The organism is Aminobacter sp. NyZ550, assembly GCF_025628925.2.
In the GTDB taxonomy this organism is placed as follows: domain Bacteria; phylum Pseudomonadota; class Alphaproteobacteria; order Rhizobiales; family Rhizobiaceae; genus Aminobacter; species Aminobacter ciceronei.
Map to the genome: position 1 here is coordinate 1,515,264 of NZ_CP114190.1, position 55,227 is coordinate 1,570,490.

54 protein-coding genes and 1 riboswitch (2 of these 55 running past the window's edge) are annotated in these 55,227 nt (G+C 64.2%); of the genes, 24 read left to right on the forward strand and 30 right to left on the reverse strand.

The genetic code is table 11. From position 1 onward, the window contains the following. A protein-coding gene (locus N7E70_RS07565; RefSeq protein WP_263005984.1) for a dual specificity protein phosphatase family protein crosses the window boundary here: on the forward strand, positions 1-493 show its 3' portion. 140 nt of this gene lie to the left of the window's left edge; only the last 493 of its 633 coding nucleotides appear in the window; the start codon falls outside the window, past its left edge; its stop codon occupies positions 491-493. Positions 494-522: 29 nt separating this feature from the next. Next, positions 523-2,250, forward strand: coding sequence for a metallophosphoesterase family protein (locus N7E70_RS07570; RefSeq protein ID WP_263005985.1), 1,728 nt, complete (start codon positions 523-525; stop codon positions 2,248-2,250). On the opposite strand, the gene N7E70_RS07575 is transcribed toward N7E70_RS07570, so the two are convergent. Continuing rightward, entirely contained in the window at positions 2,208-3,227 is a 1,020-nt protein-coding gene (locus tag N7E70_RS07575) for a LacI family DNA-binding transcriptional regulator (protein ID WP_182573793.1), read from the reverse strand. The genes N7E70_RS07570 and N7E70_RS07575 overlap by 43 nt on opposite strands. 153 nt (positions 3,228-3,380) lie before the next feature. Further along, the gene (locus tag N7E70_RS07580) at positions 3,381-3,860 is read right to left on the reverse strand and encodes an NUDIX hydrolase (RefSeq protein ID WP_154385658.1); all 480 of its coding nucleotides are present in this window, start codon (positions 3,858-3,860) and stop codon (positions 3,381-3,383) included. 197 nt (positions 3,861-4,057) lie between these two features. Here N7E70_RS07580 and N7E70_RS07585 point away from each other — a divergent pair, with 197 nt between their 5' ends. Genes N7E70_RS07585 through N7E70_RS07595 form a run of 3 tightly spaced genes read left to right on the forward strand, consistent with a single transcriptional unit; the run spans position 4,058 to position 8,412 of the window. After that, a complete protein-coding gene (locus N7E70_RS07585; protein WP_182573794.1) occupies positions 4,058-5,083 on the forward strand; it encodes an ABC transporter substrate-binding protein in 1,026 nt (341 codons plus the stop codon). A 3-nt stretch (positions 5,084-5,086) separates the two neighbouring features. Then, positions 5,087-7,342 carry an ABC transporter permease gene (locus N7E70_RS07590; protein ID WP_154385656.1) on the forward strand — a complete coding sequence of 752 codons (2,256 nt, stop codon included), beginning with the start codon at positions 5,087-5,089 and terminating at the stop codon, positions 7,340-7,342. Next, positions 7,342-8,412, forward strand: a complete 1,071-nt coding sequence (locus tag N7E70_RS07595) for an ABC transporter ATP-binding protein (RefSeq protein ID WP_185910313.1) — start codon at positions 7,342-7,344, stop codon at positions 8,410-8,412. Before N7E70_RS07590 ends, N7E70_RS07595 begins: the two co-directional genes overlap by 1 nt. A 93-nt stretch (positions 8,413-8,505) precedes the next feature. Here N7E70_RS07595 and N7E70_RS07600 read toward each other — a convergent pair whose 3' ends face one another. The 8 genes from N7E70_RS07600 to N7E70_RS07635 form a co-directional block, all read right to left on the reverse strand. Continuing rightward, positions 8,506-8,943, reverse strand: coding sequence for a YqaA family protein (locus tag N7E70_RS07600; RefSeq protein WP_154385654.1), 438 nt, complete (start codon positions 8,941-8,943; stop codon positions 8,506-8,508). 10 nt (positions 8,944-8,953) lie between these two features. Next, a complete protein-coding gene (cueR, locus tag N7E70_RS07605; protein ID WP_154385653.1) occupies positions 8,954-9,349 on the reverse strand; it encodes a Cu(I)-responsive transcriptional regulator in 396 nt (131 codons plus the stop codon). Positions 9,350-9,515: 166 nt separating this feature from the next. Then, complete coding sequence (locus tag N7E70_RS07610; RefSeq protein ID WP_263005986.1) at positions 9,516-11,066, reverse strand: multicopper oxidase family protein; 1,551 nt, start codon at positions 11,064-11,066, stop codon at positions 9,516-9,518. 71 nt (positions 11,067-11,137) lie between these two features. Continuing rightward, positions 11,138-11,572: a hypothetical protein gene (locus N7E70_RS07615; RefSeq protein WP_154385651.1), complete on the reverse strand. Its 435-nt coding sequence runs from the start codon at positions 11,570-11,572 to the stop codon at positions 11,138-11,140. A gap of 41 nt (positions 11,573-11,613) precedes the next feature. After that, the gene (locus tag N7E70_RS07620) at positions 11,614-12,633 is read right to left on the reverse strand and encodes a 2Fe-2S iron-sulfur cluster-binding protein (RefSeq protein WP_371818622.1); all 1,020 of its coding nucleotides are present in this window, start codon (positions 12,631-12,633) and stop codon (positions 11,614-11,616) included. Then, positions 12,630-12,893 carry a glutaredoxin family protein gene (locus tag N7E70_RS07625; protein WP_154385649.1) on the reverse strand — a complete coding sequence of 88 codons (264 nt, stop codon included), beginning with the start codon at positions 12,891-12,893 and terminating at the stop codon, positions 12,630-12,632. The genes N7E70_RS07620 and N7E70_RS07625 overlap by 4 nt, the downstream gene beginning before the upstream one ends. 110 nt (positions 12,894-13,003) lie before the next feature. Continuing rightward, on the reverse strand, positions 13,004-15,526 hold the full coding sequence (locus N7E70_RS07630) for a heavy metal translocating P-type ATPase (protein WP_263005987.1): 2,523 nt from the start codon (positions 15,524-15,526) through the stop codon (positions 13,004-13,006). Positions 15,527-15,589: 63 nt separating this feature from the next. After that, positions 15,590-15,823: a hypothetical protein gene (locus N7E70_RS07635; protein WP_154385647.1), complete on the reverse strand. Its 234-nt coding sequence runs from the start codon at positions 15,821-15,823 to the stop codon at positions 15,590-15,592. Between N7E70_RS07635 and N7E70_RS07640 the strand changes: the two genes are divergently transcribed. From N7E70_RS07640 to N7E70_RS07670, 7 genes are all read left to right on the forward strand, one after another. Then, positions 15,798-15,995, forward strand: a complete 198-nt coding sequence (locus N7E70_RS07640) for a heavy-metal-associated domain-containing protein (protein ID WP_067957421.1) — start codon at positions 15,798-15,800, stop codon at positions 15,993-15,995. The genes N7E70_RS07635 and N7E70_RS07640 overlap by 26 nt on opposite strands. A gap of 238 nt (positions 15,996-16,233) precedes the next feature. Continuing rightward, positions 16,234-17,079, forward strand: a complete 846-nt coding sequence (locus N7E70_RS07645; RefSeq protein ID WP_192314180.1) for a cytochrome c oxidase subunit II — start codon at positions 16,234-16,236, stop codon at positions 17,077-17,079. Positions 17,080-17,149: 70 nt separating this feature from the next. Further along, positions 17,150-18,922, forward strand: coding sequence for a cytochrome c oxidase subunit I (gene ctaD / locus N7E70_RS07650; protein WP_154385645.1), 1,773 nt, complete (start codon positions 17,150-17,152; stop codon positions 18,920-18,922). Next, positions 18,919-19,623 (forward strand): cytochrome c oxidase subunit 3, encoded by a 705-nt coding sequence (locus N7E70_RS07655; RefSeq protein WP_263005988.1) that lies wholly within the window; start codon positions 18,919-18,921, stop codon positions 19,621-19,623. Before ctaD ends, N7E70_RS07655 begins: the two co-directional genes overlap by 4 nt. Before the next feature lie 12 nt (positions 19,624-19,635). Continuing rightward, entirely contained in the window at positions 19,636-20,358 is a 723-nt protein-coding gene (locus N7E70_RS07660; protein WP_154385643.1) for a heme-copper oxidase subunit III family protein, read from the forward strand. 9 nt (positions 20,359-20,367) lie between these two features. Continuing rightward, positions 20,368-20,748: a cytochrome C oxidase subunit IV family protein gene (locus tag N7E70_RS07665; RefSeq protein WP_154385642.1), complete on the forward strand. Its 381-nt coding sequence runs from the start codon at positions 20,368-20,370 to the stop codon at positions 20,746-20,748. A 140-nt stretch (positions 20,749-20,888) separates the two neighbouring features. Then, positions 20,889-21,284 (forward strand): c-type cytochrome, encoded by a 396-nt coding sequence (locus tag N7E70_RS07670; RefSeq protein ID WP_067957437.1) that lies wholly within the window; start codon positions 20,889-20,891, stop codon positions 21,282-21,284. Positions 21,285-21,736: 452 nt separating this feature from the next. Here the strand turns inward: N7E70_RS07670 and N7E70_RS07675 are convergent, their stop codons facing one another. From N7E70_RS07675 to N7E70_RS07715, 9 genes are all read right to left on the reverse strand, one after another. Then, positions 21,737-22,342 carry a histidine phosphatase family protein gene (locus tag N7E70_RS07675; protein ID WP_067957442.1) on the reverse strand — a complete coding sequence of 202 codons (606 nt, stop codon included), beginning with the start codon at positions 22,340-22,342 and terminating at the stop codon, positions 21,737-21,739. Beyond that, positions 22,342-23,436, reverse strand: coding sequence for an ABC transporter ATP-binding protein (locus N7E70_RS07680; protein WP_263005989.1), 1,095 nt, complete (start codon positions 23,434-23,436; stop codon positions 22,342-22,344). Before N7E70_RS07680 ends, N7E70_RS07675 begins: the two co-directional genes overlap by 1 nt. Further along, positions 23,433-25,178 (reverse strand): ABC transporter permease, encoded by a 1,746-nt coding sequence (locus N7E70_RS07685; protein WP_185910314.1) that lies wholly within the window; start codon positions 25,176-25,178, stop codon positions 23,433-23,435. Before N7E70_RS07685 ends, N7E70_RS07680 begins: the two co-directional genes overlap by 4 nt. A gap of 118 nt (positions 25,179-25,296) precedes the next feature. Further along, complete coding sequence (locus N7E70_RS07690) at positions 25,297-26,418, reverse strand: ABC transporter substrate-binding protein (protein ID WP_067957449.1); 1,122 nt, start codon at positions 26,416-26,418, stop codon at positions 25,297-25,299. 19 nt (positions 26,419-26,437) lie between these two features. Continuing rightward, positions 26,438-27,277 (reverse strand): MurR/RpiR family transcriptional regulator, encoded by an 840-nt coding sequence (locus N7E70_RS07695; protein ID WP_154385639.1) that lies wholly within the window; start codon positions 27,275-27,277, stop codon positions 26,438-26,440. Between the two features lie 156 nt (positions 27,278-27,433). Continuing rightward, positions 27,434-27,907, reverse strand: a complete 474-nt coding sequence (locus tag N7E70_RS07700) for a hypothetical protein (protein ID WP_067957455.1) — start codon at positions 27,905-27,907, stop codon at positions 27,434-27,436. Next, complete coding sequence (locus N7E70_RS07705) at positions 27,908-28,789, reverse strand: MurR/RpiR family transcriptional regulator (RefSeq protein ID WP_067957457.1); 882 nt, start codon at positions 28,787-28,789, stop codon at positions 27,908-27,910. Further along, positions 28,786-29,850, reverse strand: coding sequence for an ABC transporter ATP-binding protein (locus N7E70_RS07710; protein ID WP_263005990.1), 1,065 nt, complete (start codon positions 29,848-29,850; stop codon positions 28,786-28,788). Before N7E70_RS07710 ends, N7E70_RS07705 begins: the two co-directional genes overlap by 4 nt. A 5-nt stretch (positions 29,851-29,855) precedes the next feature. After that, on the reverse strand, positions 29,856-30,626 hold the full coding sequence (locus N7E70_RS07715; protein ID WP_263005991.1) for an SDR family oxidoreductase: 771 nt from the start codon (positions 30,624-30,626) through the stop codon (positions 29,856-29,858). A 190-nt stretch (positions 30,627-30,816) separates the two neighbouring features. Here N7E70_RS07715 and N7E70_RS07720 point away from each other — a divergent pair, with 190 nt between their 5' ends. The 4 genes from N7E70_RS07720 to N7E70_RS07735 all read left to right on the forward strand — a co-directional run bounded on the left by N7E70_RS07720 (position 30,817) and on the right by N7E70_RS07735 (position 35,331). Continuing rightward, positions 30,817-32,052, forward strand: coding sequence for an ABC transporter substrate-binding protein (locus N7E70_RS07720; RefSeq protein WP_263005992.1), 1,236 nt, complete (start codon positions 30,817-30,819; stop codon positions 32,050-32,052). Positions 32,053-32,126: 74 nt separating this feature from the next. After that, on the forward strand, positions 32,127-32,996 hold the full coding sequence (locus N7E70_RS07725; RefSeq protein ID WP_263005993.1) for a carbohydrate ABC transporter permease: 870 nt from the start codon (positions 32,127-32,129) through the stop codon (positions 32,994-32,996). Continuing rightward, positions 32,993-33,820 carry a carbohydrate ABC transporter permease gene (locus tag N7E70_RS07730; protein ID WP_067957467.1) on the forward strand — a complete coding sequence of 276 codons (828 nt, stop codon included), beginning with the start codon at positions 32,993-32,995 and terminating at the stop codon, positions 33,818-33,820. The genes N7E70_RS07725 and N7E70_RS07730 overlap by 4 nt, the downstream gene beginning before the upstream one ends. Positions 33,821-33,855: 35 nt before the next feature. After that, positions 33,856-35,331 carry a M81 family metallopeptidase gene (locus N7E70_RS07735; protein ID WP_263005994.1) on the forward strand — a complete coding sequence of 492 codons (1,476 nt, stop codon included), beginning with the start codon at positions 33,856-33,858 and terminating at the stop codon, positions 35,329-35,331. 34 nt (positions 35,332-35,365) lie between these two features. On the opposite strand, the gene N7E70_RS07740 is transcribed toward N7E70_RS07735, so the two are convergent. The 5 genes from N7E70_RS07740 to N7E70_RS07760 form a co-directional block, all read right to left on the reverse strand. Beyond that, positions 35,366-36,286 carry an ABC transporter permease gene (locus N7E70_RS07740; protein WP_263005995.1) on the reverse strand — a complete coding sequence of 307 codons (921 nt, stop codon included), beginning with the start codon at positions 36,284-36,286 and terminating at the stop codon, positions 35,366-35,368. Beyond that, positions 36,286-37,353 (reverse strand): ABC transporter permease, encoded by a 1,068-nt coding sequence (locus N7E70_RS07745; RefSeq protein ID WP_154385634.1) that lies wholly within the window; start codon positions 37,351-37,353, stop codon positions 36,286-36,288. Before N7E70_RS07745 ends, N7E70_RS07740 begins: the two co-directional genes overlap by 1 nt. Further along, positions 37,337-38,878 (reverse strand): ABC transporter ATP-binding protein, encoded by a 1,542-nt coding sequence (locus N7E70_RS07750; protein WP_154385633.1) that lies wholly within the window; start codon positions 38,876-38,878, stop codon positions 37,337-37,339. The genes N7E70_RS07745 and N7E70_RS07750 overlap by 17 nt, the downstream gene beginning before the upstream one ends. Before the next feature lie 195 nt (positions 38,879-39,073). After that, positions 39,074-40,168, reverse strand: a complete 1,095-nt coding sequence (locus N7E70_RS07755; protein WP_067957480.1) for a BMP family ABC transporter substrate-binding protein — start codon at positions 40,166-40,168, stop codon at positions 39,074-39,076. Between the two features lie 46 nt (positions 40,169-40,214). After that, complete coding sequence (locus tag N7E70_RS07760) at positions 40,215-40,985, reverse strand: GntR family transcriptional regulator (protein ID WP_067957483.1); 771 nt, start codon at positions 40,983-40,985, stop codon at positions 40,215-40,217. A 244-nt stretch (positions 40,986-41,229) separates the two neighbouring features. Here N7E70_RS07760 and N7E70_RS07765 point away from each other — a divergent pair, with 244 nt between their 5' ends. The 6 genes from N7E70_RS07765 (at position 41,230) to fghA (ending at position 47,757) form a co-directional block, all read left to right on the forward strand. Beyond that, a complete protein-coding gene (locus tag N7E70_RS07765) occupies positions 41,230-42,096 on the forward strand; it encodes an aromatic ring-hydroxylating oxygenase subunit alpha (RefSeq protein ID WP_192314222.1) in 867 nt (288 codons plus the stop codon). A 27-nt stretch (positions 42,097-42,123) separates the two neighbouring features. Continuing rightward, the gene (locus tag N7E70_RS07770; RefSeq protein ID WP_067957489.1) at positions 42,124-43,029 is read left to right on the forward strand and encodes an aromatic ring-hydroxylating oxygenase subunit alpha; all 906 of its coding nucleotides are present in this window, start codon (positions 42,124-42,126) and stop codon (positions 43,027-43,029) included. A 41-nt stretch (positions 43,030-43,070) separates the two neighbouring features. Then, a complete protein-coding gene (locus tag N7E70_RS07775) occupies positions 43,071-44,837 on the forward strand; it encodes a Rieske 2Fe-2S domain-containing protein (protein ID WP_263005996.1) in 1,767 nt (588 codons plus the stop codon). Between the two features lie 9 nt (positions 44,838-44,846). Then, the gene (locus N7E70_RS07780; RefSeq protein ID WP_067957496.1) at positions 44,847-45,494 is read left to right on the forward strand and encodes a glutathione S-transferase family protein; all 648 of its coding nucleotides are present in this window, start codon (positions 44,847-44,849) and stop codon (positions 45,492-45,494) included. A gap of 68 nt (positions 45,495-45,562) precedes the next feature. Continuing rightward, on the forward strand, positions 45,563-46,690 hold the full coding sequence (locus tag N7E70_RS07785; protein WP_067957500.1) for an S-(hydroxymethyl)glutathione dehydrogenase/class III alcohol dehydrogenase: 1,128 nt from the start codon (positions 45,563-45,565) through the stop codon (positions 46,688-46,690). 233 nt (positions 46,691-46,923) lie between these two features. Next, positions 46,924-47,757: an S-formylglutathione hydrolase gene (gene fghA, locus N7E70_RS07790; RefSeq protein ID WP_263005997.1), complete on the forward strand. Its 834-nt coding sequence runs from the start codon at positions 46,924-46,926 to the stop codon at positions 47,755-47,757. Between the two features lie 16 nt (positions 47,758-47,773). Here fghA and N7E70_RS07795 read toward each other — a convergent pair whose 3' ends face one another. Genes N7E70_RS07795 through thiC form a run of 6 tightly spaced genes read right to left on the reverse strand, consistent with a single transcriptional unit; the run spans position 47,774 to position 52,889 of the window. Next, entirely contained in the window at positions 47,774-48,547 is a 774-nt protein-coding gene (locus tag N7E70_RS07795; protein ID WP_263005998.1) for a hydroxymethylpyrimidine/phosphomethylpyrimidine kinase, read from the reverse strand. Then, positions 48,517-49,122, reverse strand: coding sequence for a thiamine phosphate synthase (locus N7E70_RS07800; protein WP_067957510.1), 606 nt, complete (start codon positions 49,120-49,122; stop codon positions 48,517-48,519). The genes N7E70_RS07795 and N7E70_RS07800 overlap by 31 nt, the downstream gene beginning before the upstream one ends. Further along, positions 49,119-49,892 carry a thiazole synthase gene (locus N7E70_RS07805; protein WP_263005999.1) on the reverse strand — a complete coding sequence of 258 codons (774 nt, stop codon included), beginning with the start codon at positions 49,890-49,892 and terminating at the stop codon, positions 49,119-49,121. Before N7E70_RS07805 ends, N7E70_RS07800 begins: the two co-directional genes overlap by 4 nt. Positions 49,893-49,895: 3 nt before the next feature. Further along, positions 49,896-50,093, reverse strand: coding sequence for a sulfur carrier protein ThiS (gene thiS / locus N7E70_RS07810; protein WP_192314237.1), 198 nt, complete (start codon positions 50,091-50,093; stop codon positions 49,896-49,898). After that, positions 50,077-51,066 carry a glycine oxidase ThiO gene (gene thiO / locus N7E70_RS07815; RefSeq protein WP_263006000.1) on the reverse strand — a complete coding sequence of 330 codons (990 nt, stop codon included), beginning with the start codon at positions 51,064-51,066 and terminating at the stop codon, positions 50,077-50,079. Before thiO ends, thiS begins: the two co-directional genes overlap by 17 nt. Next, positions 51,063-52,889 carry a phosphomethylpyrimidine synthase ThiC gene (gene thiC, locus N7E70_RS07820; protein ID WP_067957520.1) on the reverse strand — a complete coding sequence of 609 codons (1,827 nt, stop codon included), beginning with the start codon at positions 52,887-52,889 and terminating at the stop codon, positions 51,063-51,065. The genes thiO and thiC overlap by 4 nt, the downstream gene beginning before the upstream one ends. A 109-nt stretch (positions 52,890-52,998) precedes the next feature. Further along, positions 52,999-53,115: riboswitch (TPP riboswitch) on the reverse strand. A 188-nt stretch (positions 53,116-53,303) separates the two neighbouring features. Between thiC and N7E70_RS07825 the strand changes: the two genes are divergently transcribed. After that, complete coding sequence (locus tag N7E70_RS07825) at positions 53,304-54,539, forward strand: 3-methyl-2-oxobutanoate dehydrogenase (2-methylpropanoyl-transferring) subunit alpha (RefSeq protein ID WP_067957523.1); 1,236 nt, start codon at positions 53,304-53,306, stop codon at positions 54,537-54,539. A gap of 3 nt (positions 54,540-54,542) precedes the next feature. After that, positions 54,543-55,227: the 5' portion of an alpha-ketoacid dehydrogenase subunit beta gene (locus N7E70_RS07830; protein WP_263006001.1), read on the forward strand. Its footprint extends 329 nt past the window's final position; 685 of the gene's 1,014 nt are visible here — the first part of the coding sequence; its start codon is at positions 54,543-54,545; its stop codon lies beyond the right edge, outside the window.

Consider the following 55,227-nt stretch of genomic DNA (forward strand, 5'->3'; position numbering starts at 1 on the left):
CACGGTGGTGAACTGCGCCGTCAATCTCGACTTCAACTACGCCACCGAGCCGTTCGGCGAAGGGGAGGCGGCTGACGCGATCTACGGCATCGGCGCCGTGCGCTACTACAAGCTCGGCCTTATCGATGGCCACGGCAATCCCGAGACCATGATGCTGTCCGGCTTCTACCTGCTGCGCGGAGCGCTGAGCCAGGTGCTGCCTGACAAGGTCACCTACAAGCGTCGCGAAAAGGGCAATGTGCTGGTCAACTGCCGTGGCGGCCGCAGCCGCTCGGTGTCGCTGGTGGCGCTGTTCCTGCATGTCGAGATGCCGGCCAAGTTCCCGACGCTGGATGCAGCGCTCGACCATGTGCGCACCCGGCGTGATTTGCGCCGCGACGAATGGCATGAAGCGCCCAAGCCGATGCTGGTCGAGGCCGCACGCAAGGCAGCGCAATGGATCGCCATGATTGACAAGGGCTTGCCTGCGCCGGCCCTGGCCTCCAAGGACTGACGGCGCGCTCGTTTTGCTGTGAGACTGACATGAAGATTGCCGTCATCGCCGACCCGCATTTCCACGACATCGACAATCGCCAGAGCGTGGGGCGTGGGGACAGGGTGGCGTTGCGGACGCTGGCCGACACCAATGCGTCGACGCGGGTGTTCAACGAAAGCTTCCATGCCACACACGCACTGCTCGACGACATCGTCAGGCGCGGCATCTCGCTTGTCATCATCGCCGGCGACCTGACCGATGACGGCCAGCAGTCGACGATGGCCGCGGCGACGGCGCTGCTTGCCGAGTATTCCAGGCGCTTCGGCCTGCGCTTCGTGGCGACGCCCGGCAATCACGATCTCTATGCGATCCACGGCCGCCACCAGAGCAAGCGCTTCCTCAACCCGGACGGATCGCACATGCTGGTGACGAGCGATCCCTTGGCGGAGCAGGGCGGCTCGGTCGAGCGCATCGTCTCGGACGACATGTATTGCGGCGGGTATGGCGCAGCTATCCCGGCACTGGGTGATCTCGGCTTCTTCAGGCGCGACGGCGACCTTCATTGGGAATGCCCGTTCGGCACCGACGACAGGCTGGAGGCGCGGACCTTCGAGATCGTGTCCGGGGATGGGCAGACGATGCGGCGGATGATTGACGCCTCGTTCCTCGTCGAACCGGTCGAGGGGCTGTGGCTCTTGTCGATTGACGCCAATGTCTTCGAGCCGAAGAACGGCGACCTCGATCCGACGCTGGAGAAGAGTTACCACGACAGCACGGACGCCGGCTGGAACGCGATGCCGCGCAACAAAGGTTTTGTCCTCGACTGGATGAAGGACGTTGCTGCGCGCGCCGAAGCGTTGGGCAAACGGCTGGTCGCCTTCTCGCACTACCCTGTTATCGACCCGCTCAACGGTACCTGGGCGGACGAGGCGAGGCTGCTCAACGACACCAGTTTCCTGCGCCGCACGCCGCGGGCGGAGGTGTCGAAGGCGGCAGCTGCCACAGGCATCAACGTGCATTTCAGCGGCCACCTGCATATCAACGACACCGCCGTCTTCCGCGACGGCGACGACTGGCTGGTCAACATCGCCGTGCCGTCGATGGTCGGCTTTCCACCGGCCTACAAGGTCGTAGAGATGTCCGGCGAAAGACTTGAGGTCGAGACGGTGGTCGTCAGCGACGTGCCGTCATATGACATTGCCTTTGCCCTCTATCGTGTCGAAGCGGAGCAGGAGGGAACGTCGGCTGCTGTGACCGAAGCGACCGGCCATGCCGATTTCCTCAGCCGGCATCTCGCCGAGATGGTCAGGCACCGTTACCTGCCCAAGGAGTGGCCGCAGGACCTGGCTGCGCTCGTGCCGCAGCTTTGCCTCGGCGACCTGGAGATGCTGGCGAGGACCGTGGCGCCGCTGACTCCGAAAGATCTACCCTCGGTCGTTGCTTCGGTGTCCAGAACCGGACCGACGAAGCTGCAGGACTTGCCGTTCTTTGAGATGATCGTCGACTGGTACAGGCTGCGCAAGGGCCGCGAGCTGGCGCTCGACTTCATCGAGCCCGCGCGCATCGCGATCTATCGTCATCTCGCCGCGCGTTTCGCCGCCGGCGCCTGGCCGGCGGGAAGCCTTCAGGACAGGCTGGCATCGTTCATGCGGATGCTGAGCGACTGGCTGGCCAGTGCCCCGTCACGCGACTTTTCCGTCGACCTCGCCACTGGCGAGGTGATGCCAAGGGATCATTTGGGCCGTACGGTCCGGCGCCAGACCGGGTCGGCGTGAAAGCTGACGCTGCCGCCACGCTGGCGCAGCGGATCCTCGCCGTCGAGCAGCATAGTGATGTGATCGGCCACCTGCACGATCGGTTGGCGGAAGGTGGTCAGCTGGTATGACGCCCAGCCTGCCTGCTCGATGTCGTCGAAACCGACGACGCAGAGTTCCTCCGGCACATTCATGCCGAACTCGACGCGTGCCGCATCCATGAAACCGCAGGCCAAAAGGTCGGTGACGCAGAAGGCGGCGTCCGGCCGGTGCGAGCCGCTGAGCAGAAGTCGTCCGGCCTCGAAACCTGCGCCGTAGCCGGTGGGGCCGGCGCGCGTGATGGTAACATCCAGCCCCGCTTCACCAGCGGCCGTCTCGAAGGCGCGCTCGCGCGCCACCAGGCTCGGCGTTCCGGCCTGCGACGACACCACGGCAATGCGCCGGCTGCCGGCACGGTGCAGCATGTGGAAGGCCTCGCGGGCGGCCGCCGCATTGTCGACGCTGATGTTTTCCGGCCCGTCGAGATGATCGTCGCGGTTGATCAGGATGACATGTTGGCCGCTGTTGAGGCAGGTGTTGATCAACGATGTCGGGGGCGTGCCCGACAGGACGACCGTCGCGTTGGCGCGGTAGTTCAGCGTCTGGCGCAGCGCTGCTTCGACACTGTCTGTGTCGCCAGAGGTGTTGATGACCATGGCGACGCGGTTGATCGCCTGCAGGCGCCGGGTGATCGCGTCGATCAGGCGCGAATGGTAGGGCGTGTTGATGTCGGCGCCGATGAGGCAGACGATGCCGCTGTCCTCATGGATCAGGCTGCGGGCGAGGTGATTGACGTGGTAGCCGAGCGTTTCGGCGGCCTCGAGCACCTTCTTGCGCGTGGTTTCGGAGACGCTGGCGCCGTCGGTGAAGGTCCGGGACACGGCCGAGCGTGAAACGCCGGCCAATTCGGCGACCTGCTGTGCGCTTACGAATGACCTGCCCGGCTTGAGTTCGGACATCGGCGGCTCCAGTTTGGGTCGGTCGTCGACCGCATTTGGCTGCTTGCACAAATGTGCAAGGACTGTTCCCCTGATACAATCGGATCGGGCAGTCTGCAATCCTGGAACCGGAATCTTGCAATGTCGGCGAGCCGAATTCCCCGCCGCCCGCTGTCAGGCGGCGACGGGTTCGGGCTGGAGGAGATCGGCGAGCGTGAGATTGCGGATCAGGGTCGACAGCTCGGGCTCGTCGATGAGCACGGCCGCGTCGGTTGGCGTCAGCCAGGCGCGTTGGCGGGCACCCGCTTCCTGCCAGGCTTCAAGCTCCTCGGTCACCTCGATAAGATAGGCCGTGACCACGACGTGGACGAAGCTGGTCGACAGCCGCTTCCAGTAGCAATAGCTGCCTGCGGGCTTTTTCAGGGCTTTGCCGCGCACGCCGGCCTCTTCGCGCGCCTCGATCAGCGCGGCCTGGCGCCCGCTCTTGCCCTTCATCGGCCAGCCTTTGGGGACGATGAAACGGCGCGTGCCGCGCGACGTCACAAGCATGACCTGAAGCTCGCCGCCCTCGTTCACGCGGAACGGGATAGCAGCGACCTGGGCAATGCGCTCGCCCTTGCTCGCCTTGCGGATGGTCTTCTTGTCCTTCGGCATTTTCGCCCGTTCATTTCCTTTGTCGGTATGAAGCACTGTCGGCTTCGATTGTATCGCCTCGGCCCGTTAGGGTTCATGACGCTCAAGATAGTGCAATGAACACGATTGCAAAATGCGCAAAAAGCACTCACTCTGCAAGTGACCAAAGCGACAACAGATCGTTAGACGGCGAATAATTGTGTGGAGGGAATCGAGATATGAAAACTGCCCTTTTGCGTTCGGCCGCGCTGGCCGGGTTGATGATGGCCGGCGGCGCGTCGGCGCATGCTGAAAGCCTGACGCTCTATTGCAGCGCCGACGAGGCCTGGTGCCAGCAGATCAAGACCGGCTTCGAGGAAAAGACCGGCATCACCGTCGATATGACCCGCAAGAGCTCGGGCGAGACCTATGCCCAGGTGCGCGCCGAAGCGAGCAACCCCAAGGGCGACGTGTGGTGGGGCGGCACCGGCGACCCGCATCTGCAGGCAGCCGAGGAAAACCTGACCGAGGAATATGTCTCGCCGATGCGCGGCGAGTTGCACGACTGGGCGATCAAGCAGGCCGAGGCGGCCGGCAACAAGACGATCGGCGTCTACTCTGGCGCGCTTGGCTTCGGTTACAACAAGGACTTGCTCGCCAAGAACGGCTTGCCTGAGCCGAAGTGCTGGGCCGATCTGACCAAGCCCGAATTCAAGGGCCAGATCCAGATCGCCAACCCGAATTCGTCGGGCACCGCCTACACGACGCTGGCGACGATGGTGCAGCTGATGGGCGAGGATAAGGGCTTCGAGTTTATGAAAGCCCTGCACAAGAACGTCAACCAGTACACCAAGTCGGGCTCGGCGCCGATCAAGGCCGCCGGCCTCGGCGAGACCACCGTCGGCATCGTGTTCATGCATGATGCGGTGGCGCAGACGGCCGCTGGCTTCCCGATCGTGACGGTCGCCCCCTGCGAGGGCACCGGCTACGAGATCGGCTCGATGTCGATCATCAAGGGCGCGCGCAATGCTGAGGCGGCCAAGAAGTTCTACGACTGGGCGCTGTCCGCCGACATGCAGGGCAAGGCCAAGGACGTGAAGTCGTTCCAGCTGCCGTCGAACAAGGCGGCGACCGTCTCCGAGCTGACGCCTGATCTCTCGACGATCAAGCTGATCGACTACGACTTCAAGAAGTACGGCTCCAGCGAGGAGCGCAAGCGGCTGCTTGGCAAATGGGACATGGAGGTCTCCTCGCTGCCGCAATAATCCATGCGCTCCCGCGACGTAAGCGGCCGCCTGCATCCGACCGTCGTCCTCTGGACGGTGGTCGGATTGCTCGGCTTTGCCGTGCTGCCCTGGTATGGCGTCGAAGACGGGTTCTTCGGCTTTTCCTGGCTGTTCGAGGGTTATCCGCTCGACAGCGAGTTCGCACCGGTGCTGATCCTCAACCTCAAGGGTGAGAAGCTGTGGCTGGCCCCGCTCGGTCTGCTCCTGGCCGCGCCGCTGTTCTTGTGGGGGCGGACGAAATCCGATCCGATCTTCGGCAAGCTGCTGGTTGCGGTCGGTGCCGCGGGTTTTGCCTGGCTGCTGTTCCAGGGTTTCGCCATCGGCTTGCGGGGCTGGCAGTTCGGCTGGCTCGAAGGACTGTTCGGCGAGCTTGGCGATCGCCAGTTCGGCATGGGTTATGGCGCGCTGCTGGTCGGCCTCGCCTTCCTGTTCCTGTTTTCCGTCGGTCTTGCCGCGCGCGGCGCCGTCGGCGGCGACGTCTTCGTCGTCTCGACAATCGCTTTCGTGGTGGCGGCGGTCGGCCTTTTCATCTTCATGCCGATTCTGCAGATGCTGGCCAATGCGCTGGTCACCGAGGACGGCGGCTATTCGGTCACCACCTTCCTCGGAAAGCTGTTCAGTCCGCGGCTTTGGAGCCTCGACTGCCTGGCCGGCGGCAGCCGCTGCGGCGTCGCCTGGAACTCGCTGTTCCTCGCGGTGCTCGTCGGGGTGCTGACGACGGTGCTCGGCCTCGTCTTTGCGCTGATGGTGACCCGCACCGGCTTCCGCCATGGCAAGCTGCTGCGCGCACTGACGGTGCTGCCGATCATCACGCCGCCCTTCGTCATCGGCCTCGCCATCATCCTGCTCTTCGGCCTATCCGGTGCTGTCACGCAGACCTTTTCGGAGCTGTTTGGCATCCAGCCGACGCGCTGGATCTATGGCCTGCCGGGCCTGTTGATCGCGCAGCTGCTCGCCTTCACACCGATCGCCTTCCTGGTGCTTATCGGCGTCGTCGAAGGCGTCAGCCCGTCAATGGAGGAGGCGGCACAGACGCTGCGCGCCAATCGCTGGCAGACCTTCTGGACGGTGTCGCTGCCGCTGATGCGACCGGGCCTCGCCAATGCCTTCCTGCTCGGCTTCATCGAGAGCATGGCCGACTTCGGCAACCCGCTTGTGCTGGGCGGCAATTTCGACGTGCTGTCGACGGAAATCTTCTTCGCCATCGTCGGCGCACAGAATGACGAGGCGCAGGCAGCGGTGCTCGCCATCGTGCTGCTCGTCTTCACGCTGCTTGCCTTTTACGCCCAGCGTTTCTGGCTCGGCAAGAAGTCGTATACGACGATGTCCGGAAAGGGCGATGCTGGCGTTCATCCGCAGCTGCCCGCGGGCCTCAAGCGCGCCGTCTACGCCACGGCTGGCTTCTGGGTCGCCTTCACCATCTTCGTCTACGCCACCATCTTCTACGGCAGCTTCGTCAAGCTGTGGGGCGTCGATCACAGCCTGACCTTCGCCCATTATGTGAAGGCATTCGCGGTGGGCTGGAACGAGTTCGGCATCCACTGGAAGGGCTCGGCCTGGAGCTCGTTCTGGACGACTTTGCAGATCGCCTTGATCTCGTCGCCGCTGACGGCGGCCGTCGGCCTGCTCACCGCCTATCTTCTGGTGCGGCAGAATTTTGCCGGCAAGAACGCTTTCGAGTTCGGCACCATGCTGTCCTTTGCCATTCCGGGCACCGTCATCGGTGTGAGCTATGTCATCGCCTTCAACGTGCCGCCGATCGAGCTGACCGGCACCGGCATCATCCTCGTTCTGTCCTTCATCTTCCGCAACATGCCGGTCGGCGTGCGGGCAGGGGTGGCGTCGATGTCGCAGATCGACAAGAGCCTGGACGAGTCATCGCTGACGCTGGGCGCCAATTCGTGGCAGACCTTCCGCAAGGTGGTGCTGCCGCTGCTCCGGCCGGCGATCGTCGCAGCACTCGTCTATTCCTTCGTGCGCGCCATGACGGCGATCAGCGCCATCATCTTCCTGGTCAGCGCCCGCTACGACATGTCGACGAGCTACATCGTCGGCCGTGTCGAAAACAACGAGTACGGTATCGCGATCGCCTATTCGGCGGTGCTGATCGGCGTCATGCTGGCGGTGGTCGGGCTGATGCAGCTGCTTGTCGGTCGCCGCAACATCGGTCGCCGTGGCCATGAACTCTCGCAGTCGCGCACCAATGTGAGCCAACCGGCATTTTCGGGAGGGAGCTGATGATCAAGAGCAACGCCGCTTCGGTGGAGTTTCGCGCGGTCACCAAGGTCTACGGCAAGAGCCCGGCGCCGGCGGTCAACGACGTGTCTTTGTTTGTCGAGGCAGGCAAACTGGTGACGCTGCTCGGCCCGTCCGGCTGCGGCAAGACGACGACTTTGCGCATGATCGCGGGGCTGGAAATGGCGACGCGCGGACAAATCCTTATCGGCGGGACCGACGTTACGCATCTGCCGGCGACCGACCGCGACGTGTCGATGGTGTTCCAGTCCTATGCACTGTTTCCGCATATGACGGTCAATGAGAACGTCGAATACGGGCTGAAATTCTCCGGCTTCGCCAAGCGGGAAATCGGCGATCGTGCCCGCGCCGGGCTCGAACTCGTCGGCCTCGGGGGGTATGGCAACCGTCTGCCGAGCGAGCTGTCCGGCGGCCAGCAGCAGCGCGTCGCCGTGGCGCGGGCGCTTGTGCTGGAGCCGCAGGTGCTGCTGTTCGACGAGCCACTGTCCAATCTTGATGCCAAGCTCAGGCGCCGGGTACGCGAGGAAATCCGCGACATCCAGACCAAGCTCGGCCTGACGGTAGTCTACGTCACCCATGACCAGGAGGAGGCCTTGGCCGTCTCCGACCGCATCATCGTCATGAACAATGCCGTCATCGCCCAGGACGGCACGCCGCGCGAACTCTACGACGCGCCGGCGGATGCCTTCGTCGCCGACTTCATCGGCGAGGCCAACATCTTCGATTGCGATATCGCCTCGGTAGAAGGTGAGCTTGCCACTGTGCGGCTAGGCGGTTTCGAAACGCAGCTCGACGCGCGCGGCATGCGGCCGGGGCCGGCGAAGCTGGCGGTGCGGCCAAGCCGGATCCAGATCCGGGCGGTGGGCGCGCCGAGCACCATTCCCGGGAGGCTCGATAAGGTCACCTATGTCGGCTCCGACCTCGAGTTCATGATCGGCACCGAGTTCGGCGAGGTCTTTGCCGTGTCGCCCGACGTCGATGCGCCGTTCGTGCCGGGGCAGGACGTTGGCGTGGGGTTCGCCGCACGGGGACCGGTGTTGATCAGGGCCTGAGGTTGCCTGTTGCACCGAAGCGCTTCGCTTGAACACAGTTGCCATGCCGTGACCAAGACCTTGCCTCAGGAGACCAGTCTAGACGGGTTGGTCTCAGATGAAACTCTGCGCTGCCGCCGCCACTGCGAGGTAGCGCAGCAGCTTGGCGGCCCCGACCAACCCCAGAAAACTCCACAACGGCTCTTTCAGCATGCCGGCGATCAAGGTCAGCGGGTCGCCGATAACAGGCACCCAGGAGAGCAGCAGCGACCAGCGGCCGTAGCGGTGGTACCAGGCCTCGGCGCGGGCGAGAGCGCCCGGACTGGCGGGAAACCAGCGGCGGTCCTTGAAGCGCTCGACCTGGCGGCCGAGCAACCAGTTGACGAGCGAACCGAGCGCGTTGCCGAGGGTGGCGACGGCGATCAGCAGGGCGAGCGAGTAGCCGCCATTGACGACCAGCCCGGCGAGCAGGGCTTCGGACTGGGCGGGCAAAAGCGTCGCGGCGGCGAAGGCCGCGACGAAGAGGCCGCCATAGGCGGCGAGGCTGGTCATCGAAAGCCGGCTACTGGGTGACGCGGCCGGACAGGCCGTCGATGATCGGGCAGTCCGGGCGGCTGTCGCCATGGCAGTTATGCACGAGGTGGCGCAGCGTGTTGCGCAGCTCGGTCAGCTCGGCGAGCTTGCGGTCGATCTCGGTAAGCTTGGTCTCGGCAAGGGCCTTGACGTCAGCACTTTCGCGCTCCTTGTCGCCATAAAGCGACAACAGCTGGCGGCATTCCTCGACCGAAAAGCCGAGGCTGCGCGAGCGCTGCAGGAAACGCAGGCGGTGCACGTCCGACATCGAATAATCGCGATAGCCGTTGTCGGCGCGGTCGGGGCGCAACAGGCCGATGTCCTCGTAATAGCGGATGGTCTTGGCCGGCAGGCCCGACTTTTCCGAAGCGGTACCAATGTTCATCTGTCACTCCTTGCGCATCCTGGAGCGGCCTTGTGCGTCCATCCGGATGCACCGCGCTCGAGAGCGAGTTGTTGTCATATAAAGCTTCCAGTAACTGGAAGTTCAAGGGGCTGGCGAAATCGTGATGGGCCGGGGCAGCTGATGCCGCCCCGACCCACTTTCAGGCTCAGTCGGCGTAGGCCATCGACGTCATCATGCCGCCAACCATGTGGTAGAGATGGTGGCAATGCAGCGCCCATTTGCCGGCATTGTCGGCGTCGAAGGCGATGGTCACCATACCCATGTTGGCCGGCACCAGCACCGTGTCACGCACCGCGCCGGCAAAACGCTTGCCGTTGACGGCGACCACCTGGAAATGGTGGCCGTGCAGATGCATCGGGTGCGACATCGTGGTGTGGTTCATGAAGGTCAGCTCGAAACGGTCGCCGCTCGCCACCGCCAGCGGCTTGTCCTGGCCGTGCATGGCGCCATCGAGCGTCCAGACATAGTTGGGGCCTTCGCCGAGCATCATCGTGTGCTTGCGAGTTGCTGCCTTCTCGGACAGCGGCTTGGTGGCACGCAGCCTTTGCTCAAGGTTGACGCCCACGGCGGGGAAATCCTCGTCGGCCATGTCGGCAAGCTTGCCGACCGACGCGCCCTTGGCGGCGAGCACGACACCGGTGCGCATGCGGCCACCTTCCTGCACGGCGAAGACCGGCCAGGCAGAGGCTTCCTTCGGCAGTTCGAGCAGGATGTCGAGTCGCTGGGCGACGGCGAACTCGAAGCGCGTGCCTTCAACCGGTTCGACCGGCATGCCGTCGACCGCAAAGAGTTTGCCCTGGAGCTTGCCGAGGTCGAGCCACATGTTGGTCGAGGCGGCGCCGTTGATGAGGCGCAGCCTGACACGTCCGCCTGGCTCGACGGAGAATATTTCTGGGTTGTCGAGGGTGCGATCGTTGGCCAGAAGCGCGTCGTACTGCACGTCCTGCAGGTGGGACATGCCGCCCATCTGGCCGGCCGCCTGGCCACTCATCTGCATGGCGCCCATCGCGCCATGGTCCATCGTGTCGTGGCTTGTCTGGCCGCTGGGCATCGCCGTGCCGGACATGTTGTGGCCCTCGTGGCTGCCGCCGGCTGCTGGCTCGGGTGCGGGAGCGGGCGCCATGGCGCTCATGTCGTGGCCGCCCGCCTTGAGTTCGGCGAGGATCTCCTGCGGGTCGCGGAAGGTGAAGTCGTGGAACAGAACCACCACCTCCTGCACGTCCTGGCCTGCTTCGTCAGGGTCGCGAACGATCAGCGGAGCTGCGAGCATCAACTGCTCCTGAAGGCCGAAATGTGAATGCATCCAGAAGGTGCCAGGGCGGGCGAGGGGGAAGTCGTAGTCGTGGCTGCCGCCGTCGGGGATCGGCTCCTGCGAGATGTCGGCGACACCGTCCTGCTGCCATGGCGGGGTGAGGCCGTGCCAATGGATGACGGTCGGCTCGCCGATGAGGTTCTTCAACCGGACGCGGAAGTTTTCGCCGGCATTCATGACGATGCCGGAAGAGCCGTCGGCTTGATGAAGGCCGAAGACATTGGCGGCCTTGCCCTTGACCTCGATGACGCGCTTGCCGGCGGTGATGACCTTGTGGCCGTCGGCACGGGCCGGGCGGACCGGCATGAGCAGGGACGGGACTGCGGCAGCACAAAGCGTTGCCGCTGATGCCGCGAGGAAGCCGCGGCGCGAAAGGGTGTTCATTTCATTGTCTCCAAAACTGATGTCTCCCGGCACGGGAATGTGCCGGGGCGTGCGCGTCCAAACGCGTCAGTTCAGGAGAGGGACGGTGGCCGGAGATGCGGCGAGGCGATCGATCCGTGGAGCGGTTCGGTTCTGGCCGGAGCCGGCGAAATGCCTGTCAGGTCGGGGAAGGCCGTCGCCATAGGCAACGGCGCGCAATAGCTGCACGAGACGAGGCACTGCGCCAGGCATGCCTTCTCGTCCTGCGTGAGGTCGCCACAGCAGGCAATGTCAGCCTTGGCATGATGCGATACGCTCTGGGCAGCATGTGGCTGATGCTGGCTGCCGCCCTGATGCGCGGAAGCTGCCTGGCCTAGCGCGAGGACAAACAGCAGCGCCAGCGGCAACATCAGCCGCAGGATCTTGAACGCCTTGGCCCTGCCGTCGTCCATGACGGCAATGCGCGCGCCAATCTGCCCGCGCCGGTTGGCGAGGAAAGGGCGGGTTGTGTCTGCGATGTGCCGCATGGATTGCATATCCTATCAATGGGGATTGCACCCCTGCAAGGTCAAGCGCCGTTGTTGTCGCTGCCCTCGGGGGTGAAGAAGACGTCGGCGTGAATGTCGAAGGCATGCACCCCAAGCGCTCCAAGTGCCGCCAAACAGGAATCGACCATCGCAGGCGGTCCGGCGACATAGGCCTTGGCGCCGTTGAGGTCGCTGTGGTCCTGTGCCAGCGCATCGGCGACGAAGCCGTTACGCCAGCCATCGGATGCGGTCTGGGACAGCACCGGCATGAAGCTCAGGTTGCGAAACTGTCTTTCCAGCGCACGGAAATGCTCGACCAGATAGAGGTCACGCTCGGCGCGGACGCCGAAATAGACATGGATCGGCTGGGCCATGCCCTGATGCAGTGCCGTCTCGACGATCGACTTGATCGGCGCAAGGCCGCTGCCGCCGGCAAGGGCGACGATCGGGCCTGAATGCACCTCGCGGAGATAGGCGGAACCGGCCGGGCCATCTATCTGGACGGTGTCGCCCGCAGCAAGCGAAGCGTGGATCCGGCCGCTGGTCAGGCCGCCCGGCACGGCCCTGACATGCAGCTCGACAAGCTCCTCGTTCGGCCGGCTGGCCATCGAATAGTTGCGCGCCGGTGCACCCGGCACCGCCAGCGACAGATATTGGCCGGCGGCGAAGCGGAAGCTTGTACGATCGGCGAGCGCGAGGCGGATCGAAAGGATGTCGTGCGTCATGCGCTCGATGGCGACCACCTCGGCCTTCTGTGCCTCTGCCGGCTGAGCAGCGAAGGCTTCGGCCAGCCATTCGACGACGACGTCGTCGCTCGGCACTGCACGGCAGGCAAGGATGAAGCCGTCGGCGCGGTCCTGTTCGGAGAGCGCGAAGGGCGAGTGTTTGCCGAGCTCGACATGGCCTGAGACCAGGCGCGACTTGCAGGCGCCACAGCGGCCGGAACGGCAGCTGTGGGGGTAGGCGATGCCGGCATCGAGCGCTGCCTGCAGGATCGTCTTGCTATCGCCGACCGCGATGCGGCGGCCCGGTTGGGGCAGGGTCAGGTAGGTCATGGTCATGCAGCCCGTGTCAGGTCGAGCAGCGCCGCTATCTCGGCGCGCTGGGTCGGGAAGGTGCCGAAGAAGACGTGCTTGCCGTCGATAATGGTGATCGGTGCGACCCGCACGCCGGTGCGGCGCTTGGCTTCGTCGGCGATTTCAGGGTTGCGCAGATCGCGCTCGACGAAAGGCAGGTTCTCAGCGTTGAGCCAGCGCTTCAGCGCCAGGCAGTCGGGGCAGGTGGGCGTGGTGTAGATCTCGATCCAGGGAGCGTTCGGCATGGTGGCCTCGCGTGATTGAGGGGTTGGGAAGAAGCGGCCTGCTTCATTGCGCGAGCGTGCCGCCGGAAGGTTCCGGTCGCACGCGCCCCCAAGCAGGCCGCTGGACTGACTTATTCGGCCGGGACCAACGACGGTGCGCCGGATACGGTGGTAGCACGGGCCGGAGCCTTGAAGCGCTTCAGCCGCATCGCGTTGCCCAGCACGAAGACGCTCGACATTGCCATCGCGCCCGCCGCCAGCATCGGCGACAGCAGCGTGCCGCTGACCGGGTAGAGCACGCCCGCCGCGACCGGGATGAGAGCGGCGTTGTAGGCGAACGCCCAGAACAGGTTCTGCCTGATGTTGGCAATCGTCGCCTTCGACAGGGCGATGGCGTTGGTCACGCCGAGCAAGTCGCCCGACATCAGCACCACGTCGGCGCTTTCGATCGCAACGTCAGTGCCGGTGCCGATGGCGATGCCGACATCGGCCTCGGCGAGCGCCGGCGCATCGTTGATGCCGTCGCCGACAAAGGTCACTGCCCGGCCACCGGCACGCAGGCGCTTGACGGCGTCGACCTTGCCGTCGGGCAGAACCTCGGCGACGACCTCGTCGATGCCGAGCTGGGCGGCGATGGCTTCGGCCGTGCGACGGTTGTCGCCGGTGATCATCGCCACCTTCAAGCCCAAGTCGTGCAGGGCGCGGATCGCCTGCGGCGTCGTCGGTTTGATCGGGTCGGAGACCGCAATCACCGCAGCCAGCTTGCCGTCGACCGCCGCATAGAGCGGGGTCTTGGCCTTGAGCCCCATGCGGATCGCCGTCTCGGCGAAGCCCTTCACCGAGATGCCGAGCTTGGCCATGTAGCGGTCGGCGCCGACGGCGACGTGGTGGGTGCCGACGCTGGCACTGACGCCGAAGCCGGGCACCGCCTCGAAGGAACCGACCTCGGCCAGAACAAGGCCTTCATCCTTGGCCGCTGCGACGATGGCTGCCGCAACCGGATGCTCCGACTGGGACTCGACGGCTGCCACCAGCGCCAGCACCTTGGTGCGGTTGAAACCTTGGGCGACGTCCAGATCGGTCATGACAGGCTTGCCGGCGGTCAGTGTACCGGTCTTGTCGAGCGCTACGACCTCGGTCGATTTCAGCGACTGCAGCGCCTCGCCGTTGCGGAACAGGACGCCGAGTTCGGCGGCGCGGCCGGTGCCGACCATGATCGAGGTCGGCGTGGCGAGACCCATGGCACAGGGGCAGGCGATGATCAGGACGGCAACGGCGTTGACCAGCGCGAAGGTGGCGGCCGGCTGGGGGCCGAAGACCAGCCAGACGAGGAAGGTCGCAGCCGCTGCCACCATCACGGCAGGCACGAACCAGGCGGTGACCTTGTCGACCATTGCCTGGATCGGCAGCTTCGAGCCCTGGGCCGTTTCGACCATGCGGATGATCTGGGCCAGCAGCGTGTCGGCACCGACCTTGGTGGCGCGGTAGGTGAAGCTGCCGGTCTTGTTGATCGTGCCGCCGACGACCTCCGCACCCTCGCCCTTGCTGACGGGAATGGGTTCGCCCGAAATCATCGATTCGTCGACGAAGGACGAGCCTGAAAGCACGATGCCGTCGACCGGAACCTTGTCGCCGGGACGCACCTGGACGACGTCGCCGAAGACAACCTCATCGAGCGGGACGTCGACGAAGCTGCCGTTGCGCTCGATACGCGCCGACTTCGCCTGGAGGCCCACAAGCCGCTTGATCGCCTCGGAGGTGCGGCCCTTGGCCTTGGCCTCGAGCACGCGACCGAGCAGGATCAGCGTGACGATGACGGCCGACGCTTCGTAATAGACGTTGGCGGTGCCGGCCGGCAGCAGGCCCGACGCAAAGGTGGCGACGACCGAATAGGCCCATGCGGCGGTGGAGCCGAGCACGACCAGCGAATTCATGTCTGGTGCCAAGCGCAGCAGTGCCGGCACACCCTTCCTGTAGAAGCGCAGGCCGGGACCGAACTGGACGATGGTCGCCAGCACGAAGAAGGCGATGTAGAGCTGCTGCTGGGGGACGTTCATCATCAACCAGTGGTGCAGCGCCGGGATGGCATGCCGGCCCATCTCCAGCACGAAGATCGGCAGGGTGAGGGTGGCGGCGACGGCGAAGTCGCGCTTGAGGTGGGAGAACTCGCGATTGCGCGCCTCTTCGCGGCTGTCGCTGCTGGCGGCCGCGACCGACGGGTCGGTCCGGCGCGGCTCGTAGCCGGCCTTGCGGATGGCGGCGTCGATGGCCGAGCGGGCGGTGCCGCCCAGCGTCTCGATAGTGGCGCGTTCGGTGGCAAGATTGACTGAAGCCGTCGTCACGCCGGGCACTGCGGCGATGGCCTTTTCGACCCGACGCACGCAGGAGGCACAGGTCATGCCCTCGATCTCGACTGCGATCGTCTCGGCCGGCACGTCGTAGCCGGCATTGCGGATCGCGGCGATGACGCCGTCGGAATTGACGTCGGCGTCGAAGCTCACATCGGCGCTTTCGGTGGCGAGGTTGACCGATGCCGTGACGACGCCGGGGACAGCCGCAATCGCCTTCTCGACGCGGCGCACGCAGGACGCGCAGGTCATGCCCTCGATCGGGAAGCTTTGTCTTGTCGTTGCCAGGTTCAAGGGAGCGTTCATCGGTGCGGACCTCTAGTTAATCACTTTCGGCCCAGAGGTCTAAGGGTTCCAGCGTTGGGAAGGTCAATAGAACTTTTTGCGATTATCGTCGATTTGGTCAACATGCTGAAAATACTGAACTTTCCTGATGGAGAGTGCCGGATCTTCCGGGTTTTCGCGCAATCCCAAGCTGGTAACATATCCGTGATCGACAAATCGATTGACCTTCCTGTAGCTGGAAACACCAGATTGCAGGAACGGCGCGATGCCGGCCCAACCAAGGATTTCTTGAATGCTGAAGATGAATGTTCCCGACATGACCTGCGGTCATTGCGCCGGCATGGTGACCAAGGCCGTGCAGAGCGTGGACGCTGCCGCCCGCATCGACATCGACCTGAAGGCGCAAACCGTCTCGATCGAAACCGCGGCGGATGCCGCCAAGGTGGCCCAGGCGCTCGACGCCGCCGGCTATCCGGCCCAGGCTGTCTGAAGCCTGCCTTCCGGAAGGGCGGCGCGACCGGGGGCGGTGCGCCGCCCGCTTGGTTTGACTTCGCCTTCGACAGCATAAACCTTGCCGCGCAAGAGTTTCCGCAGCCACAAGTGGCCGCGCGAACATGACGCAACCTGCAACCGCCCTCATCCCCTAGTATTTCCGCGCCAAATCAAGCTATGATGCGGCTGGCCTTCCTCAAGGGACAGCGTCCCCTGGAATGCCGGGAGGACAGAGGATGGCCATAGCGCTCGTACTCGTTCTTGTTGTCATTGGCTCGGTGCTGTTCCACGTGCTGAGCCCTTGGTGGTGGACGCCGATAGCCTCCAACTGGGGCTACATCGACAGCACTCTCGTTGCGACCTTCTGGATCACCGGCGCCGTCTTCTCGGCGGTCGTTCTGTTCATGGCCTATTGCGTCTATCGCTTCCGCCACAAGGAAGGGCAGAAGGCCGCCTACGAGCCTGAAAGCAAGAAGCTCGAATCCTGGCTGACAGCGATCACTGCCATTGGCGTGGCGGCGATGTTGGCGCCTGGTCTCTATGTCTGGAAGCAATTCGTCACCGTGCCCAAGGATGCGACCGAGGTCGAGGTCGTTGCCCAGCAATGGCAGTGGAGCTTCCGGCTGCCCGGCGCCGACGGCAAGCTCGGCACCTCCAATGCCCGCCTTGTCAGCTCCGACAATCCGCTCGGCATCAATCCCGACGACCCGAACGGCCAGGACGACGTCGTGGTCGAGGCCGCCGACCTGCATCTGCCGATCGACAAGCCAGTCAAGATGCTGTTGCGCTCTATCGACGTGCTGCATGATTTCTACGTGCCCGAGTTCCGCGCCAAGATGGATATGGTGCCGGGCATGGTCACCTATTTCTGGTTTACCCCGACACGGACGGGAACCTTCGAGGTGCTGTGCGCGGAACTCTGCGGCACCGGGCACGGCTTCATGCGCGGCATAGTCATGGTCGACACCGCGCAGGACTACACGACATGGCTGCAGCAGCAGTCGACCTTTGCCCAGTTGAGCGGTCCCGCCAAGGTTGGCGTGCTGGTCGACCGGGGCAAAGTCACGGCCAGCATGGAATAGGAGACACGGCGCGACCGCTCGAAGGCGGCCTCACCGCGAAAGCAGAGGCATAGAGCAACAGGGTGCACGCATGGTCGATGTCACGCCGCATGGAGCAGACCTCATCCCGCCGGCCGAAGTGGGCGAGATGGAGCTTTACCATCCGCACAGCTGGTGGACGAAGTACGTCTTCTCGCAGGACGCCAAGGTCATTGCGATCCAGTATTCGGGTACGGCACTGGCCATCGGGCTCGTCGCGCTGGTGCTGTCCTGGCTGATGCGGCTGCAGCTCGGTTTTCCCGGCACCTTCGATTTCATCACGCCCGAGGCCTATTATCAGTTCATGACCATGCACGGCATGATCATGGTCATCTACCTGCTAACCGCGCTGTTCCTCGGCGGCTTCGGCAATTACCTGATCCCACTGATGGTCGGCGCCAGGGACATGGTATTTCCCTACGTCAACATGCTGAGTTACTGGATCTACCTCCTCGCCGTGCTGGTGCTGGTGGCAAGCTTCTTTGCGCCCGGCGGGCCGACCGGCGCCGGCTGGACGCTCTACCCGCCGCAGGCGATCTTGTCTGGCACGCCGGGGGGCACGGGGCCGGGCATCATCCTGATGCTGGTGTCTTTGATCCTGTTCATCATCGGCTTCACCATGGGTGGCCTCAACTATGTCGTGACCGTGCTGCAGGCGCGGACGCGCGGCATGACACTGATGCGGCTGCCGTTGACGGTGTGGGGCATCTTCACGGCGACCGTCATGGCGCTGCTGGCTTTTCCTGCGCTGTTCGTCGCCTGCGTGATGATGTTGTTCGACCGCGCCATCGGCTCGAGCTTCTTCATGCCGGCGATCGTCGAGATGGGCGAGCAGTCGCCGCACAATGGCGGCAGCCCGATCATGTTCCAGCACCTGTTCTGGTTCTTCGGCCACCCCGAGGTCTACATCGTGGCGCTGCCGGCCTTCGGCATCGTTTCCGACCTGATCAGCACGCACGCCCGCAAGAACATCTTCGGCTACCGCATGATGGTGTGGGCCATCGTCGGTATCGGCGCACTCAGCTTCGTGGTCTGGGCGCACCATATGTATGTCTCGGGCATGCACCCCTATTTCGGCTTCTTCTTCGCCACCACGACGCTGATCATCGCGGTGCCGACGGCGATCAAGGTCTACAACTGGGTGCTGACATTGTGGCGCGGCGACATCCACCTGACCATTCCGATGCTGTTTGCGCTCGCCTTCATCGTCACCTTCGTCAATGGCGGGCTGACCGGCCTGTTCCTCGGCAACGTCGTCGTTGACGTGCCGTTGTCGGACACCATGTTCGTGGTTGCCCACTTCCATATGGTGATGGGCGTGGCGCCGATCCTCGTGGTCTTCGGCGCGATCTATCACTGGTATCCCAAGATATCAGGCCGGATGCTCAACGAGTTCATGGGCCGGTTCCATTTCTGGGTCACTTTCATCGGCGCCTATCTGATCTTCTTTCCGATGCATTATGTCGGGCTGGTCGGCGTTCCCCGGCGTTATCCCGAGCTCGGCGACACCGCCTTCATCCCGCCGTCGGTTCACACGCTGAACGAGTTCATCACGGTTGCGGCACTCACCGTCGGCTTCGCCCAGCTGGTGTTCCTGTTCAACCTGTTCTGGAGCATCCGCCACGGCAAGGAGGCGGGTGACAATCCATGGCGGGCGACGACGCTGGAATGGCAGACCGCCGGCACGCCGCCGCCGCATGGCAATTTCGGCAAGGAGCTGCCGGTCGTCTATCGCTGGGCATATGACTACAGCGTGCCCGGCGCGCCCGAGGACTTCATCGCGCAGAACGACCCGCGCCCGGTAACGCAAGGCGGGCATGCATGAGCGCCATCCTGATCTTCTTGGGCCTGGTCACCGCGATTGCCGGCTGGTGGCTGGCGCGGCAGCGGCTGATGTCGAAGCCTTGGCTCGAGGTCGGTCCGATCGACGCCTTTCCCGAGACGGAAGCGCCGGTCATGCATCCGGCGAAGATCGGGCTCGGGGTCTTCCTCGCTGTCGTCGGCGCGATTTTCGCGCTTTTGATCAGCGCCTATTTCATGCGCATGGCCTATGCCGACTGGCAGGCGACGCCGATGCCGTGGCTTTTGTGGCTCAACACCGGCATGCTGGTGCTGGCGAGCGTGGCGTTGCAATGCGCGGTGGTAGCCGCGCACAAGGGCCAGCTCGACAATCTCAAGCTCGCGCTGCTGACCGGAGCGCTGGCGTCGGTGGCATTTCTGGGTGGCCAGCTGCTGGCATGGCGCGATCTTGCCGCTGGCGGCTACTACGCCGCCGACAACCCGGCGGTCAGTTTCTTCTACCTGATCACCGCGATGCATGGCCTGCACATCATCGGCGGGCTCTTCGTACTTGGCCGGGCGAATGTCAGGGCATGGCGCGGCGACAAGCTTGCGCGGCTCGTGCTGACGACAGAGCTGTGCGCCATGTACTGGCACGCGCTGCTCGTCGTCTGGCTGGTGCTGTTTGCCGTACTGATGGGCTGGGCGGCCGACTTCATCGACATCTGCCGCAGATTGCTGAGCTAGGAGGACACGCCGATGGCCGAGACCTCGCTGGGACATGTCGACCACACTGCGCCGCGGCCGCCGGGCCTGCGCGGCTTCATCGCCGACTGGTCGTCGGACCAGCGCGCCTTCAAGGGCGTGTCCTGGGGGAAGGCGATGATGTGGATCTTCCTGCTCAGCGACACCTTCATCTTCGGCTGCTTCCTGCTGTCCTACATGACCGCGCGCATGTCGACGGTCGTGCCGTGGCCGAACCCGAGCGAGGTCTTCGCCCTGCATCTGTTCGGCCAGAACATCCCGCTGATCCTGATCGCGATCATGACCTTCGTGCTGATCTCGTCGTCCGGCACGATGGCGATGGCGGTCAATTTCGGCTACCGCCGCGACCGCAGGAAGACGGCGGTCCTGATGCTGTTGACCGCGCTACTTGGCGCCACCTTCGTCGGCATGCAGGCCTTCGAGTGGACCAAGCTGATCAGCGAGGGCGTGCGGCCATGGGAGAACCCGTGGGGTGCGGCACAGTTCGGCTCGACCTTCTTCATGATCACCGGCTTCCACGGCACCCACGTGACGATCGGCGTGATCTTCCTGCTGATCGTCGCGCGCAAGGTCTGGCGCGGCGATTACGAGACCGGCGAGCGGGGGTTCTTCACCAGCCGGCGCGGCCAGTATGAGAGCGTCGAGATCATGGGGCTCTACTGGCACTTCGTCGATCTGGTGTGGGTGTTCATTTTCGCGTTCTTCTATCTTTGGTGAGGTGAAGCGATGGCACAGGCAGAGGCGCAGGATCACGGGCTGCACGGACATGCGGCTCCCGCTCCGGCAATGGCGCATGCCGAAGGGCAACAGCACCCGATCAAGCTCTATCTGGTGGTCTGGGGCTGGCTGTTCATCCTCAGCGCCTGCTCTTACGCGGTCGATTATTTCGCCCTTCAGGGTATGCTGAGATGGAGCCTGATCCTGATCTTCATGATGCTGAAGGCGGGACTGATCGTTGCCGTGTTCATGCACATGGCCTGGGAGCGGCTTGCGCTGAGCTACGCCATCATCGTGCCGCCGCTGGTGATCCTGGTGTTCGTCGCAATCATGGTGATCGAATCCCGCTACACCGAAATCACCCGCGTGCTGTCCTTCGGCGCGGGATAAGCCACGTCCACCAGCCGCCCTTCCTTGCCGCGGCAGTTGCAACGGCAAGCTGCAACGGAATGGCGCATGGCGCGTTGCCTTGCGCCGGATTAGTATCGCGCCCGTTGGCGCAATGCGCCGGCCACAGTGAGGAGATAGCCATGAAACTGACGGCATGGGGCGCTCAAGCCCTTCTTGCAGCTTCGGTTCTAGCCACCAATCCGGTTCATGCGGCGGGCGATGCGGCCGCCGGCAAAAAGGTCTTCACCAAATGCATGGCCTGCCACGACATGGCGGTCGACAAGAACAAGATCGGCCCATCGCTGCATGGTGTCATCGGCCGCACGGCCGGCACGCTGCCGAGTTTTGAAGCCAAATATTCCGATGCGATGAAGCAGGCGGGCGCCGGCGGCCTAGTCTGGGACGAGGCCAATATCGCCGCCTACATGAAGATGCCGAAAGAAAAGGTCCCGGGCAACAAGATGGCTTTTGCCGGTCTCAAGGACGATACCGACATCGCCAATGTGATTGCATATATCGAAGAGATGTCGAAGTAGCCGCAAGATGGCAGCCGGATGCTCGCAGGCAACTCGTGCCTCGCGAGCAGTTTCTGCAACATATGCACATTTATTGTGCGGCATCCTCCAAACGGGGGATGCCGCCGCTGCCCAAATGGTGTTCATGACTGGGCGGGCGCCCTAGCGCCCGGCGGATGCAAATGCATTTTCCGGGCGGCATTGCGGATGGCGGCGCTGCGATTGTAGACCCGGTCTGTATTGCAGGTTTGCGTTTTAAATATCTAGCTATTGCTGCCTCTTTGCGGGGGGAAATTGCGGCATTCCTTGGGAGACCACGGAAGCCGCACCATTTCCTTAGGCACGGGCCTGTTCAGACCAGTTGCGAGCGTCGAGAGCGTTTCCTCTTTCTTGTCTTCGCGGAAACTCTCTATCTTCTTGTTTTTGCGCAATTCCGGACGGAAAACCGCCGCACACTTTTTGCTGGAATTGCGCTAGTCCGGTGCGTCGAAATCGGGCGCCACAGCCGCGATGTTGTAGGCTTCGAGCCGTGCCGTCGGGGCGTAGGCCGTATCGAAGCTCAGTATCGTTGCAGTACCAGGTGTCACCGGCACGACACGTGAGGGCGGCAGCCCCAGGAAGGCGTGGCAGGCAGCGCGGATGACACCGCCATGGACGATGGCGAGCGTGTCGCCGTTGCACTTCTTCAGGCAGTCCCGCAACCCTTCGACGATGCGGGCGCAGAAATCCGCCCATGCCTCGCCGCTGTCGGGGGTGAAGGTGCCGGCGCGCCAGGCGAGATATTCGTGCGGACGCTCGGCCTCGAGCTCGTGCTTGATACGGCCGGTCCAGTTGCCCATATCGATCTCGCGCAGGCGCGGGTCGAGCGGCGCGTCGCCATAGCCGAGCAGGCTTGCTGTCTGGCGCGTACGGCCGAGGTCGGAGACCACGACGCGGTCGGGCGCCATCGCCCTGGCGAAGGACGCAAAACTCTCGACCTGCCTGATGCCCCGCGGCGATAGCGGCGCGTTGTCGTGGCCCTGGAGCCTGTGCTCGGCATTCCAGGTGGTCTCGCCATGGCGCACCATTACCAATCTCATCAGTCGATCCTTTCACCAGTCATTGCAAAAACCGCGCTCGGCTCGCCCAGGAAACTGAGGCGGATCTGGTCGCCGATCGCCGCGCTGAAATAGCCGTCGGCCATGGCGGTCAGCCGTTGGCCGTTGGAAAATGCCGTCACCATGGTGCGCCCGGCGATAGGGGCGGCTTCCTCGAAGCGCGCGGTGATCGCAGGTTGCCCCTCGATGTCGCCGACCTTGATGTCATGGGCGCGGTAGAGAAGCTGGACGCCGTCATGCGCCTTGGCGCGCTGCGCATCGGCCAGCCGTAGGCCATCATAGACGAGGCCACCGTCCTGTTTCGTCACCGAGATGAGATTGGCCGGCGGCGTGCCGAGGAAGGTGGCGACGAAGGTCGTGCGCGGGTTTTCCAAAAGCTCGAGCGGCGCGCCGAACTGGTCGACCTTGCCGTTATTGAGCACAGCGACATGGCTCGCCATTGTCATCGCCTCGACCTGGTCGTGGGTGACGTAGACAGAGGTGGCACCTGTGGCGCGGTGGATGCGCATCAGTTCGCTGCGCATCTCGATGCGCAGCTTGGCGTCGAGGTTGGACAAAGGCTCGTCGAACAACAGGATGCTCGGCTTGGGGCCGATGGTGCGGGCAATCGCCACGCGCTGCTGCTGGCCGCCGGAGATCTCGGCCGGGTAGCGTTCCTTCAGCGCCGAGATGCCAAGCAGACCGAGCACTTCGTCGACGCGCGCGGCACGATCCGCCTTGCTCCACTTGGCCACCCTGAGCGGCCACTCGATGTTGCCGGCGACCGTCATATGCGGCCACAATGCATAACTCTGGAAGACGAGGCCGGCGTCGCGGCCGCCGGCGTCGGCGACAAGGCCGCGCGTGCCGTCGGAGACGGTGCGGCCCATGAAGGCCATCTCGCCTTCGCTCGGTATTTCCAGTCCGGCGAGCATCCTGAGCAGCGTGGACTTGCCGCAGCCGGACGGGCCGACAAGCACCAGGAACGCGCCCTGCGGCACCGAGATGTCGACATTGTCGACGGCGGTGAAGCTGCCGAAACGCTTGCTGACGTTGCGGATCGCGATCGCAGCCGGATTGCCGTTGGCGGGGTTCATGCGGATTTCCACTTCTGGACACGGTTCTGCAGGCGGTGCGCCAGGAGCGTGGCGATGACGCAGAGGACGAGGATCACCATGGTGATGGCGTTGGCGAACTGCATGAAGCCTTCGGCGGCATAGCGGTAGGCAAGCATGCTGAGCACCGGCGAGGTCGAGGTGAACAAAAGCACCACCAGCGACAGGTCGCGGACGATCTTGACGAAGACCAGCAGGGCGCCGGCGAGCAGGCCGCGGATGGCGAGCGGCATGATGATCGCGCCCATGCGGCGGAAGAAGCCGGCGCCGGTCAGTCGCGCGCTTTCCTCGATGTCGGCCGAGATCTGGCCGAGCACCGAGCGGCCCGACTGCACGGCATAAGGCAAGAGATGCGCCGAGGCTGCAAGCACCAGGAGGAGGAAGGTGCCGTAGAGCGACGGCAACGGTCCGATCGGCGCCCCGAACAGCGCGATATAGGCGGCGGCGAAGGCGATCGAGGGAATCAGGATCGGGGTGAACGAGACCTGGCCGAGGACGGTTGCGAGCACGCTGCCCTTGTTGCGGGCGATGGTGTGGGCCAGCGCCAGGCCGAGCGCCATGGTGGTGATCGCCACCGTGACAGCCAGCTTCAGCGTCATCCACAGCGCCTCGATCAGCACCGGATTGCGGAAGATGCCGGCCTGGCCCTGGGCCATGTCGGTGCCGCCTTCGCCGATCCAGAAATGCGTCGTCCAGTTGGAGAACAGCGAACCGTTCTGCAAGGCGAAGCTGGAGGCGGTGAGGATCAGCGCCGGCAGGAAGGTGGTGAGCAGGCAGAGCAGGACAGCGACTGCAAACAGCGGCCAGCGCCATCTGCCAAGCGGAAAGCGTTTGGTGCGGCCGCCCTTGCCGGTGACGGTGACGAAGTTCTTGCGGCCGGCGACAAGGCGCTCGCCGAGCCAGAGGAAGGAGGCGGAGACGACGATCAAAAGCAGTGCGATGACGAAGCCGCGTTCGGTTTGGCCGGTCTCGATCATCCCGAACAGGCGCGTCGACAGCGTCTGCATCCTGACCGGCAGGCCGAGCAGGGCAGGGGCGGCGAAGTTGGAGACGGCACCGGCAAATGTCAGCGATGCGGCGGCGATCAGCGCCGGTGTGACCACCGGCAGGATGATGCCGAAGAAGATGCGCGAGCGCTTGGCACCCGCGACCTGCGCTGCCTCGACGAGATCGGCGCCGATGGAGCTCAAGGCCGCCGAGATGACGGTGAAAGCAAGCGAATAATAGTGGGCGATGAGCACGATCAATGTCGGCAACAGGCCCCAGGCGAGCCAATCGGGCACGATGTAGCCGTTCGCCTCGAAGAAGCCGACCGAGCCGCCGAGCCGGCTGTTGCGGAATAAAGCACCCCAGGCAAGGGCCGCGGCAAAGCTCGGGATCATGAAGGGCAGAGTGGCGAGCAGGCCGAGCGTCCTTGGCGCCGGCACGTCGGTGAGCACGACGAGCCAGGCAAGGAAGCCGCCCATCAAAAGGCAGCCTGTGGCAACGCCGATGCCGAGCAGCACCGTGTTCAAGAGCGGGCGCCACCACAGGTTTTCGGACATTTTCGAGGCCAGCACCGCCTGCCAGGCGTCACGACCTTCGATGGTCAGCGTCGACAGGACAATCTTGACCAGCGGCGCGATGACCAGGATGCCGACGACAAGGATCAGGATGATGGGAACGAGTGTTTCGGAGCGCAAAAAGCCTCTCCGGGACAACACGGATGTTGTTACGGCGGACATGACATTCTTTCCGGGAATTGCAGTGCGCGGGCAACGGTGCCGCGGCAACACGAGGCGGCGGACAACTGGGCACGGAGAACAGACCGGCGCCTCCCCCAAGGCGCCGGTCCGGCCGCGGTCATTGCAGCGTCAGCACCAGGTCTGCAATACGCTTGCGGGCAGCGGCTGTCTTCACCGGATCGATGCGCCAGGCCTTGAGCTCCTTGAGCGGCACGGAGTCGGCGTTGTCCTTGATCGACGGCCGCACGGCATAGTCGCCCGCGACGTTGAAGGGCTCGAAGGCCGGTCCGCCGGTGGCAGAATCGTCGCCCATCATGAAGTCGATCAAAAGCCGCGCTGCCGCCGGGCTCGGCGCCTTGTCGACCAGTGCGAGAACCGCCGGGAACAGGATGCCGTTGGACGGCTCGACGTCGTTGGCGACCTGCAGTGCCCAGCCTTCCTTCTCGTTGTCGCGGCGGTCGGAATAGGTGGCGAAGCCGACTGGCGGGTTCTTGGCGGTCTTGTCGCCGATCGCCTTGTTGATGACATCGGAGTTGGGCACTAGGACGAGGTCGTTGGCAAAGAGGTCGCGGACGAATTGCTCGCCGGCGCCCTGCAGGTCGCTGTCGACTGATATCGGCTTGCCGAACTGCGCCTCATAGGCCTTGGCCATTTCGTCGGGGCGGAGCGAGAACTCGACCAAGAGGTCGAGCAGCTCGCCGCGCTGCAGAGGATCGACCATCAGCACGCGGCCCTTCCATTCCGGCGTCGTCAGTGCCCACAGGTTCTTGACCGGCGCGCCATTGGGATTGGCAACTTCGTTGTACATCAAAACCTTGGTCGACAGGCGCTGGGTCAGAAGCGGCGTCTTGTGCTCGTCGGCGAGTTCGCCCGCCACGCGTGGCGGAATGTAGGGCACGACACGGTTGGTCTTGACCAGGTCCTCATAGACCACCGGCGTGTCGGCGATGTAGAGTACGTCGACGGCGTTGACGCCGGCGGTCTGCTCGGCGACGACGCGGGCGATCTGCTTGACCGAGCTCATGTCGATGCCGACCAGGTCAATGCCGGGATAGGCCTCCTCGAATGCTTTCTCCACCTTGGCGATACGGCTCGACAGCGAGAAGACGGTGACCTTGCCTTCCTTCTGTGCCAGCGGCAGCAGTTCCTTGACGCTCATCGCGTCGAGTTCGGCGGCGCTTGCCGTCAGGGGCAGTATGGCGACCGCTGCAAACAGCGCCCATTTCATCGACTTGAGCATCTTTCCCTCCCAGGTTTTCTCAATCGAATTCGTCGAACAGGCCGGACAGGCGCTCCAGCGCGCCCATGACGCGGGTCTGGTGCCGGCCGGCGATGGTCAGAAGAATGGCGTTGACGATGGCGAACGGCACCGTCGGCGTCTGGAATTCGCTGCCCGAGCGGCCGCGCGGTGCCGCCAGCACGAGGTCGACAGCCGGCTGCATCATCGTGCCGGCGAGGTCGGTCACGAGCACCGCCTTGGCGCCCTGCGCGTGGCAATGCTCGACCAGTGGTGCATAGCTCGCTGGTTGCTTGCGGAAGGCGAGCGCCAGCACGAGGTCGCCCTGCTGCATGCCGACGACACGCTCGGCGATGTCGCGGCCACGGCCTTCGAGCACGATGGTGGTCATGCCGAAGCGGTCGAGCCGGCGGCGCAGGAACTGGGTGATCGACTGGGCATGGCCCTGGCCGAACAGGAAGATGCGTTTGGCATCGACGATCATGTCGGCGGCGCGGTTGATGCTGTCTTGCGAAACGGCAAGGCGGAGGTGCTCGAGCGCTGCGATCTCGCTGTCGATCAGGTCGAGCAGAAAGTCACCATGCTCGACCTTGGCGACGGAGCGGCGCATTCGCTCGGCGGCGTCCTGGCTCTCGACAAGCTCGCGCTGCAGCTGTGAGCGCAGTTCTGGATAGCCCTTGAAGCCGAGCTTCTGGGCGAGGCGGGTCGTTGCCGCCTCATGCACGCTGGCGCGTTCGGCAAGCCGGGCGCTCGAGAGGAAGGCTGCCTCGGCGGCGTTTTCGAGCAAGGCCGAGACGAGCCGCTGGTCGGCCCCGGTGAGGCGGGTCGAATGGCTTTTGATGCGATCCAGCAGCGTCATCATCTTGCATCCATATTGCGCTCGACTCTTAAGATGCAAGATATCTTGCAGTCAAGCGCAAAGGTTGCAAGATCAGACTTTCTGCCTTGCAGGGACCAGATGGCGGAAAACGAAAAAGGCGCCCTCGGGGCGCCTGGAGAGTTCGGACAGGCCGCAAGCCTATTTGTATTTCATGTAGCCGACGAAGCCGGTGATCCTCCAGCGGTCGTTCTGCTTGCGGCAGAAGTAGAGCGTCTGCCAGTTCAGCACGTCGTCGCTGCCGTCAGCGCGGCGGATGGTGCCGTCGAACTTCTTGCGCGCCAGGGCAACATCGCCTGATATGTCGATCTCGGTCAGGTTCGTGGCGCGGAAGATGCCGTCGGCAAGCGGCTCGGCATAGGCGGTTGCAGCCGTCTCGGCCGCCTGGCGCAGCCACTCGTCGCGATAGGTCCCGAGCGACGGAAAGGCGGCATTCCAGTCGTCAGGATTGGCAGCGTTGTGGGCATGGATGCCGAGGAAGCGCTGTTCGTCGAAGTCGTCCGCAACCATCGACCAGTCCTGATCGACAAAGGCTGCGATATCGCGCTCGACCAGCATCTCCCAGATCCGGGCGCGGTCGATGTCGTCGGGGAAGGGGTTCTGCCTGGAGTTCATTCAGTCACCTAGGGGAAGTCTTGGGTCGTCGACCTTCAGCATGCTGAGGCTTTGCTTGATGCGGCGCAGGCCTTCGAGCACGTTCGTGCCGCGGGATTCGGCGGTGGCTGTCGCGATCATGTCGAGGATGGCGAGCAGGGCGAAACGCGATGAGGTTGGCTTGTAGATGTTGCCGTCCTCGATCGGCTGGAACGGGATGACGATGTCGGCGACTTTGGCCAGTGCCGATCCGGGCGCGGTTATGGCGACGGTCTGCGCGCCATATTGGCGGGCGACCTGCACGGCATCGATCACCGACTTGGCATGGCCGGAAACGGAGAAGGCAACGACGGTCGACTCGGGCCTGGCGACCGCCGCGTACATGCGCTGCAGCTGGCCGTCGACCTGGGCCACGGCAGACAGGCCGAGGCGAAACAGGCGGTTCTGCAACTCCGTCGCCATCATCGATGAGATGCCGCCGGAGCCGAAGCACAAGATGTGCGGCGAGGCCGAAAGCCGCTCGGCCACCGAGATCAGCGTGCCCATGTCGAGACTGTCCGAAGCGCGCTGGATCGCCACGACAGCGGCTTCGGTGACGGCGGAGGCGATGCGCTGCTCGCGTGCGTCGCGGCTCAGCGGCTCGGGCTTGAGATACTGGCCGCCGATGGCGATGGCCTGTGCCAGGAAGAACTTGAAATCGCGCACGCCGTCGCAGCCGAGGTTGCGACAGAAGCGGGTAACTGTCGGTTCGCTGACGCCGACACGCGCGGCGATCTCCGAAATGGCGGCCTTGGAAGCGAAGTCGAGATCCGACAGCACAAGGCTGGCCAGGCGCTTGTCGGACTTGGAGCCGTCCTGCGCCATGACCTGAAGCCGGGTGATGATGTCGGCGATGTTGCTCATACGGGCAGGCCGGTTGCCTTGTCGAAAAGATGGATGTTCCTGGGATCGGCGGTCACCGGCAGCGTCTCGCCCGGCTTGACCGACACGCGGTCGCGGAACACGGCGCGCACCTGCTCGCCGCCGACCGCGCCATAGATGTGCGTCTCGGAACCGGTCGGCTCGACGACGTCGATCCTGAGCTTCATCGCCGCATCGGTGCCGCTGATGACGAAGTGCTCCGGCCGGATGCCTGCCTCGACCGCGCCTGCGAAGGCCGACGCGCGGCTGCCGTTCAGCGCCAGTCTTTCGCCGTCGGCCGTCTCGAAATAGGCGCCCGCCGCACCGAGCCTGCCCGAGACGAAGCTCATCGACGGCGAGCCGATGAAGCTCGCGACGAACTTGTTGGCCGGTCTGTCGTAGAGTTCGAGCGGTGCACCCACCTGCTGGATCTTTCCCTGGTTCATGACGACGATGCGGTCGGCCATGGTCATGGCCTCGATCTGATCGTGTGTCACGTAAACCACCGTCGATTTCAAGCGCTGATGCAGCGCCTTGATCTCGGTGCGCATCTGGACGCGCAACTGGGCGTCGAGATTGGAAAGCGGTTCGTCGAACAGGAACACCGAGGGTTCGCGCACGATGGCGCGGCCCATGGCGACGCGCTGGCGCTGGCCACCGGAGAGCTGGCGCGGATAGCGGTCGAGATAGGAATGCAAGTTGAGGATGGCAGCGGCGTTCTTCACCTTGGCATCGATCGCCGCCGCTGCCTCACCTCTGATCTTCGGGCCGAAGCCGATGTTTTCGGCCGCGGTGAGATGGGGAAACAGCGCATAGGACTGGAAAACCATGGCGATGTTGCGCTTCTGCGGCGGCAGGTCGTTGGCGCGCACGCCGCCGATCAGAAGATCGCCATGGCTGATCGGTTCGAGCCCAGCCAGCATACGCAGCAAGGTCGACTTGCCGCAGCCGGAGGGGCCGACGAGCACGACGAACTCGCCGCTCGGAATGTCGAGATTGATGTTGTCGAGCACGCTGTGCTGGCCGAACGACTTGGACAGGTTGCGGAAGGTCACGCCGGTCATGGTCTTCACGCTCCCAATATGTCGTCGATGAAAGGCAGGCAGCCGGCGGTCAGCCCGGCGTCGACAGGCAGCACCGTGCCGGTAATGCCTGAGGCGCGCGGCGAGGCGAGGAAAGCGACCGCTTCGGCCACCTCCTGCGCATTGACGATGCGGCCAAGCGGATAGAGCCGCTGCAGCTTGCCCAGGATCGCGGGGTCCTTGGCAAGGCGATGATCCCAGGCGGGCGTATGGATAGAGCCCGGGCAGACGACGTTGGCGCGGATGCCCTGGCGACCGTGCTCGACAGCAATGGCGCGCGACAGGGCATTGATGCCGGCCTTGGCAGCCGCATAGGCCGGATTGCCGAAGTGCGACAGCGCGTTGACCGAGGAGATGAAGACGAAGGTACCCGAGGCGCGCTTGACCATCGGCTTGAGCAATGCGTTGGTGAGGCTGGCGACGCCGGTCAGGTTGAGGTCGATCTCGGTTTCGATCCGCTCCTGGGTCAGCGCCGGCATGGTTTCGGCGCGCGTCCAGCCGGCATTGTTGATGACGATGTCGGGCACGCCGTCAGCTTCGACCAGCTTGCGCGAGGCGGCTTCCAGTCTGGCGCGATCGGTCAGGTCGAAGCTGTGGCGGCCGGCGAGATCGAGCCCGTCCATCGCTTCGATCGACTGGTCGCAGCCGATGACGCGGGCGCCACGCGCGGCAAAAATAGTTACCAGCACCCGGCCGAGGCCGCCGCCGGCTCCGGTGATCAGGACGGACTTTTGCCGAAACTCGTCGTCTAGGTTCAATTCTGTGCTCCCACAGCGATCTTGGCCGCTTTCTGCCTTCAGGACTATGGCTGAAAATGTAATTAAGCAACAAAGAAAATCGCTTGATATGCCGAAAATCGCCGATAATGTAAGAAAGTCACTTAATCAAACAGGCGCGTGAAGCGCTGGAGGAGCGGGCCTGCGCCCGCGGGAGCAAGGGAACACCGACATGGCGATTTCAAAGTGGAAGAGCGGCCTGCTGGCCGGGTTGAGCGTGCTGGCCTTGGCAGCCCAGGCGAATGCCGGCGAGGTCCGGGTGACGGTCGCCGAATACAGCTCGAAGACCGGCCCCTATTTCCAGGAAGTGGAAAAGGCGTTCGAGGCGGCCAATCCCGGCATCGACGTCAAGTTCGAGGTCGTGCCGTGGGATGTGCTGCTGCAGAAGCTGACCACCGACATCACCGCCGGCACCAATGCGGACCTGTCGATCATCGGTACGCGCTGGCTGATCGACTTCGTCCAGCAGGACGTCGCTGAGCCGCTCGACAGCTACATCACGCCCGACTTCAAGGGCCGTTTCATCGATACCTTCCTGTCGCCCTCGATCATGGACGGCAAGACCTACGGCCTGCCGATCGCCGCTTCGGCGCGCGCCATGTATTACAACAAGGAACTGCTCGAAAAGGCCGGTGTCGCCAACCCGCCGGCGACCTGGGCCGAGCTCAAGGACGCTGCCGCCAAGATCAAGGCGCTGGGCGGCGAGAACTATGGCTACGGCTTGCAGGGCAAGGAAATCGAGACCGACGTCTATTACTATTACGCGATGTGGTCGCAAGGCTCGGAGATCCTCGACAAGGATGGCAGCTCGGGCCTCGACAGCGCCGGCGCCATCGAGGCGGCCAGGCTCTACAAGTCGCTTATCGACGAGGGGCTGACCCAACCCGGCGTCACCTCCTATGCGCGCGAGGACGTGCAGAACCTATTCAAGCAGGGCAAGGTCGGCATGATGATCACAGCCCCCTTCCTGTCCAACCAGATCAAGGAAGAAGCACCGAACCTGAAATATGGCGTCGCTGCCATCCCGGCTGGTCCCAGCGGTGCACGCGGCACCTATGGGGTCACCGATTCCATCGTCATGTTCAAGAACTCGAAGAACAAGGACGAGGCCTGGAAGCTGCTCGACTTCCTGTTCCAGACCGACTGGCGCGCCAAGTTCACCCAGGGCGAGGGCTTCCTGCCGGTGAACAAGGAAGAGGCCAAGATGGACTACTACGTCAACAACGCCGACCTCGCCGCCTTCACGGCACTCCTGCCCGACGCCCGCTTCGCGCCGGTCATTCCGGGCTGGGAAGAAATCGCCCAGATCACCTCTGATGCGATGCAGAAGGTCTATCTTGGCGAGGGCGATCCGGAAGCCCTTCTCAAGGAAGCAGCTGTTAAGGCCGACGGCATCCTGAAGAAGTAGTCTCTTCGCCCTTCCGCCGGTGGCGCACTGGGTGCGCCGCCGGTTCCCTTTCCCGTGCTCCGGCCAAGGCTCTCATGCACAATCGCGCCCTGCCATATCTGCTGACGCTGCCGAGCCTGATCCTGGCCGCGGTGGTGATCTTCTGGCCCGTCGTCGACCTGATCCAGATCGCCACCCATGAGGTCAGCCGCTTCGGCCAGCTGCGCGACTTCAACGGCGTGGCCAATTTCTCGGCGCTGGTCGCCGATCCCGATTTCATCAAGGCGCTGCTGCGGACCGGGGTGTGGACGGCCGCCGTGGTTGGCGGCGCGCTCCTGGTCTCGATCCCCGTGGCGGTCATCCTCAACACTGACTTCTACGGCCGCTCGGTGGCGCGGGTCATCGTCATGCTGCCCTGGGCGGTGTCACTGACGATGACGGCCATCGTCTGGCGCTGGGCGCTGAATGGCGAAAGCGGCATGCTGAACTCTGCCCTGCGCGGGCTCGGCCTCGCCGACCAGAACATCCAGTGGTTGGCTAGTGCTGCGACCGCATTCCCGATGCAGATCATGATCGGCATCCTGGTGACGGTGCCGTTTACCACCACCATCTTTCTGGGTGGGCTGTCGTCGATCCCCGACGACCTCTACGAAGCCGCCGCCCTCGAAGGTGCGGGGCCGGTGCAGCAGTTCAAGCGGATCACTTTTCCGCTGCTCAAACCCTTCGTCAACATCGCCATCGTGCTCAACACGATCTATGTCTTCAATTCGTTCCCGATCATCTGGGTGATGACGCAAGGCGGGCCGGCCAATTCGACCGACATCCTCGTCACCCATCTCTACAAGCTGGCTTTCCGTGTCGGCAAACTCGGCGAGGCCTCGGCCGTCTCGCTGGTGATGCTGGCGATCCTGCTCGTCTTCACCGCCATCTACATCAGGCTCGCCATGCGGGGAGAACGGGCATGATCTCGCCGAAGCTCAAGCGCACCTTCATCGCCTGGGCGCTGCTCGCGCCGCTGGTCGTGGTCACGCTGTTTCCGTTCGCGGTGATGTTCCTGACCGCCGTCAAGCCGGCCCAGGAAGTGCTGACGCCAAGCTGGTGGCCGAGCGAATTCCGCTGGCGCAATTTCTACGACATGTGGGTCGCGGCCGGTTTCGGCCAGGCGCTGGTCAACTCGTTGCGCGTGTCGCTGATCGCCACCATCGGCGCCATCCTCGTCTCTATTCCCGCCGCCTATGCCATGTCGCGTTTCCGCTTTGCCGGGCATGGCGCCTTCCGGCATTTCCTGCTTGTGTCGCAGATGATCTCGCCGATCGTGCTGGTGCTCGGCCTGTTCCGGCTGCTCGCTTCCTTCGGTCTTGTCGAAAGCCTGAATGCCGTCGGCGGCGTCTACATGGCCTTCAACATCGCCTTCACCGTGTGGATGCTGCAGAGCTATTTCGACACCATCCCGCGCGATCTCGAGGAAGCCTCGTGGATGGAAGGTGGCAGCCGCTGGCTGACCCTGCGCAAGGTGTTTTTGCCGCTCTGCGTGCCGGCAATCGCCGTCACCGCCATCTTCACCTTCATCAATGCGTGGAACGAGTTCGTCGTCGCACTGACCATGCTGCGCAGCCAGGAAAGCTACACGCTGCCGATCCAGGTGTTTTCGCTCGTCGCCGGCCGCTATACCGTCGAATGGCACTACGTCATGGCTGCAACGCTCGTCGCCACCGTGCCGGTCGCCATCCTGTTCGTCTGGCTGCAGCGCTACCTGGTCCGCGGGCTGGCCCTCGGCGCCGTCAAGTAACCCTTACCTCCCGACAACAAAGAAACGAACCCAAGATGCGCATCTTCACCGCCTCGCTGGCGACAGAAACCAATACCTTCTCGCCGGTGCCGACAGACCGTGCATCGTTCGAGATGGCGTTCTATGCCGGGCCGGGCCAGCATCCGGAGACGCCGACCTTGTGCTCGTCGCCGATCGTGGCGCTGCGCCGTCGCGCCGAGGCCGATCGCCTGACCGTCATCGAGGGCACGGCGACCTGGGCCGAGCCGGGCGGACTGGTGCAGCGCCAGACCTTCGAGGCGCTGCGCGACGAGATCCTCGACCAGCTCCGGGCTGCCATGCCTGTCGATGCCGTCATCCTCGGCCTGCACGGCGCCATGGTGGCGCAGGGTTATGACGACTGCGAAGGCGACCTGCTCGCCCGGGTCCGTGACATCGTCGGGCCCGACGTCGTTGTCGCTTCCGAGTTCGATCCGCACAGCCATCTGACGCCGAAACGCGTCGCCGCCTGCAACGTGCTCGCGGCCTTCCTCGAGTTCCCGCATACCGATTTCTATGAGCGCGGCGAACATGTCGTCGAGCTTGGACTGGCCGCTGCGCGCGGCGAGATCAAGCCAGTCATCTCGACCTTCGACTGCCGCATGATCACGGTGTTGCCGACCAGCCGCGAGCCGATGCGCTCCTTCGTCGACCGCATCAAGGCGCTGCACGGCAAGGACGGCATCCTGTCGGTGTCGGTGATCCATGGTTTCATGGGCTCCGACGTGCCGGAGATGGGTTCGCGCATCGTGGTCGTCACCGACAATGACAAGGCCAAGGGCGATGCGCTGGCCGAAAAGCTCGGCCGCGAACTCTATGCCATGCGCGAAAAGACGGCGATGGAGATGCTCGACACTGACGCCGGCATCGACCGGGCGCTGGCCGCGCGCAAGGCCAACCCGACCAAGCCGGCAGTCATCGCCGATGTCTGGGACAATCCGGGCGGCGGCGTTGCCGGCGACGGCACCTTCGTTCTGCGCCGGATGCTGGAGCGTGGCCTCGACAAGGTTGGTGTCGCCACCATCTGGGATCCGATCGCGGTGACCTTCTGCCATGCCGCCGGAGAAGGCGCCATCATCGACCTGCGCTTCGGCGGCAAGGCAGGCCCGCAGGCCGGCGAGCCGATCGACGCCAGGGTTCAGGTGCTGAAGACGGTCGAGGAAGGCTGGCAGAGTTTCGGGCCGAGCCGCGTCACGCTTGGGCTGACGGCTCTCGTGCGGATCGTGGGCACCGAGGTCGACGTCATCCTCAACACCAACCGCACCCAGACTTTCGAACCCGATATCTTCACCAATCTTGGCGTCGATCTGGCTGACAAGGACATATTGCTGGTCAAGTCGACCAACCATTTCTACGCCGGCTTCGTGCCGGTTGCGGCCGAGATCATTTATGTCGACGCGCCAAGCTCCTATCCGAGCAATCCGCGCGTCACAAATTACACCAAGCTTGTCCGTCCGATCTGGCCCAGGGTCAGCGATCCCTGGGCTGTGTGAGGCGGCGGGGCGCTTAGCCCCGCCTGTCGTTTCGTCAGGTCGCTGGACGGAACGGCTTGGCCAGCGAGGCCGGGAAGTGCAGCGCCAGCATCTGGCGGTTCTGCGAGATGATGACCAGCACCACGATCGTTGCGAGATAAGGCATGGCGGAGAGCAGTTCCGAGGGCACCGCGATACCAAGCGCCTGGCCCTGCAGCTGCAGAATGGTCATGCCGCCGAACAGCCAGGCGCCGAGCAGCACGCGCAGTGGTCGCCATGTCGCGAAGACAACCAGCGCCAGCGAGATCCAGCCCTTGCCGGCGGTCATGTTCTCGACCCAGAGTGGGGTGTAGGCAACCGACAGATAGGCGCCGGCAAGTCCGGCCATCAGCCCGCCGAACAGCACGGCGAGATAGCGGATCCTGATCACCGGATAGCCGATGGCATGCGCCGTCTCGGGTGACTCGCCGATGGTGCGCAGCACCAGCCCGCCCTTGGTGCGGTACAGGAACCAGCTGATGACGAAGAACATGATGATGGCGAAATAGACCATCGGGTCGAAGCGGAACAGCATCGGCCCGATCACCGGAATGTCGGAGAGATAGGGGATGTAGATCTTCTTCAGTGCGTCGATCGGCGCCGAGCCGAAATTGCGGCCGAGAAATGCCGACACGCCCGAGCCGAAGATGGCGAGCGCCAGGCCGGCGGCATACTGGTTGGTCAGGAAGGTCAGCGCCAGCACGCCGAACAGCAGCGATGCGGCGGCACCCGCAAGCGCGCCGGCCAGGATGGCGACCGGCATCGGCAGCCCGGCGACGATGGCCCAGAAGGCGAAGGCGGCACCCATCAGCATCATGCCTTCGATGCCGAGGTTGAGGACGCCCGATTTCTCGACGACGAGTTCGCCGAGCGCTGCAAAGATCAATGGTGTTGCGGCAATGATGGTGCCGGTGAAGATGGCAATGAACAAGTCCATCAGGCATGCTCCGGAATGCGGCGAAGCCGGTAGAAGATGAAGAAGTCAGCGGCAAGCAAGAAGAACAGCAATATGCCCTGGAAGATGCGGGTGAGCGCAGCCGACAGGCCGAGGTTCATTTGCACTGCTTCGCCGCCGAGGAACAAGAGCGACATCAGCAATCCGCCCAGCACGATGCCAAAAGCGTTAAGACGGCCGATGAAGGCGACGATGATCGCCGCGAAACCATAGCCGGGCGAGATTTGCGGCGACAGCTGTCCGAGCGGGCCGGAGACCTCGGCCATGCCGGCGATGCCAGCGGCAGCGCCACCGGCAAGCAAACCGGTCCACACGGCAGCGGATTCGCGGAAGCCGGCGTAGCGTGCTGCCAGAGGGGCTGCGCCCGAGACCGACATCTTGTAGCCAAGGAAGCTGCGGTCAGTGAACAGCCACATCAGGAACACGGCGACCACGGTGATGAACACCGAGGCGTTGAGCCGGTAGGCATAGTCGAAAGGCTCGAACATCGCCGCCGCCGACAGCAGGGCCGTCTGCGGATAGTTGAAGCCGGCCGGGTCGCGCCAGGGGCCGTGCACCAGCCACGACAACAAGAGCGTCGCGATATAGGTCAGCATCAGCGTGACCAGGATTTCGTTGGTGTTCATCCGCGCCCTGAGGAAGGCAGGGATGGCGGCCCAGGCCATGCCGGCGATGGCGCCGGCGAAGAACATCAGCGGCAGCAGCAGCCAGCTGTCGGGATTGGGGTAGAACAAGCCCACGCCGCAGGCTGCGAGGGCGCCGATGATCAACTGGCCCTCGGCGCCGATGTTCCAGACATTGGCGCGGAAGCCGACGGCAAGGCCGCAGGCGATGAGGATGAGCGGCGACGCCTTGAGCAGCCACTCGGACAGCCCGTTCAGCGAATTGAGCGGGGTGATGAAGAAGGCTTGCAATGTCGCCAGCGGGTCGTAGCCGAGCACGGCAAACAAAAGCGAGCCGACGAGAAGGGTGAGCACGGTCGCGATGACCGGCGCCGCCACCCGCATCCTGGCGGATGGTTCCGGTCTTTGTTCAATCCTGAATCGCAACTTCGCCTCTCCCATTGGTGCCGTTGCCGCGGTCGACCCTTGTCATCAGCAGGCCGATTTCCTCGCGGTTGGTTTTTGTCCTGATCAGTGGCGGCGAGACCTGGCCCTGGCAGATGACAAGCAGCCGGTCGCAGATCTCGAACAGTTCGTCGAGCTCCTCCGAAATCACCAGCACGGCCGCGCCCGACCGGCTCAGATCGACAAGCGTCTGGCGGATGAAGGCGGCGGCGCCGACGTCGACACCCCAGGTCGGCTGCGCCACCAGGAACAGCTTCGGTTCGAGCGCGATCTCGCGGCCGACGATGAATTTCTGCAGGTTGCCGCCCGACAGGCTCTGGGCGCTCGACTGCGGGCCGTTGGCCTTGACCTTGAAACGCTCGATGATCTTGGCGGCGAAGCTGTTTGCCTGCTTGCGGTCGACGAGACCGTTGCGCACCAGGCCGGAGCGGTGGGCCGTCAGCACGGCGTTCTGCCACAGCGCGTGCGGCGGCACCGCGCCGCGGCCAAGCCGCTCTTCCGGCACGAAGGCCATGCCGAGTTTGCGCCTTTCGCTGGCGTTGAGATGGGCCGCAGCCTTGCCGCCGATCTGGATCGACAGCGCATTGGCATGTGTCCGTTCGCCGCTGAGCAGCGAGATCAGCTCGGCCTGGCCGTTGCCGGAGACGCCGGCAAGCCCGACGATCTCGCCACCGCGTACCTCGAAGGAGACGTTCTTGAGTTCGACGCCGTATTTGTCGCGGGCAGGGGCGGTGAGCCCGCGCACCTCGAGCACCGGTTTGTCGCTCGGCACCGAGGGTGAGACGTGCATTTCGGGCAGCTCGGCGCCGACCATCAGCCGCGCAAGTTGCGCCGAGGTGCTTTCCTTGGGTCTTGCGGTGCCGGTGACCTTGCCGTTGCGCAGCACTGTCGCGGTGTCGCAGAGCTCCTGCACTTCATCGAGCTTGTGGCTGATGTAGACGATCGAACAGCCTTCGGCGGCGAGCTGGCGCAGCGTCTCGAACAGCTTGACGACGGCCTGCGGCGTCAGCACCGAGGTCGGCTCGTCGAGGATCAAAAGCTTCGGCGCCTGCAGCAGGCAGCGCACGATCTCGACGCGCTGGCGCTCGCCGACGGACAGGTCGTGGACGCGGCGATAGGGGTCGATCGGCATGCCGTAGCGGTTCGACAGTTCAGTGATCTGGCGCGCCAGCGTGTCGAGGTCGAAGCTGCTCGACACCGCAAGTGCGATGTTCTCGACCACGGTGACCGATTCAAACAGCGCGAAATGCTGGTAGACCATTTCGATGCCGAGCGCGCGCGAGGTCGCCGGGGTGTGCGCGGCAATGGGCTTGCCGTCGCAGAAGATCTCGCCGGAATCCGCCTGGGCGGCGCCGTAGATGATCTTCATCAGGGTCGATTTGCCGGCGCCGTTTTCGCCGAGCACGGCGTGGATTTCGCCTGGCATGATCGACATCGAGATGTCGTCATTGGCGATGATGCCGGGATAACTTTTGGTGATGTTGCGCAATTCGAGGCGTGGGGGCATAGCCGGGTCCTGCCGTGAGGGTTGGACGGTGCGCAGCCATAGACCAACCGGGGCGGTGCATGACCCCGAAAATCGGAACCGATTTTCGGGAAGGATCGTGCACCCATTTTAAGCGCTACAGCGTCCTTTGCGTGTCCAACTGGACACCAGGCGCTGTAGCGCCCCGGTGGAATTGCTAGCGGTTGCGAGGGAGGATCAGGCGAGCTTGCCGATCATTCCCTTGACGAACCAGTTCATGCCGCGGATGTCGGCATCGGCCAGCACGCTGCCGGCCGCGACCTTGACGTTGCCGTCCTGGTCCTTGAGTTCGCCGGCATAGGGGTGGATCTTGCCGGAGCCGATGTCCGCCTCGAGTTGCTTGAGCTTGGTGATCACGTCGGCCGGGATCGCCTCATTGTAAGGCGCCATCTTGACGACGCCACCGGCCAGGCCGTCCCAGCGCGCCTCGGGCTTCCAGGTGCCCGCGGCAACGCCCTTGGCGGCGCCGACATAGTCGCTCGACCAGTCGAGGGTGAAGGCGGTGAGCTGCTTGCCCGAGCCGAACTTGGCCATGTCGCTGGCGTAACCAATCGACCATGCGCCGCCTTCGCCGGCAACCTGCACGCCGGTGGCGGTATCGGTCATCGAGCAGATGACGTCGCAGCCCTGCGACAAAAGCGTGTTGGCGGCTTCCTTTTCCTTGCCCGGATCGAACCAGGAATTGAGGAAGATGGCGTTGCAGGTGGCCTCGGGATTGACGCTCTGGGCGCCGAGCAGAAGCGCGTTGGCCGGGCCGACGATGTCGGGGATCGGAAAGCCGCCGATGAAGCCGATCTTGCCATTCTTGCTCATATGCGCGCCGGCGGCACCGGCAACGAAAGTGCCTTCGTAATACTTGGCCTCGAAGGTGCCGAGATTGGCGAGGTGGACGATACCGGAGCAATGCTCGAAGGCGACCTTCGGGAAGCGCGGCGCCACCTTCTGCATCGGCGTGCCATGCGAGAAGGAGGTGCCGAAGATCAGTTGGTTGCCGGAAGCGGCGAGCTCGCGGAAGACGCGTTCGGCGTCCTGCGGCATGAAGATGTTGTCGATGACGGTGAGCGCCACCTTGTCGCCGAACTCGGCCTTGATGGCATCGACGCCAAGGCTGTGCTGCTTGGTCCAGCCGATGTCGGCGATCGGCGAGACGTAGACGACGCCGATCTTGAGCGGCTCCTGGGCGCTGGCGATGCCGGCAAGGCCGCTGGTGCCGAGTGCCGCGCCCGCGGCACCGGAATATTGCAGAAATTGCCGTCTGGTCAGATTGAACATGGTGGTAACCCTCTGTTGGTTGGATGCGCCCGGCTTTGTGCCGGGTCTATTTTACGACGTGGACATGGGTGTGCGTCCGTGCCCCGCCATTCTCTCCTGCCTTCTTCCTTGGTGCCGGTTTCGGCGGCTCGCCTGCCTTGCCGTCGAGATAGGGTTCGAGCGCTTCGCGTGGCGTCAGCTCGGGAAAGACCTGGCGGTCCATGATGTAACCGCGCACGACGGAGCGGTGGTGCGCGTCGATCAGCTCCATTGCCGGCTTGAGCCGGCCCTTTTCGAGAAGTTCGATGAGCTTGGCGTGGTCGTCGAGCAGGTTGCAATAGTCGAAGTCGGCGGTGATCAGCGAACGCAGCAAGGTGGTGCGGCGGACCAGCTGGGCGTGAATTTCCTGCATCACCTTGTTGCGGCTTAGGCGCACGAAGACGGTGTGGAACTCCTGGCCGAGCACGTCGGCGAGTGCGTCGTTGCCTGAAGCCACGGCCTTGCGCTGGCGCTCGACATGCTGGCGCAGTTCGGCCCAGCCGGCAGGCCCGAGACGGTCGCTCAGCTGGGCGGCGACGCCCTGTTCGACAAGGGTCAGCGCGTCATAGATCTCCATCGCGTCCTGCATGCTGGGACGGGCGACGAAGGCGCCGCGGTTGCGCTCGATTTGGGCAAGGCCGTCGTCGGCAAGGCGGATCAGCGACTGGCGGATGACGATGCGGCTGACGTCGAAGACCTCCGACAGCTCGCGCTCGCCAAGCTTGCAGCCGGGCACGAGGCGGTGATCGAGGATCGCCCGCGTCAGTATGTCGGCAATGGCCTGCGAGCGGTTGCTCATGGCGTTCTCCTTCCCGCCAGCGCCTTTGGCTTGCTTGACGGCCAGCCCGGGTTCGCGCCACGCCGGCGGCGTCGCATATCCCAGGTTACGGTTTCCATATCGGTATTCAATCGCTGGCGCCTGTCAACCAAAATTCTCACATCGGCATGCAATTTCTTATTGATTGATATCCAATCCTGTGTTTCCAATGAGGACATAACAGAGCTAGGTTCACGGGGAAGTGCTAGCCAACAGGGAGGGTGCGATGAGCACAGCAGCCCTTTGTAGCGACAGAGTCCTGCTTAACGATTGGCATGTGGTTGCGGACCTCGCCAACCTGTCGGTCGGCGCGCCGTTTCACACCCGTCTGCTGGGCGTCGACATCACCATCCATTGCCGCGGGCGCTACAACAAGGAAGTCGTCCGCGACGACACCGGCGCCCTGGTCACTTCGACCAAGCGCTACGGTTTCCTCTGGGCCTGCCTCGGCAAGCCGGAGCGCGACATTGTTTTTGTGCCGGAGGCCGAGGAAGGCGATCGGTATCTCGTCACCGGTGGCTCGATCGCGGTCAAGGTGTCGGGCTTGAGGATGGTCGAGAACTTTCTCGACATGGGCCATTTCCCCTTCGTTCACACCGGCTGGCTCGGCGACGAGCCACATACGGAGGTCGCGCCCTACAAGGTCGAGCTGACGGCCGCCGACGAGCTGGTCGCGACCGAATGCAAGTTCTACCAGCCGGTGGCTTCGCCGACGGCCAAGGGAGGTTTTGTCGTCGACTACATCTACAAGGTGATCCGGCCCTACACGGTGGCGCTCTACAAAAGCAATCCGGTGCAGAAGGATCGGCTCGACGTCATCACCCTGTTCGTCCAGCCGGTCGATGAGGACAATTGTGTTGCCCATCCCTTCCTTGCCTACCTCAAGGATGGGATCGACGAGGCTGGCATTCGCAGCTTCATGCAACTGATCTTCGCCCAGGACAAGCCGATCCTGGAGAACCAGGTGCCCAGGCGCCTGCCACTCGACCCTCGCGCTGAAACGCCCATCCGGGCCGATGCCGTCGCCGTGCTGTACCGGCGCTGGCTGCGCGACAAACCGGTCACTTACGGCGCAATACCGGCGCGGATGTGATCCGCACCCTTTGTGAAGGATATGCATATGACCAAGACGCGATGCACGGATCAGGTGATCCTCGACCTCTGGCACCCGCTGGCCGCCCTGTCGGAAGTGGCAGCTGGTGTCGTCGTCGACACGGTGCTGCTCGAGGAGCGTCTCAGCTTTGCCATTGACGGTGAGGGAAATGCGGCTGTCTGGCGCGATCGCGCCGATCTCGCCGAGGGCAGCCCTGTCGATATTGCCGTCATTTCCGGCAAGCTGCCGCTGAAGCTCGCCTATGGCTACATCTGGACCTCGCTCGGCAACCCGCCGGCCGACTTGTTCCCGATTCCGGAGTTTGACGAGGTCGATCGCCGCAAGCTCAACGCCGCCACTTTTGGCGTCAATGTCTCGGCGCCGCGGGCGATCGAGAACTTTCTCGATATGGGCCACTTCCCCTATGTCCACACCGATATCCTCGGCGCCGAACCGCACACGGAAGTGAAGGAATACGATGTCGAGATTTCCGTCGATCGCGACGAAATCCTGGCGACACGCTGCCGCTTCTTCCAGCCGATGGCATCGACGGCCTCGGACGGCGGCGCCGACGTCGACTACATCTACCGCGTGCCGCATCCCTATTGCTCGGTGCTCTACAAGTCGAGCCCGCTCGACGAGAGCCGCCTCGATGTCATCGCCGTCTTCCTGCAGCCTATCGACCAGGAGCATGTCCGCGCCCACATGCTGCTGTGCGTGCTGGACGAAGACAATGAGGACAAGGTCATCAAGCGCTTCCAGCAGACCATCTTCGGGCAGGACAAGCCGATCCTGGAAAACCAGTTCCCGAAGCGCCTGCCGCTCGATCCGCGCGCCGAAACACCAATCCGTGCCGACAAGTCGGCGATCGCCTACCGCCGGTGGCTGAGCCAGAAGGGCGTGACCTACGGGGTCATCCCGGCCGCCACCTGAGCGCCTGAGGGCGCCAACGAAAAGATCTTAGCGAGGACCATATGCTCGACCTAGCCAAATCCAGATGGCATCCCATCGCCGCGGCGCACGACCTTCCGTTGCGTCATGTTTTTCACGGCCAGCTGCTCGGCCGCGAGTTCGCGGTCTGGCGTGCCGATGATGGATACGTCAACATCTGGGAAAACCGCTGCCTGCATCGCGGCGTCCGCCTGTCGATTGGCATCAATGATGGCCGCGAGCTGAAGTGCCAGTACCATGGTTGGCGCTACTCGAACCGCACGGCCGGCTGCACCTACATCCCTGCGCACCCGGCCGACGCACCGGCCCGCACCATCACCAACCGCACCTTTGCCGCCATCGAGCGTTACGGTCTCGTCTGGTCGGCGGAAGAACCGCAGGGCGAAGTGCCGGAGGTGGCAGGGCTCGCCGAGGGTCGGCTGCTGGCGCTGCGCGGCATCCCGGTCAATGCGCCGGCCGACGTGGTCGCCGCCAGGCTGAAAGGCTACCGCTTCCAGCCGAGCGGCAGGATCGACGGCTCCGCCGCCAAGGTCGCGGTCGAAGCTGCAAGCACCTTTTCGGTGGTGCTGCGTTCAAGCGAGGCTGATGCCACCACGCTGGCCGTGTTTTTCGTCCAGCCGGTCGATTCCAATCGCTCGGTGATCCGTGGCGTGCTCGACGGGCAGGTCGAAGGCGCTGCGCGCCTTGCCGTGCTGCGCCATCACAATGAGCTGCTCTCCAGGCTGCGTCTGGCGGTCGAGGCCGAGGCGGCGCGCGAGCCGGCACCGGCGCCGCTGGAGCCGGTGATCGAGCGTGTCTCGCCCGAACTCGCCGAGATGCCCGAGGAGAGCAAACACGGCCGCAAAGCGACGATCCGTGTCGAGGTCGCCAGGAAGTGGCCGGCCGCCGATGGTATCGCCGGCTTCGAGCTTCGCCCGATCAAGGGCCTGCTGCCGACCTTCCAGCCCGGCGCCCATATCGACGTGCACCTGCCCAATGGGCTGATCCGGCAATATTCGATCACCAACGGCCCGGGCGAAAGCGACAGCTACGTCATCGGCGTCAAGCTGGAGCGCGATTCCAAGGGCGGGTCGACCTGCCTGCACGAGACAGTGCGCGAAGGCGACGTGCTGGCGATTTCCGAGCCGCGCAACAATTTCCCGCTGCGCCGCGACGCGGTGAAGACCATCTTCATCGCCGGCGGTATCGGCATCACGCCGTTGCTCGCCATGGCCCAGGCGCTCAACAACCAGAACCTGGTGCATGAGTTGCACTACTTTGCCCAGAACGAAGCGCAGCTTGCCTTCCCGGAGAAGACCAGCGCGCTCGGCGCCTCGCTCAAGCCGCATCTCGGCCTTTCGCCAGACCAGACCGGCGCCAAGCTGCGCGAGATCCTCAGCGGCTACGGTCCCGACAAGCATGTCTATCTCTGCGGTCCCGGCCCGATGCTGGAGGCGGCGCGTCATATCGCGGCTGAGATGGGCTGGCCCGAAACGGCGGTGCATTTCGAATACTTCAAGAACACCAATGTCATCGACGACAGCACCAGTTTCGAGGTGGCGCTGGCGCGCTCCTGCATGACGCTGACGGTGCCCGCCGGCAAGACGATCCTCGAGGTGATGCGCGACGCCGGCATCGACATGCCGTCTTCCTGCGAGCAGGGCGCCTGCGGCACCTGCCTCGCCACCGTCATCGAAGGCGAGCCCGACCACCAGGACGTCTATCTCAACGATGCCGAGCGCAAGTCCGGCACCAAGATCATGACCTGCGTGTCGCGTGCCAAGTCGGCGCGGCTTGTGCTCGACCTCTAGGAGTTTTTGATGATCACGCTCTACGACTACGAACTGTCGGGCAACTGCTACAAGCTGCGCCTTTTGATGAGCATGCTCGGCGTCGACTGGAAGACGGTGCCGGTCGATTTCTACCCCGGGCGCGAGCACAAGTCGGACTGGTTCCTCAGGATCAATCCGCTCGGCCAGCTGCCTGTCATCGACGACGACGGGCTTATCCTGCGCGACGCCCAGGCGATCCTCGTCTACCTCGCCTCGAAATATGACGCGGCGGGAACCTGGTACCCGCGCGACAATCCCGCCCTGCTCGGCGAGGTCAGCCAGTGGCTGGCCTTTGCCGACGGCATCACCGCCACCGCATCCGCCGCCCGCCTGCACGACGCTCTGTTCTACGACTTCGACGTCGAGGCGGCCCGCACTGGCGCGCACCGGCTGTTCCGCATTCTCGATGAGCATCTGTGGTTCGGCGAGCAGGAGGGGCGCGACTGGATCTGCTCGGCGTCACACCCGACGATCGCCGACATCGCCTGCTTCCCCTACATCATGCTGTCGGAAGAGGGCGGCATTTCAAGACAGGACTATCCGGCGATCCGCCGCTGGTGCGATCGGGTCAAACGCATCAAGGGCTTCACGGTCATGTCCGGCGTGTTCCCCGCAGGGCCTGCCAAGGCGGCCTGAAGTCAGAAGACAACATTCAAGCCGGTGACATGCACGGCTGACAATCCAGATTTGGGAGTGAGAAGAAAATGAAAACCCGCGCCGCCGTCGCCGTTGGAGCCGGAAAGCCGCTCGAGATCATGGAGGTGGACCTCGAGGGGCCGCGCGAGGGCGAGGTGCTGGTCGAGATCAAGGCGACCGGCATCTGCCACACCGACGAATTCACGCTGTCAGGCGCCGATCCCGAAGGCATCTTCCCGGCCATTCTCGGCCATGAGGGTGCCGGCGTCGTCGTCGATGTCGGCAAGGGTGTCACCTCGCTCAAGAAGGGCGACCACGTCATTCCGCTCTACACGCCGGAATGCCGCTCCTGCCCGTCCTGCCTCAGCCGCAAGACCAACCTGTGCACCGCGATCCGCTCGACGCAAGGCCAGGGGCTGATGCCTGACGGCACCTCGCGCTTCTCGATCGGCAAGGACAAGATCTTCCATTATATGGGCTGCTCGACATTCTCGAACTTCACCGTGCTGCCCGAGATCGCACTCGCCAAGGTCAATCCGGACGCCCCCTTCGACAAGATCTGCTACATCGGCTGCGGCGTGACGACAGGCATCGGTGCCGTCATCAACACCGCCAGGGTGGAGATCGGTTCAACGGCGATCGTCTTCGGTCTCGGCGGCATCGGCCTCAACGTGCTGCAGGGTCTTCGCCTTGCCGGTGCCGACATGATCATCGGCGTCGACATCAACAATGAGCGCAAGGCCTGGGGCGAGAAGTTCGGCATGACGCATTTCGTCAATCCGAAGGAGGTCGAGGGCGACATCGTTCCTTATCTGGTCAACATGACCAAGCGTGGTGCCGACCAGATCGGCGGCGCCGACTACACCTTCGACTGCACCGGCAACGTCAAGGTGATGCGCCAGGCACTGGAAGCGTCGCATCGCGGCTGGGGCGAGTCGATCGTCATCGGTGTCGCCGGCGCCGGCCAGGAGATTGCGACGCGTCCGTTCCAGCTGGTCACGGGCCGGACCTGGAAAGGCACCGCCTTTGGCGGCGCACGCGGCCGCACCGACGTGCCGAAGATCGTCGACTGGTACATGGAGGGCAAGATCCAGATCGACCCGATGATCACCCATACGCTGAAGCTCGAAGACATCAACAAGGGTTTCGACCTGATGCATGCAGGCGAAAGCATCCGCAGCGTGGTCGTCTACTAACTCCCAAAGCCGGCCAGGCCCCCATGGCCGGCTCCCCCAAACGCCACGGCTTTTCGCCGGCCCTCAAGCCTCCCAGCTTGGCCCGCGTGTTCCCGAAGCTGGGCGTCGACCGGCGGCGTGTCCGAGGTTTCCACAACCCCTCGGCCGCGCCGCCGGCATCTCTTTGAACGGTTGCAGGTCGCCGCCCCCGAGGTTATGCCGGGGCAGCAATTCTTGACGAGAAGGCAGAGCAGATGAAGACCGTTTCCACGTCGAAGTCGCATGGCGGCATCCAGGGCGTCTATTCCCACGCCTCCGAGGCCTGCGCCTGCGACATGACCTATGCGGTGTTCGTACCGCCGCAAGCCAAGAACGGACCCGTGCCGGTGCTGTGGTATCTCTCGGGCCTGACCTGCACCCACGCCAATGTCATGGACAAGGGCGAATACCGCCGCCTGGCCGCTGAGTTCGGCCTGATCATCGTCTGCCCCGACACCAGTCCGCGCGGCGAAGGCGTGGCCGACGAAAAGGACAACTGGCAGTTCGGTTCGGGCGCCGGCTTCTATGTCGATGCGACGCAGCAGCCCTTTGCCGCGAACTACCGGATGTATTCCTATATCACCGAGGAACTGCCGGCGCTGATCGCCGCAAACTTCCCCGCCGATATGTCGCGCCAGGCGATCTTTGGCCACTCGATGGGCGGGCACGGCGCGCTGACCATCGCACTCAAGAACCCGGAGCGCTTCAAGAGCTGCTCGGCCTTCGCACCCATCGCCCAGCCGTCGACCGCCGGCTGGTCGAAGCCGGCGCTGGAGAAGTATCTCGGTGCTGATGAAGCTGCATGGCGCGCCTATGACACGACGCTTCTGATCGAGGACGGCAAGCGGTTTCCGGAGTTCCTTGTCGACCAGGGCTCGGCCGACAGTTTCCTGCAGGAGGGCCTGCGCCCCTGGCTGCTCGACGAGGCCTGCAAGAAGGCAGGCATCGGGCTCACCCTGCGCATGCAGGATGGCTACGACCATTCCTACAACTTCATCTCGACCTTCATGGACGACCATTTGAGGTGGCACGCCGCCCGTCTGGGCTGAACGCCGAAAGTCGCTCTCACGGCCTGGCCGCCAGCAGCTTGGCGAAGACATGGCGCTTCGCCTTGCCGATGCTGATCTCCAGCGTTTCATATTGTGCCAGATGCGCCGCGATTGCGCTTGCAAGCATGCAGCCGGTGCCGCGCATGGAAACCGCGATGCGCGACGCCTCGAAGCGGATCGGCTCACGGTCGGGCAAGAGCAGCATGTCGGTGGCGCTCGCTCCCGTGGCATGCCCGCCCTTGACGAGAATGGCGGGCGCTCCGGTCTCGAAAAGCTTTGCTGCCTGGCTGACGATGTCGCGTTCGCCGGAGGCGAGCGGCAGGCCGGTCAGCAGCGCCAGTTCCGGCAGGTTGGGTGTGACCAACGTGCAGAGCGGAAACAGCTTGCGCTTGAGCGCGTCGACGGCGCCGCCGTCGAGCAGCTGACGTCCCGAGGTCGAAGCAAGCACCGGATCGAGCACGACAGGCACCGGCAGGCTGCTCGCCAGCACCGAGGCGACGGTGTCGATCGTCGCGGCCGTTCCCAGCATGCCGATCTTGACCGCAGCAATCGGATTGGCGGCAATGGCCGCGCGCATCTGCTCGGCAATCAGCTGAGGCGGCATCCGTTCGATGCGCTCGACGCGGGCATGTGTCTGCACCGTCACCGCGGTGACGGCGACGCTGCAACGCAAACCGAAGGCCGATACCGTCTCGACGTCGCGGACGATGCCGGCGCCGCCGCTCGAATCCGAGCCGGCGATGATCAGCACATGCGGGGTCATCGCCACTGAGCCGTCGCTGCCAGCCATTCGCGCGTCCGCGCTTCGGGATCAGCGTTGAGCGTGATGTCGGTGACGACGGCAGCTACGTCGGCGCCTTGCGCGAAGACGCCTGCTATGCGGTCGACATTGAGTCCGCCGATGGCGACCAGCGGTGTCGCGCCCACGCGCCGTTTCCAGAGGGCGATGCGGTCGAGCCCTTGCGGCGCCCATTTCATCGCCTTGAGGATGGTCGGATAGACGGGACCAAGCGCGACATAATCGGGCGCGGCGGCAAGTGCTGTGTCGAGTTCGGCGTCGTCATGGGTGCTGAGGCCGAGCTTCATGCCGGCGTGGCGGATCGCTTTGACATCCGCTTCTGCGAGATCTTCCTGGCCGAGATGAACGAAGTCGCAGCCCTCGTCGATGGCGAGGCGCCAGTAGTCATTGACGATGAGCTGGCAGCGGTGGCGTTCGCAGACGGCCTTCGCCGCGCGGATTTCGCGGCGCAGGCCGGCTTCGTCCATGTCCTTGATCCGCATTTGCACCAGCTTGACGCCCAACGGCACCAGCCGCTCGATCCACGCTGCGGAATCGACGATCGGGTAAAACGGGTCGAGCTTCATGAAAATGCTGCCATGCCGATAACGGGGGTGGAGGGGACGGCCATGTCGCGTGCTTCGAGCGGGCCGGCGCGGAAGGCCTGGCGTCCTGCTTCAATCGCCTTGCCGAAAGCCGAAGCCATGGCGACGGGGTCGCCTGCCTTGGCAACCGCCGTGTTGAGCAGCACGGCGTCGTAGCCGAGCTCCATGACGGTGGCCGCATGCGACGGGCGGCCGATGCCGGCATCGACGATGAGCGGCACATCGGGGAAATGACCGCGCAGGCTGCGCAGGGCGTCGAGGTTCTGCGGCCCGCGCGCGGACCCGATCGGCGCACACCAGGGCATCAGCAGCTTGCAGCCGACATCGAGCAAGCGCCCGGCGACGACCAGATCGTCGGTCGTGTAGGGGAAGACGTCGAAGCCTTCGGCAGCCAGGATCTTGGCCGCCTCGACCAGGCCGAACACGTCGGGCTGTAGCGTGTCGTGGTTGCCGATGACCTCAAGCTTGATCCAATCGGTGCCGAACACCTCGCGGGCCATGCGCGCCGTCGTGACCGCCTCCTTGACCGAATGGCAGCCGGCGGTGTTGGGCAACACCCGGACGCCGAGCGACTGGACCAGCGACCAGAATTTTCCACCTGTCTTGCCGCCGGAAGTCTCGCGGCGCAGCGAGACAGTGACGATATCGGCGCCCGACGCTTTGATTGCTTCCGCCATGATCGCAGGCGAGGGGTAAAGTGCGGTGCCGAGGAGCAGGCGGGACGAAACCTGTTGTCCGTAGAGTTCGAGCACGGGTCAGCCTCCCTTCATCGGCGCAAGAATCTCAATGCGGTCGCCGTCGGCCAGGGCGCAGTCGTCGCGCTCCCGTGCCGGAACCACCTCGCCGTTCAGCGCGGTGGCCAGCCAACTGCCCTCGTAGTCGAGCTCAGTCAGCAGCGCCGCCAGCGTGCCGGCCGCGACCTCGTGGCTTTCGCCGTTAACGGTGAGCTTCATGGGCGAGCTCCTTTTTCGTCTTGTGGCCCAGGATCATGTCGGTGGCCTGCCGCGCCATCTCAGGCGCGAGCAGGAAGCCGTGGCGGTAGAGGCCGTTGATGCGGATCGTGTTGCCGTCGCGCTCGACACGCGGCAAATTGTCGGCAAAGGCTGGCCGCACACCGACACCCGTCTCGATGAGTTCAGCTTCGCCGAAAGCCGGATGCAGCGCATAGGCGGCGTTGAGCAGTTCCATCACTGAACGCGCGGTGGTCGGCCCGGTCACGTCGCTTTCGAGCATCGTCGCGCCGACCATGAACAGGTTGCCGGAGCGCGGCACGACATAGACGGGCACGCGCGGATGCAAGAGCCGTACCGGGCGCGCCAGCGAAATGTCAGACGTCCTGAGGATCAGCATCTCACCGCGCACGCCGCGCAGGCCCGGGCTCGGGTCTGCCAGGCCTGTGCAGTCGGCCTCGATGTCAGGCTCGCCGGGTGCCAGCACGGCGCCGTAGCCGAACTCGAAGCGCACGCCCAATTGCACCAGCTTTTGCTGCAGCCCGAGCATCGCCTTGCGCGGATCGACATGCGCCTCCTCGGTGAAGAACAGTGCGCGTCCGAAACGTCCTTCGAGGTCAGGCTCGAGTGCTGCGATCGTATCGGCGTCAACCTCGCGAAAGCCGGACGTTCGGCGGCCGAAGCGGTCGAGTTCACCCGCGTCCCGGGCTGGCGCCACGACCAGCGTACCGTTGCGCATGACATGCCCGGGCAGGGCGGCGGACCACCAGTCGGCGGCATCCCGTCCGAGCGAAAGCACCATCTCTTCGGCGCTCTCGCGTTCGCACCAGGGCGCCAGCATGCCGCCGGCCTGCCATGAGGCATTGCCGGCGATCTGCTTGCGCTCCTCGACAACGGTCACGCTTGCGCCGCGCGTGGCCAGCTCATGTGCGAGCGTCAGCCCGGCGACGCCCGCACCGCGGATCCGCACCTTCATGGCTGGCCTGCCGTCTCCGCGGGTTCGGCGCTTTCCACCGGCATGTAGAGGTCGCCGCCGTCGCGGTACTTTGCCGCCATCGCTGCCAGCCCTTCCTTCTGCGCCTCGGCGCGGATGTCGTGGGAGATCCGCATCGAGCAGAATTTGGGGCCGCACATGGAGCAGAAATGCGCCACCTTGTGCGCCTCCTTGGGCAAGGTCTGGTCGTGGTAGGAACGCGCCGTCTCCGGGTCGAGCGACAGGTTGAACTGGTCTTCCCAGCGGAACTCGAAGCGCGCCCGCGACAGCGCGTCGTCCCTGACCTTGGCGGCCGGATGGCCCTTGGCGAGGTCGGCGGCGTGTGCTGCGATCTTGTAGGTGATGACGCCGACCTTGACGTCGTCGCGGTCGGGCAGGCCAAGATGCTCCTTGGGCGTGACGTAGCAGAGCATCGCCGTGCCGAACCAGCCGATCATCGCAGCGCCGATGCCCGAGGTGATGTGGTCGTAGCCGGGTGCGATGTCGGTGGTCAAAGGCCCGAGCGTGTAGAAGGGCGCCTCGCCGCAGACTTCCAACTGCTTGTCCATGTTCTCCTTGATCTTGTGCATCGGCACATGGCCGGGGCCCTCGATCATCACCTGGCAGTCCTTGGCCCAGGCGATCTTGGTGAGTTCGCCGAGCGTCTCCAGTTCGGCGAACTGGGCGGCGTCGTTGGCGTCCGCAATCGAGCCGGGACGCAGGCCGTCGCCGAGCGAAAAGGCGACGTCATAGGTTCGGCAGATGTCGCAGATCTCCTCGAAATGCTCGTAGAGGAAGCTCTCCTTGTGGTGATGCAGGCACCATTTGGCCATGATCGAGCCGCCGCGCGAGACGATGCCGGTGACGCGGTCAACTGTCAGGTGGATGTAGGCGAGCCGCACGCCGGCATGGATGGTGAAATAGTCGACGCCCTGCTCGGCCTGCTCGATGAGCGTGTCGCGGAACACCTCCCAGGTCAGGTCCTCGGCGATGCCTCCGACCTTCTCCAGCGCCTGGTAGAGCGGCACCGTGCCGATCGGCACCGGCGCGTTGCGGATGATCCAGTCACGGATGTTGTGGATGTTGCGGCCGGTCGACAAGTCCATCACCGTGTCGCCGCCCCAGCGTGTCGCCCACACCATCTTCTCGACTTCCTCGGCCATCGACGAGGTGACGGCGGAATTGCCGATATTGGCGTTGATCTTGACCAGGAAATTGCGGCCGATGATCATCGGCTCGCTCTCGGGGTGGTTGATGTTGGAGGGGATGATGGCGCGGCCGCGGGCGACCTCGTCGCGGACGAATTCCGGGGTGACGAAATCGGGAATGACGGCGCCGAAGCTCTCGCCGTCGCGTTGAAGCTTGGCCCGGATCTGCTCGCGGCCGAGGTTCTCGCGGATGGCGACGAATTCCATTTCGGGCGTGACGATGCCGGCGCGGGCATAAGCAAGCTGGGTGACGGCGCGGCCGCCGGTGGCGCGCAGCGGGGCGTTGCGAACCGGGAATTCCGGCGTCAGCCTTTCGCCGGAGACGAAGCCATTGTCCTCAGCCTTGACCGCGCGGCCTTCATAACGCTCGACGTCGCCGCGGGCGATGATCCAGTCTTCGCGCAGCCGCGGCAGGCCGCGCTCGATGTCTGTTGTCACCGACGTGTCGGTGTAGGGGCCTGACGAATCATAGACGGTGACCGGCGGCTCGCCGGCGCTCGGATGAACCGAGATCTCGCGCATCGGCACACGGATGTCGGGATGTAGCTTGCCTGGCTTGTAGACCTTCCGCGACGCGGGAAGTTCGCCAACGGTGACTGATGGGGTGTGGGCATTCATGAGTGAGCCTCCTGGTTGGAGACCCAGTCCATGCGATGAGAAGGAGGAGAGGTTTTGCCTGGGGACTTCGGGCAAGAATGAGCCCGAATGCCTTAGCCGGATATCCGGCCTGCTGCGCCTCGCACCGTCCCTACGCCAGTATGAACTGGATCAGGTTCAACGGGTCACTGCGCTGCGCGAGCCAGCAGAATCTCAGCCCCTTGTCGGGACCCCCCTGGTGAGCCCTAAGCATGGAGGCGGAACCGGCGTCGTGTCAACGGCCTTTCGCCGAGGCCGAGAGAATGCCAAAGTCGGGGGCATCGAGACCCATTGCGGTTTCGAAGACGATCGGATAATAGGTCAGCGTTACTGACGTAAATTGTCTGCCGCGCAGGGAGGACCATTTGGCCTGCGCACGCGACAGGAGGAGCATCCGTGACGGACAATCCCGCGCCGCTGAAGTTCCATGTGCCCGAGCCGGAAGTGCGCCCGGGCGGCACCCCCGACTTCTCAAATGTGCCGATCCCCAAGGCGGGTTCGGTCGACAGGCCGCCGGTCGACGTCGATCCCAGGACGATCCGCGACCTGGCTTATTCGATCATCCGCGTGCTCAATCGCGAAGGCGATGCCGTAGGTCCATGGGCCGGTACGCTGACCGACGAGGAGCAGCTCGAAGGGCTGCGCCACATGATGACGCTGCGCTCCTTCGACGCGCGCATGCAGATGGCGCAGCGACAGGGCAAGACCTCTTTCTACATGCAGCATATGGGCGAGGAGGCGGTCAGCTGCGCCTTCCGCAAGGCGCTCGTTCAGGGCGACATGAACTTCCCGACCTATCGCCAGGCCGGCCTGCTGATCGCCGGCGGCTATCCGATGGTCGACATGATGAACCAGATCTATTCCAACGAGATGGATCCGCTGAAGGGCCGCCAGCTGCCGATCATGTATTCGGCCAAGGATCACGGTTTCTTCTCGATTTCCGGCAACCTGACCACCCAGTATATCCAGGCGGTGGGCTGGGCGATGGCATCCGCCATCAAGGGGGACACCAAGATCGCTGTCGGCTGGGTCGGTGACGGCGCCACCGCCGAGAGCGACTTCCACGCCGCACTTGTCTTCGCCTCGACCTACAAGGCGCCCGTCGTCCTCAACATCGTCAACAACCAGTGGGCGATCTCGACCTTCCAGGGCATCGCCCGCGGCGGCTCCGGCACGTTTGCGGCGCGTGGGCTTGGGTTTGGCATCGCGGCCTTGCGTGTCGACGGCAACGACTATCTCGCTGTCCATGCGGTGGCGAAATGGGCGACGGAGCGGGCCAGGCTCAATCTCGGGCCGACGCTGGTCGAATATGTCACCTACCGTGTCGGCGCACATTCCACGTCAGATGATCCATCCGCTTACCGGCCCAAGACAGAGTCCGATGCCTGGCCGCTGGGTGACCCGGTGATCCGGCTGAAGAACCACCTGATCAAGCGTGGCCTATGGTCGGACGAGCGCCACAAGCAGACCGAGGCGGAAATCCTCGAGGCGGTGATCACGGCGCAGAAGGAAGCCGAGAGCCACGGCACGCTGCATGCCGGCGGCAAGCCGTCGACGCGTGACATGTTCGAGGGCGTCTATGCCGAGATGCCGCCGCATCTCCGTCGCCAGCGCCAGAAGGCGGGAGTGTAGCCGATGCCGCGCATGACAATGATCGAGGCCATCCGCAGCGCCATGGATGTCGCCATGGGCCGCGATGACAACGTCGTCGTTTTCGGCGAGGACGTCGGCTATTTCGGTGGCGTCTTCCGCTGCACCCAGGGTCTTCAGCAGAAATACGGTCGGGAGCGCTGTTTCGACGCGCCGATCAGCGAATTGGGCATCGTCGGTGCCGCCGTCGGCATGGCTGCCTATGGCCTCAAGCCATGTATCGAAATCCAGTTCGCCGACTACGTCTATCCAGCATATGACCAGATCGTTTCGGAAGCGGCACGGTTGCGATACCGCTCCAGTGGCGAGTTCACCTGTCCGATCGTCATCCGCATGCCCACTGGCGGCGGCATCTTCGGCGGCCAGACCCACAGCCAGAGCCCTGAAGCGCTGTTCACCCATGTTTCCGGCCTCAAGGTGGTCGTGCCGTCCAATCCGCTCGACGCCAAGGGCCTGCTGATCGCCTCGATCGAAGACCCGGATCCGGTGATCTTTCTGGAGCCGAAACGATTGTACAACGGCCCCTTCGATGGCCATCACGACCGCCCCGTCACGGCATGGTCGAAGCATGAGTTGGGCGAGGTGCCTGATGGGCACTACACCACCCCGCTCGGCAAGGCAGAGATCCGTCGGCCGGGTTCCGCCGTCACCGTTCTCGCTTATGGCACCA

What these genes read in the sequence shown, in the direction of transcription:
- N7E70_RS07570 (WP_263005985.1), top strand. Translation starts at nt 523, where the DNA reads ATGAAGATTGCCGTCATCGCCGACCCGCATTTCCACGACATCGACAAT.
- N7E70_RS07575 (WP_182573793.1), bottom strand. Translation starts at nt 3,227, where the DNA reads ATGTCCGAACTCAAGCCGGGCAGGTCATTCGTAAGCGCACAGCAGGTC.
- N7E70_RS07580 (WP_154385658.1), bottom strand. Translation starts at nt 3,860, where the DNA reads ATGCCGAAGGACAAGAAGACCATCCGCAAGGCGAGCAAGGGCGAGCGC.
- N7E70_RS07585 (WP_182573794.1), top strand. Translation starts at nt 4,058, where the DNA reads ATGAAAACTGCCCTTTTGCGTTCGGCCGCGCTGGCCGGGTTGATGATG.
- N7E70_RS07590 (WP_154385656.1), top strand. Translation starts at nt 5,087, where the DNA reads ATGCGCTCCCGCGACGTAAGCGGCCGCCTGCATCCGACCGTCGTCCTC.
- N7E70_RS07595 (WP_185910313.1), top strand. Translation starts at nt 7,342, where the DNA reads ATGATCAAGAGCAACGCCGCTTCGGTGGAGTTTCGCGCGGTCACCAAG.
- N7E70_RS07600 (WP_154385654.1), bottom strand. Translation starts at nt 8,943, where the DNA reads ATGACCAGCCTCGCCGCCTATGGCGGCCTCTTCGTCGCGGCCTTCGCC.
- cueR (WP_154385653.1), bottom strand. Translation starts at nt 9,349, where the DNA reads ATGAACATTGGTACCGCTTCGGAAAAGTCGGGCCTGCCGGCCAAGACC.
- N7E70_RS07610 (WP_263005986.1), bottom strand. Translation starts at nt 11,066, where the DNA reads ATGAACACCCTTTCGCGCCGCGGCTTCCTCGCGGCATCAGCGGCAACG.
- N7E70_RS07615 (WP_154385651.1), bottom strand. Translation starts at nt 11,572, where the DNA reads ATGCGGCACATCGCAGACACAACCCGCCCTTTCCTCGCCAACCGGCGC.
- N7E70_RS07620 (WP_371818622.1), bottom strand. Translation starts at nt 12,633, where the DNA reads ATGACCATGACCTACCTGACCCTGCCCCAACCGGGCCGCCGCATCGCG.
- N7E70_RS07625 (WP_154385649.1), bottom strand. Translation starts at nt 12,893, where the DNA reads ATGCCGAACGCTCCCTGGATCGAGATCTACACCACGCCCACCTGCCCC.
- N7E70_RS07630 (WP_263005987.1), bottom strand. Translation starts at nt 15,526, where the DNA reads ATGAACGCTCCCTTGAACCTGGCAACGACAAGACAAAGCTTCCCGATC.
- N7E70_RS07640 (WP_067957421.1), top strand. Translation starts at nt 15,798, where the DNA reads ATGCTGAAGATGAATGTTCCCGACATGACCTGCGGTCATTGCGCCGGC.
- N7E70_RS07635 (WP_154385647.1), bottom strand. Translation starts at nt 15,823, where the DNA reads ATGTCGGGAACATTCATCTTCAGCATTCAAGAAATCCTTGGTTGGGCC.
- N7E70_RS07645 (WP_192314180.1), top strand. Translation starts at nt 16,234, where the DNA reads ATGGCCATAGCGCTCGTACTCGTTCTTGTTGTCATTGGCTCGGTGCTG.
- ctaD (WP_154385645.1), top strand. Translation starts at nt 17,150, where the DNA reads ATGGTCGATGTCACGCCGCATGGAGCAGACCTCATCCCGCCGGCCGAA.
- N7E70_RS07655 (WP_263005988.1), top strand. Translation starts at nt 18,919, where the DNA reads ATGAGCGCCATCCTGATCTTCTTGGGCCTGGTCACCGCGATTGCCGGC.
- N7E70_RS07660 (WP_154385643.1), top strand. Translation starts at nt 19,636, where the DNA reads ATGGCCGAGACCTCGCTGGGACATGTCGACCACACTGCGCCGCGGCCG.
- N7E70_RS07665 (WP_154385642.1), top strand. Translation starts at nt 20,368, where the DNA reads ATGGCACAGGCAGAGGCGCAGGATCACGGGCTGCACGGACATGCGGCT.
- N7E70_RS07670 (WP_067957437.1), top strand. Translation starts at nt 20,889, where the DNA reads ATGAAACTGACGGCATGGGGCGCTCAAGCCCTTCTTGCAGCTTCGGTT.
- N7E70_RS07675 (WP_067957442.1), bottom strand. Translation starts at nt 22,342, where the DNA reads ATGAGATTGGTAATGGTGCGCCATGGCGAGACCACCTGGAATGCCGAG.
- N7E70_RS07680 (WP_263005989.1), bottom strand. Translation starts at nt 23,436, where the DNA reads ATGAACCCCGCCAACGGCAATCCGGCTGCGATCGCGATCCGCAACGTC.
- N7E70_RS07685 (WP_185910314.1), bottom strand. Translation starts at nt 25,178, where the DNA reads ATGTCCGCCGTAACAACATCCGTGTTGTCCCGGAGAGGCTTTTTGCGC.
- N7E70_RS07690 (WP_067957449.1), bottom strand. Translation starts at nt 26,418, where the DNA reads ATGCTCAAGTCGATGAAATGGGCGCTGTTTGCAGCGGTCGCCATACTG.
- N7E70_RS07695 (WP_154385639.1), bottom strand. Translation starts at nt 27,277, where the DNA reads ATGATGACGCTGCTGGATCGCATCAAAAGCCATTCGACCCGCCTCACC.
- N7E70_RS07700 (WP_067957455.1), bottom strand. Translation starts at nt 27,907, where the DNA reads ATGAACTCCAGGCAGAACCCCTTCCCCGACGACATCGACCGCGCCCGG.
- N7E70_RS07705 (WP_067957457.1), bottom strand. Translation starts at nt 28,789, where the DNA reads ATGAGCAACATCGCCGACATCATCACCCGGCTTCAGGTCATGGCGCAG.
- N7E70_RS07710 (WP_263005990.1), bottom strand. Translation starts at nt 29,850, where the DNA reads ATGACCGGCGTGACCTTCCGCAACCTGTCCAAGTCGTTCGGCCAGCAC.
- N7E70_RS07720 (WP_263005992.1), top strand. Translation starts at nt 30,817, where the DNA reads ATGGCGATTTCAAAGTGGAAGAGCGGCCTGCTGGCCGGGTTGAGCGTG.
- N7E70_RS07725 (WP_263005993.1), top strand. Translation starts at nt 32,127, where the DNA reads ATGCACAATCGCGCCCTGCCATATCTGCTGACGCTGCCGAGCCTGATC.
- N7E70_RS07730 (WP_067957467.1), top strand. Translation starts at nt 32,993, where the DNA reads ATGATCTCGCCGAAGCTCAAGCGCACCTTCATCGCCTGGGCGCTGCTC.
- N7E70_RS07735 (WP_263005994.1), top strand. Translation starts at nt 33,856, where the DNA reads ATGCGCATCTTCACCGCCTCGCTGGCGACAGAAACCAATACCTTCTCG.
- N7E70_RS07740 (WP_263005995.1), bottom strand. Translation starts at nt 36,286, where the DNA reads ATGGACTTGTTCATTGCCATCTTCACCGGCACCATCATTGCCGCAACA.
- N7E70_RS07750 (WP_154385633.1), bottom strand. Translation starts at nt 38,878, where the DNA reads ATGCCCCCACGCCTCGAATTGCGCAACATCACCAAAAGTTATCCCGGC.
- N7E70_RS07755 (WP_067957480.1), bottom strand. Translation starts at nt 40,168, where the DNA reads ATGTTCAATCTGACCAGACGGCAATTTCTGCAATATTCCGGTGCCGCG.
- N7E70_RS07760 (WP_067957483.1), bottom strand. Translation starts at nt 40,985, where the DNA reads ATGAGCAACCGCTCGCAGGCCATTGCCGACATACTGACGCGGGCGATC.
- N7E70_RS07765 (WP_192314222.1), top strand. Translation starts at nt 41,230, where the DNA reads ATGAGCACAGCAGCCCTTTGTAGCGACAGAGTCCTGCTTAACGATTGG.
- N7E70_RS07770 (WP_067957489.1), top strand. Translation starts at nt 42,124, where the DNA reads ATGACCAAGACGCGATGCACGGATCAGGTGATCCTCGACCTCTGGCAC.
- N7E70_RS07775 (WP_263005996.1), top strand. Translation starts at nt 43,071, where the DNA reads ATGCTCGACCTAGCCAAATCCAGATGGCATCCCATCGCCGCGGCGCAC.
- N7E70_RS07780 (WP_067957496.1), top strand. Translation starts at nt 44,847, where the DNA reads ATGATCACGCTCTACGACTACGAACTGTCGGGCAACTGCTACAAGCTG.
- N7E70_RS07785 (WP_067957500.1), top strand. Translation starts at nt 45,563, where the DNA reads ATGAAAACCCGCGCCGCCGTCGCCGTTGGAGCCGGAAAGCCGCTCGAG.
- fghA (WP_263005997.1), top strand. Translation starts at nt 46,924, where the DNA reads ATGAAGACCGTTTCCACGTCGAAGTCGCATGGCGGCATCCAGGGCGTC.
- N7E70_RS07795 (WP_263005998.1), bottom strand. Translation starts at nt 48,547, where the DNA reads ATGGCTGGCAGCGACGGCTCAGTGGCGATGACCCCGCATGTGCTGATC.
- N7E70_RS07800 (WP_067957510.1), bottom strand. Translation starts at nt 49,122, where the DNA reads ATGAAGCTCGACCCGTTTTACCCGATCGTCGATTCCGCAGCGTGGATC.
- thiS (WP_192314237.1), bottom strand. Translation starts at nt 50,093, where the DNA reads ATGAAGCTCACCGTTAACGGCGAAAGCCACGAGGTCGCGGCCGGCACG.
- thiO (WP_263006000.1), bottom strand. Translation starts at nt 51,066, where the DNA reads ATGAAGGTGCGGATCCGCGGTGCGGGCGTCGCCGGGCTGACGCTCGCA.
- thiC (WP_067957520.1), bottom strand. Translation starts at nt 52,889, where the DNA reads ATGAATGCCCACACCCCATCAGTCACCGTTGGCGAACTTCCCGCGTCG.